General features: G+C 69.0%; 51 protein-coding genes and 1 tRNA gene (2 of these 52 only partly in view). 30 read left to right on the top strand and 22 right to left on the bottom strand.

The features are described from left to right. The 4 genes in view from WG903_RS13200 to WG903_RS13185 are tightly spaced (at most 10 nt apart) and all read right to left on the bottom strand, a layout consistent with a single transcriptional unit that may run on beyond the window. Window positions 1–641 carry the 5' portion of a hybrid sensor histidine kinase/response regulator gene (locus tag WG903_RS13200; RefSeq protein ID WP_340076062.1) on the bottom strand. It extends 499 nt beyond the left edge of the window, so only the first 641 of its 1,140 coding nucleotides appear in the window; it begins with the start codon at window positions 639–641; its stop codon lies off the left edge, out of view. A 10-nt stretch (window positions 642–651) separates the two neighbouring features. Further along, a complete protein-coding gene (locus tag WG903_RS13195; RefSeq protein WP_340076060.1) occupies window positions 652–3,150 on the bottom strand; it encodes a hybrid sensor histidine kinase/response regulator in 2,499 nt (832 codons plus the stop codon). A 10-nt stretch (window positions 3,151–3,160) separates the two neighbouring features. Then, window positions 3,161–3,583 carry an N-acyl amino acid synthase FeeM domain-containing protein gene (locus WG903_RS13190; RefSeq protein ID WP_340076058.1) on the bottom strand — a complete coding sequence of 141 codons (423 nt, stop codon included), beginning with the start codon at window positions 3,581–3,583 and terminating at the stop codon, window positions 3,161–3,163. Beyond that, window positions 3,514–3,810, bottom strand: coding sequence for a hypothetical protein (locus WG903_RS13185; RefSeq protein ID WP_340076056.1), 297 nt, complete (start codon window positions 3,808–3,810; stop codon window positions 3,514–3,516). Before WG903_RS13185 ends, WG903_RS13190 begins: the two co-directional genes overlap by 70 nt. Before the next feature lie 155 nt (window positions 3,811–3,965). Between WG903_RS13185 and WG903_RS13180 the strand changes: the two genes are divergently transcribed. The 7 genes from WG903_RS13180 (at window position 3,966) to WG903_RS13150 (ending at window position 9,626) form a co-directional block, all read left to right on the top strand. After that, on the top strand, window positions 3,966–5,462 hold the full coding sequence (locus WG903_RS13180) for a protein adenylyltransferase SelO (RefSeq protein ID WP_340076053.1): 1,497 nt from the start codon (window positions 3,966–3,968) through the stop codon (window positions 5,460–5,462). Beyond that, the gene (gene msrB / locus WG903_RS13175) at window positions 5,459–5,872 is read left to right on the top strand and encodes a peptide-methionine (R)-S-oxide reductase MsrB (RefSeq protein WP_340076051.1); all 414 of its coding nucleotides are present in this window, start codon (window positions 5,459–5,461) and stop codon (window positions 5,870–5,872) included. The genes WG903_RS13180 and msrB overlap by 4 nt, the downstream gene beginning before the upstream one ends. 6 nt (window positions 5,873–5,878) lie before the next feature. Next, a complete protein-coding gene (locus tag WG903_RS13170) occupies window positions 5,879–6,418 on the top strand; it encodes a septation protein A (protein ID WP_340076049.1) in 540 nt (179 codons plus the stop codon). Continuing rightward, the gene (locus tag WG903_RS13165; protein ID WP_340076047.1) at window positions 6,415–6,687 is read left to right on the top strand and encodes a BolA family protein; all 273 of its coding nucleotides are present in this window, start codon (window positions 6,415–6,417) and stop codon (window positions 6,685–6,687) included. The genes WG903_RS13170 and WG903_RS13165 overlap by 4 nt, the downstream gene beginning before the upstream one ends. 31 nt (window positions 6,688–6,718) lie before the next feature. Next, window positions 6,719–7,498 carry a peptidylprolyl isomerase gene (locus tag WG903_RS13160; RefSeq protein WP_340076044.1) on the top strand — a complete coding sequence of 260 codons (780 nt, stop codon included), beginning with the start codon at window positions 6,719–6,721 and terminating at the stop codon, window positions 7,496–7,498. A 119-nt stretch (window positions 7,499–7,617) separates the two neighbouring features. Further along, a complete protein-coding gene (locus WG903_RS13155; RefSeq protein ID WP_340076042.1) occupies window positions 7,618–8,334 on the top strand; it encodes a hypothetical protein in 717 nt (238 codons plus the stop codon). Then, a complete protein-coding gene (locus tag WG903_RS13150; RefSeq protein ID WP_340076040.1) occupies window positions 8,331–9,626 on the top strand; it encodes an outer membrane protein assembly factor BamB family protein in 1,296 nt (431 codons plus the stop codon). The genes WG903_RS13155 and WG903_RS13150 overlap by 4 nt, the downstream gene beginning before the upstream one ends. Here the strand turns inward: WG903_RS13150 and WG903_RS13145 are convergent, their stop codons facing one another. Both WG903_RS13145 and purL read right to left on the bottom strand, forming a co-directional pair. Continuing rightward, the gene (locus WG903_RS13145) at window positions 9,627–10,304 is read right to left on the bottom strand and encodes a heparan-alpha-glucosaminide N-acetyltransferase (protein ID WP_445263631.1); all 678 of its coding nucleotides are present in this window, start codon (window positions 10,302–10,304) and stop codon (window positions 9,627–9,629) included. 53 nt (window positions 10,305–10,357) lie between these two features. Further along, on the bottom strand, window positions 10,358–14,281 hold the full coding sequence (gene purL / locus WG903_RS13140) for a phosphoribosylformylglycinamidine synthase (RefSeq protein ID WP_340076038.1): 3,924 nt from the start codon (window positions 14,279–14,281) through the stop codon (window positions 10,358–10,360). A 56-nt stretch (window positions 14,282–14,337) separates the two neighbouring features. On the opposite strand from purL, the gene map reads away from it, so the two are divergent. Both map and WG903_RS13130 read left to right on the top strand, forming a co-directional pair. After that, the gene (gene map / locus WG903_RS13135; RefSeq protein ID WP_340076036.1) at window positions 14,338–15,144 is read left to right on the top strand and encodes a type I methionyl aminopeptidase; all 807 of its coding nucleotides are present in this window, start codon (window positions 14,338–14,340) and stop codon (window positions 15,142–15,144) included. Then, on the top strand, window positions 15,141–17,771 hold the full coding sequence (locus WG903_RS13130; protein WP_340076034.1) for a [protein-PII] uridylyltransferase: 2,631 nt from the start codon (window positions 15,141–15,143) through the stop codon (window positions 17,769–17,771). Before map ends, WG903_RS13130 begins: the two co-directional genes overlap by 4 nt. 1 nt (window position 17,772) lies before the next feature. On the opposite strand, the gene WG903_RS13125 is transcribed toward WG903_RS13130, so the two are convergent. The 3 genes from WG903_RS13125 to def are packed head-to-tail and all read right to left on the bottom strand — an operon-like array spanning window position 17,773 to window position 20,207. Further along, window positions 17,773–18,705, bottom strand: a complete 933-nt coding sequence (locus tag WG903_RS13125; protein ID WP_340076032.1) for a hypothetical protein — start codon at window positions 18,703–18,705, stop codon at window positions 17,773–17,775. Continuing rightward, window positions 18,705–19,646, bottom strand: coding sequence for a hypothetical protein (locus WG903_RS13120; RefSeq protein WP_340076030.1), 942 nt, complete (start codon window positions 19,644–19,646; stop codon window positions 18,705–18,707). The genes WG903_RS13125 and WG903_RS13120 overlap by 1 nt, the downstream gene beginning before the upstream one ends. A 21-nt stretch (window positions 19,647–19,667) precedes the next feature. Continuing rightward, on the bottom strand, window positions 19,668–20,207 hold the full coding sequence (gene def / locus WG903_RS13115) for a peptide deformylase (protein WP_340076028.1): 540 nt from the start codon (window positions 20,205–20,207) through the stop codon (window positions 19,668–19,670). A gap of 289 nt (window positions 20,208–20,496) precedes the next feature. Here def and WG903_RS13110 point away from each other — a divergent pair, with 289 nt between their 5' ends. The 5 genes from WG903_RS13110 to WG903_RS13090 are packed head-to-tail and all read left to right on the top strand — an operon-like array spanning window position 20,497 to window position 24,303. Next, a complete protein-coding gene (locus WG903_RS13110; RefSeq protein WP_340076026.1) occupies window positions 20,497–21,339 on the top strand; it encodes a phosphate/phosphite/phosphonate ABC transporter substrate-binding protein in 843 nt (280 codons plus the stop codon). 4 nt (window positions 21,340–21,343) lie between these two features. Continuing rightward, a complete protein-coding gene (locus WG903_RS13105; protein ID WP_340076023.1) occupies window positions 21,344–22,345 on the top strand; it encodes a hypothetical protein in 1,002 nt (333 codons plus the stop codon). Beyond that, window positions 22,342–23,187 (top strand): phosphate/phosphite/phosphonate ABC transporter substrate-binding protein, encoded by an 846-nt coding sequence (locus WG903_RS13100; protein ID WP_340076021.1) that lies wholly within the window; start codon window positions 22,342–22,344, stop codon window positions 23,185–23,187. The genes WG903_RS13105 and WG903_RS13100 overlap by 4 nt, the downstream gene beginning before the upstream one ends. Then, complete coding sequence (locus WG903_RS13095; protein WP_340076019.1) at window positions 23,184–23,627, top strand: c-type cytochrome; 444 nt, start codon at window positions 23,184–23,186, stop codon at window positions 23,625–23,627. Before WG903_RS13100 ends, WG903_RS13095 begins: the two co-directional genes overlap by 4 nt. Continuing rightward, window positions 23,605–24,303: a cytochrome b/b6 domain-containing protein gene (locus tag WG903_RS13090; RefSeq protein WP_340076017.1), complete on the top strand. Its 699-nt coding sequence runs from the start codon at window positions 23,605–23,607 to the stop codon at window positions 24,301–24,303. Before WG903_RS13095 ends, WG903_RS13090 begins: the two co-directional genes overlap by 23 nt. Here WG903_RS13090 and ligA read toward each other — a convergent pair. Genes ligA through smc form a run of 3 tightly spaced genes read right to left on the bottom strand, consistent with a single transcriptional unit; the run spans window position 24,296 to window position 30,872 of the window. Beyond that, window positions 24,296–26,341: an NAD-dependent DNA ligase LigA gene (gene ligA, locus WG903_RS13085; protein WP_340076015.1), complete on the bottom strand. Its 2,046-nt coding sequence runs from the start codon at window positions 26,339–26,341 to the stop codon at window positions 24,296–24,298. The genes WG903_RS13090 and ligA overlap by 8 nt on opposite strands. Window positions 26,342–26,343: 2 nt before the next feature. Beyond that, the gene (locus WG903_RS13080; RefSeq protein ID WP_340076013.1) at window positions 26,344–27,357 is read right to left on the bottom strand and encodes a cell division protein FtsZ; all 1,014 of its coding nucleotides are present in this window, start codon (window positions 27,355–27,357) and stop codon (window positions 26,344–26,346) included. Further along, window positions 27,357–30,872: a chromosome segregation protein SMC gene (gene smc / locus WG903_RS13075; RefSeq protein WP_340076011.1), complete on the bottom strand. Its 3,516-nt coding sequence runs from the start codon at window positions 30,870–30,872 to the stop codon at window positions 27,357–27,359. The genes WG903_RS13080 and smc overlap by 1 nt, the downstream gene beginning before the upstream one ends. Window positions 30,873–31,012: 140 nt before the next feature. Here smc and WG903_RS13070 point away from each other — a divergent pair, with 140 nt between their 5' ends. After that, the gene (locus WG903_RS13070) at window positions 31,013–31,900 is read left to right on the top strand and encodes a DUF72 domain-containing protein (protein ID WP_340076009.1); all 888 of its coding nucleotides are present in this window, start codon (window positions 31,013–31,015) and stop codon (window positions 31,898–31,900) included. 153 nt (window positions 31,901–32,053) lie between these two features. Here the strand turns inward: WG903_RS13070 and WG903_RS13065 are convergent, their stop codons facing one another. After that, a complete protein-coding gene (locus tag WG903_RS13065) occupies window positions 32,054–33,106 on the bottom strand; it encodes an alkane 1-monooxygenase (RefSeq protein ID WP_340076007.1) in 1,053 nt (350 codons plus the stop codon). A 23-nt stretch (window positions 33,107–33,129) separates the two neighbouring features. On the opposite strand from WG903_RS13065, the gene WG903_RS13060 reads away from it, so the two are divergent. Beyond that, on the top strand, window positions 33,130–33,879 hold the full coding sequence (locus tag WG903_RS13060; protein WP_340076005.1) for a distant relative of cell wall-associated hydrolase: 750 nt from the start codon (window positions 33,130–33,132) through the stop codon (window positions 33,877–33,879). Here the strand turns inward: WG903_RS13060 and WG903_RS13055 are convergent. Continuing rightward, a complete protein-coding gene (locus WG903_RS13055) occupies window positions 33,876–34,298 on the bottom strand; it encodes a hypothetical protein (protein ID WP_340076003.1) in 423 nt (140 codons plus the stop codon). The genes WG903_RS13060 and WG903_RS13055 overlap by 4 nt on opposite strands. 140 nt (window positions 34,299–34,438) lie before the next feature. On the opposite strand from WG903_RS13055, the gene dapC reads away from it, so the two are divergent. The 8 genes from dapC (at window position 34,439) to WG903_RS13015 (ending at window position 43,878) form a co-directional block, all read left to right on the top strand. Further along, window positions 34,439–35,629: a succinyldiaminopimelate transaminase gene (gene dapC, locus WG903_RS13050; protein WP_340076001.1), complete on the top strand. Its 1,191-nt coding sequence runs from the start codon at window positions 34,439–34,441 to the stop codon at window positions 35,627–35,629. Further along, window positions 35,626–36,450 (top strand): 2,3,4,5-tetrahydropyridine-2,6-dicarboxylate N-succinyltransferase, encoded by an 825-nt coding sequence (dapD, locus tag WG903_RS13045; RefSeq protein WP_340075999.1) that lies wholly within the window; start codon window positions 35,626–35,628, stop codon window positions 36,448–36,450. Before dapC ends, dapD begins: the two co-directional genes overlap by 4 nt. Window positions 36,451–36,480: 30 nt before the next feature. Further along, window positions 36,481–37,641, top strand: coding sequence for a PilT/PilU family type 4a pilus ATPase (locus WG903_RS13040; RefSeq protein WP_340075997.1), 1,161 nt, complete (start codon window positions 36,481–36,483; stop codon window positions 37,639–37,641). Then, entirely contained in the window at window positions 37,642–38,790 is a 1,149-nt protein-coding gene (gene dapE / locus WG903_RS13035; protein ID WP_340075994.1) for a succinyl-diaminopimelate desuccinylase, read from the top strand. After that, window positions 38,787–39,653 (top strand): 50S ribosomal protein L3 N(5)-glutamine methyltransferase, encoded by an 867-nt coding sequence (gene prmB / locus WG903_RS13030; RefSeq protein ID WP_340075992.1) that lies wholly within the window; start codon window positions 38,787–38,789, stop codon window positions 39,651–39,653. Before dapE ends, prmB begins: the two co-directional genes overlap by 4 nt. 85 nt (window positions 39,654–39,738) lie before the next feature. Beyond that, entirely contained in the window at window positions 39,739–41,391 is a 1,653-nt protein-coding gene (locus tag WG903_RS13025) for an ABC1 kinase family protein (protein WP_340075990.1), read from the top strand. A gap of 49 nt (window positions 41,392–41,440) precedes the next feature. Then, complete coding sequence (locus WG903_RS13020) at window positions 41,441–43,324, top strand: ABC-F family ATP-binding cassette domain-containing protein (protein WP_340075988.1); 1,884 nt, start codon at window positions 41,441–41,443, stop codon at window positions 43,322–43,324. Then, window positions 43,324–43,878 (top strand): hypothetical protein, encoded by a 555-nt coding sequence (locus tag WG903_RS13015; RefSeq protein WP_340075986.1) that lies wholly within the window; start codon window positions 43,324–43,326, stop codon window positions 43,876–43,878. Before WG903_RS13020 ends, WG903_RS13015 begins: the two co-directional genes overlap by 1 nt. On the opposite strand, the gene WG903_RS13010 is transcribed toward WG903_RS13015, so the two are convergent. Further along, window positions 43,820–44,131 (bottom strand): hypothetical protein, encoded by a 312-nt coding sequence (locus tag WG903_RS13010; protein ID WP_340075984.1) that lies wholly within the window; start codon window positions 44,129–44,131, stop codon window positions 43,820–43,822. The genes WG903_RS13015 and WG903_RS13010 overlap by 59 nt on opposite strands. 182 nt (window positions 44,132–44,313) lie before the next feature. On the opposite strand from WG903_RS13010, the gene WG903_RS13005 reads away from it, so the two are divergent. Both WG903_RS13005 and WG903_RS13000 read left to right on the top strand, forming a co-directional pair. Beyond that, a complete protein-coding gene (locus WG903_RS13005; RefSeq protein WP_340075982.1) occupies window positions 44,314–44,694 on the top strand; it encodes a hypothetical protein in 381 nt (126 codons plus the stop codon). A gap of 121 nt (window positions 44,695–44,815) precedes the next feature. Next, window positions 44,816–45,049: a hypothetical protein gene (locus WG903_RS13000; protein ID WP_340075980.1), complete on the top strand. Its 234-nt coding sequence runs from the start codon at window positions 44,816–44,818 to the stop codon at window positions 45,047–45,049. A 6-nt stretch (window positions 45,050–45,055) separates the two neighbouring features. On the opposite strand, the gene WG903_RS12995 is transcribed toward WG903_RS13000, so the two are convergent. The 6 genes from WG903_RS12995 to WG903_RS12970 all read right to left on the bottom strand — a co-directional run bounded on the left by WG903_RS12995 (window position 45,056) and on the right by WG903_RS12970 (window position 49,463). Continuing rightward, window positions 45,056–45,131, bottom strand: a tRNA-Lys gene (locus WG903_RS12995). Window positions 45,132–45,179: 48 nt separating this feature from the next. Further along, window positions 45,180–45,974: a tRNA threonylcarbamoyladenosine dehydratase gene (locus WG903_RS12990; protein ID WP_340075978.1), complete on the bottom strand. Its 795-nt coding sequence runs from the start codon at window positions 45,972–45,974 to the stop codon at window positions 45,180–45,182. A gap of 10 nt (window positions 45,975–45,984) precedes the next feature. Next, window positions 45,985–46,767, bottom strand: coding sequence for a tol-pal system protein YbgF (gene ybgF / locus WG903_RS12985; RefSeq protein WP_340075976.1), 783 nt, complete (start codon window positions 46,765–46,767; stop codon window positions 45,985–45,987). 10 nt (window positions 46,768–46,777) lie between these two features. Then, complete coding sequence (gene pal, locus WG903_RS12980; protein ID WP_340075974.1) at window positions 46,778–47,299, bottom strand: peptidoglycan-associated lipoprotein Pal; 522 nt, start codon at window positions 47,297–47,299, stop codon at window positions 46,778–46,780. A gap of 55 nt (window positions 47,300–47,354) precedes the next feature. Beyond that, on the bottom strand, window positions 47,355–48,626 hold the full coding sequence (gene tolB / locus WG903_RS12975; RefSeq protein WP_340078239.1) for a Tol-Pal system beta propeller repeat protein TolB: 1,272 nt from the start codon (window positions 48,624–48,626) through the stop codon (window positions 47,355–47,357). Window positions 48,627–48,671: 45 nt separating this feature from the next. After that, complete coding sequence (locus tag WG903_RS12970) at window positions 48,672–49,463, bottom strand: glycosyltransferase family 2 protein (protein ID WP_340075972.1); 792 nt, start codon at window positions 49,461–49,463, stop codon at window positions 48,672–48,674. 15 nt (window positions 49,464–49,478) lie between these two features. Between WG903_RS12970 and WG903_RS12965 the strand changes: the two genes are divergently transcribed. Then, a complete protein-coding gene (locus WG903_RS12965; protein WP_340075970.1) occupies window positions 49,479–50,297 on the top strand; it encodes a glycosyltransferase family 2 protein in 819 nt (272 codons plus the stop codon). Here the strand turns inward: WG903_RS12965 and WG903_RS12960 are convergent. After that, entirely contained in the window at window positions 50,294–51,592 is a 1,299-nt protein-coding gene (locus tag WG903_RS12960) for an O-antigen ligase family protein (protein WP_340075968.1), read from the bottom strand. The genes WG903_RS12965 and WG903_RS12960 overlap by 4 nt on opposite strands. A 25-nt stretch (window positions 51,593–51,617) precedes the next feature. Here WG903_RS12960 and msbA point away from each other — a divergent pair, with 25 nt between their 5' ends. The 3 genes in view from msbA to WG903_RS12945 are tightly spaced (each overlapping or abutting the next) and all read left to right on the top strand, a layout consistent with a single transcriptional unit that may run on beyond the window. Beyond that, window positions 51,618–53,420, top strand: a complete 1,803-nt coding sequence (gene msbA / locus WG903_RS12955; RefSeq protein ID WP_340075966.1) for a lipid A export permease/ATP-binding protein MsbA — start codon at window positions 51,618–51,620, stop codon at window positions 53,418–53,420. Further along, window positions 53,420–54,481, top strand: coding sequence for a glycosyltransferase family 9 protein (locus tag WG903_RS12950; RefSeq protein WP_340075963.1), 1,062 nt, complete (start codon window positions 53,420–53,422; stop codon window positions 54,479–54,481). Before msbA ends, WG903_RS12950 begins: the two co-directional genes overlap by 1 nt. Further along, on the top strand, window positions 54,478–55,104 hold the 5' portion of the coding sequence (locus WG903_RS12945; RefSeq protein WP_340075961.1) for a hypothetical protein. 366 nt of this gene lie beyond the right edge of the window; the window shows 627 of its 993 coding nt (coding positions 1–627); it begins with the start codon at window positions 54,478–54,480; its stop codon lies off the right edge, out of view. Before WG903_RS12950 ends, WG903_RS12945 begins: the two co-directional genes overlap by 4 nt.

Here is a 55,104-nt window from a genome sequence, read left to right as displayed (position 1 = left end):
GACACCAGCGACTGGCAATACAGCGCCCGGCGCTCGGCGCGCTCCAGCGCCGCCAGCAACTCGCCGGGGTGGTGTTCCGTGAATTCGGCGACGCCGGGCCGCGCCGGGTCGGCGGGCTTGTAGCGCGAGGCCACCGAGCTCACGCAGCCGCGCACGGTGGCCAGCGGCGTGTTGAGTTCATGCGCGAGGAAGCCCAGCGTCTCGCGCAGCGCGGCGACGCGGTTCTCGTTCATCGCGCGCTCCAGCGCCTGGGTGCGGTACATCGCCGCCGCTTCGCGCAGCGCGCCGCGCGTCTGCTCCTCGTCCAGGGGCTTTTCGAGGATGCGCAGCACCTTGCCCTGGTTCACCGCGGCGATGGCGACGTCCTTCTCGGCGTAGGCGGTGGCCAGCAGCCGGATCACGTGCCGGTAGTCGCGCTGCACGGCCCGCAGCAGTTTCATGCCGTCGCGCTCGGGCATGCGGTAGTCGGTGACGAGCACGGCGAACTCGTGGCCGCGTTCGCTCAGGACCTGCAGCGCCTCGGCGGCGCCGGCGGCGGTGACCACGTTGAACTCGTCGGAGAAGGCGCGCGAGAACCATTTGCGCGACATGGCCTCGTCGTCGACGAACAGGACCGCTTCGGACCCGATGCGGGGGAACATGCTCACAGTATCACTCGTGGCGGGCGCCTTGCGCCGCCCCGTAGGCGTTCAGCGCCTGCACCGTCTCGGCGGCCAGCGCCGCGATGCGGCCGGCCCAGTCGTCCTGCACCGGCCAGGCCTTCGCCTCCACCATCGGCACGTACACGCGGCGCACCGCCTGGTACAGCGCGGGCGCGCCGGCCTCGCCGCTCATGCCCAGCAGCGAATGCAGCACGTCGGCGCAAGCCGGCATGTCCTGCAGCTGCGCATGGCGCTGCAGCTTGCCGGCCAGCGCGGTGAGCTCGGGGACGTACTCGCCCAGCAGCTCGCCCAGCATGCCGATGCGCGCGTAGCTCTCCAGCCGCGACGGGTTGAGCAGCGCGTCGGCGTCGGGCACGGCGGCGGAGCCCTCCGTGCGGCGCAAGAGCGGCTGCGGCGCCGGCGTGTCCGAAACGAGTTCGCCCAGGGTCTTGTACAGCACCGCCGCGTCGACCGGCTTGGTGATGAAGCCGTTCATGCCCGTGGCCTGCGCGGCCCGCAGCGTCTCGTCGTCCGAGTGCGCAGTGAGGGCGATGATGGGCACGTCGCGCAGCGGCGGGTCGAGCTGGCGGATGGCGGCGGCCGTCTGCAGGCCGTCCATGCCGGGCATGTTGATGTCCAGGACGATCGCGTCCCAGCCGCCGCCCGCGCGCAGGGCCTGCAGCACCGCCTCGCCGTGCGAGGCCTGCACCACCGTCACGCCGACATGGCGCAGGTACGCGGCCACGGTCTTGCGGTTGTACGCGGCGTCGTCGGCCACGAGGATGCGCCGGCCCGTGAGCCGCCGCTCGACGCTGGCCTGCGTCGCGATGCGCGCCTGCAGCGCCTCGCTCAGGGCCTCGATCAGTTGCGCCTGCGTGCTGGGCTTGCCGACGAAGGCATCCATCCCCGCGCGCCGCGCCTTCAGCGCCGCGATGTGCGCGGGCTCGCTCGTGTGGGCGACGATGGCCACGTCGCGGTTTAGCGGCACCTGTCCCTGCCGCACGCTGCGCGCCACGGCATAGCCGTCCAGCAGCGGCATGTTGAGGTCCAGCAGCACGATGTCGTAGGGGGTGCGGGCCAGGGCCTCGAGCGCGCGCTGGCCATCGGTGGCCTGGTCGATCTCCACGCCCAGCGCCTGCAATTTGTGGCGCGAGGTCGTGCGCTGCGCCGCGTCGTCGTCCACCAGCAGCAGGCGCTTGCCGGCGAAAGCGGCCCGCGCCTTCTCCATCGCGCGCTGCTGCAGCGCCTGCACCTCGGCAGGCGGCACCTGCGGGAAGGCCAGCGAAAACTCGGTGTACTTCTGCGGCACCGACTCGCAGCGGATGGTGCCGCCGAAGGCTTCCATGACGCGGCGGCAGTACGCCAGGCCCAGCCCGGTGCCGCCCGTCTTGCCGGCCGATGCGAAGGGCTGGAAGAGGCGCTCCTGCACGTCGTAGGGGATGCCAGGACCGTCGTCGTGCACCTTCACCTGCTGGTCGCCCACCGTGATGGTCACCCGGGCGTGTGGGTAGGCCGGCAGGTAGTACAGCGCGTTCTTGATCAGGTTGAAGATCACGAACACGTAGGCGGTCTCGTCGCCGCGGAAGACGAAGTCGGCAGTGACCCGCACGTCCACGCGCGCGGCCTCGTCATCGCCCTGGAAGGCGTACTCCTGCAGCGCCTTGCGCGTGGTGTCGGCGGCCGACAGCAGCGCGAAGCCCGCGCGGTCGATGGGCTTGGCGCCGACTTCGTCCAGCGTCATCGCGATGACCTGCAAGCCGCGCTTGACCGCCACTTCGCTTTCGGCGACCAGCCGGTACAGCGCATCGGTGCGGCCGGCGTCCAGCAGCTGCGGGTCGTTGAGCGTGGTGGGCTGCGGCAGCGCCTCCTGCATGCACTCGAGGTTGTGGCGGATGCGCCCGAGGGGGTTGCGCATCTCGTGCGCGATCGACCCCGCGAGCGAGGCATAGGCATGCCGCACGCGCTCGGCTGTGGCCTGCTCCAGCGCGTACTTGAACAGGCTCGCGCCGATGATCGTGCCGATGAGGAGCGGCAGCCGCGCGATGTAGTCGGCTGGGATGCGCGCGCCCGGCGTCGTGGCGAAGTAGCCGAGCACCGCGGCGCCCGCGCCCGCGACCAGCATGACGACCATGTTGCGCCAGTCGGCCAGCAGCAGCACCAGGAACACGGCCATGAAGGTGTTGGCGACCGCGCCGGCGCCGCCGCCGTTCTTCAGCGACGTGAAGATGAACGTGAACGGCAGGCACGCCGTGATCACGAGATAGGAGTAAGCGAGGTAGGCCCCCTTGATCCTCTCGGGCCAGTGCTTGCGCGCCATCAGGCCCAGGAGCAGTGCGCAGTCCACCGCGCGCAGCGCCAGGTCGTCGTAGGCGCCGGGGCTGCGCGTCGGGCGCAGCAGATACATCACCGGCAGCATGATCAGGCCCAGCACGCTGATGTAGCGAAGGAGCAGCGGCCCGTGCTCGTGGTAGGCCTCGTAGCGGGCGAACAGGCGGCGCAGCATCTTCATGGCGCGGGCCTCATTGCGTCACCGCGGGCGAGGTGCGCGAGGAAAGGCCCATGGCGACGGCGTTCGAGCCCCCGCGGATGAGCGTGTACGACTTGTCCGTGCCGGGCAACACCACGTCGCGCGCGAACACCGCGAAGCCGAAGCGCCGGTACAGGCGGCCGAGCACGTGTGTGCAGGTGGCGAACAGGTGGTCGACGCGCGTCGCGCCGCAGGCGTACTCGAGGGCGATGCGCAGGCAGTGGCGCAGCGCCTCGACGTCGCTGCGATAGGCGGGGGCGAGCACCAGCCGCCCGACTTCCCAGTCGCCCGGGCCGGTGGGGGGTGCGTCGGCACCCGCGTGGGGCAGCAGTGTCTCCGTCAGCGTCAATTGGTAGCCCAGCGGGACGATGCGGATCGTGCCGATCCACTCCCCGCCGAGTTCGAATCCGAACACGAACCCGCACTCGTCTCTTTTTTTTCGAGCCTCTCGAACTGCTGCCGTCCGGCAGCGGTGTGCACCGACAGGTCGATCTCGTCGCGCAGGTCGATGATGCCCTCGATTTCGGCGGGCGTCCGCAGGTGGTGCAGCACCACATCGTGGATCTGCGACGAGGGTTCCCGCTCGACGGACGGCGGGATGTACGCCGGCGGCCGTGCCAGGCCGGCAACGCGTGTATCCATCACTCTTGCTCCCTGAATGGCGCCGGTCGTGGCCGGCCCTTGCTGGTCATTATGGGGAGAAGCGGGCTGCTGTGCTAGGCAATTTCCTTAACCCATTTGGTTGCGAAATGGCCCCGCGGGCGCCTGCCGCGCCCCGCAGCGCGGACAATCGGGGGATGACAGCCGTCCTCGAGTCGCCCGCCGCCGTCGACCTTCGCGTGCCGTGGCGCAACAGCTTCGCGGCCCTGGGCCCGGCGTTCTTCACCCGCCTGCCTTCCCAGCCGCTTCCCGACCCGTACCTGGTGGGCCTGAACCAGGCGCTGGCACACGAGCTCGGCTTCGACCCCGCGCTGCTGGCGTCACCCGATGGCGTGGCGGCCTTCACCGGCAATGTCCCCATCGCGGGCAGCGACACGCTCGCCAGCGTCTACAGCGGCCACCAGTTCGGCGTGTGGGCCGGGCAGCTGGGTGACGGCCGTGCGCTCCTGCTCGGAGAAGCCCAAACGCCCGCCGGGCCGCAGGAGCTGCAGCTCAAGGGCAGCGGCCGCACGCCCTACTCGCGCATGGGCGACGGCCGCGCGGTCCTGCGCTCGAGCATCCGCGAATACCTAGGCTCCGAGGCGATGCACGGCCTGGGCATCCCGACGACGCGCGCACTGCTCGTCACCGGCTCCGACGCGCCTGTGCGCCGCGAAGAGGTCGAGACCTCCGCCGTGGTGACTCGGGTGTCGCCGTCGTTCGTGCGCTTCGGCCACTTCGAGCACTTCTCGGCCAACGGCCGCATCGACGAACTGCGCACCCTAGCCGACTACGTCATCGACCGCTTCTATCCCGATGCGCGCACCACGGACCGCTTCGCGGGCAACGCCTATGCGGCTTTCCTGGAGGCGGTGAGCGAGCGCACGGCGGCGATGGTGGCGCAGTGGCAGGCCGTGGGCTTCTGCCACGGCGTGATGAACACGGACAACATGAGCATCCTCGGCCTGACCATCGACTACGGGCCGTTCCAGTTCCTCGATGCCTTCGTGCCCAACCACATCTGCAACCACAGCGACGAGCAGGGCCGCTACGCCTACAACCGCCAGCCCAACGTCGCCTACTGGAACGTCTTCTGCCTGGGGCAGGCGCTGCTGCCGCTCATCGGCGACCAGGAGCTCGCCCTGGCGGCGCTGGAGTCGTACAAGGCCGTCTTCCCGCGCGAGATGGAGATGCGCATGCGCGCCAAGCTGGGCCTGGCCGACGACCAAGAAGGCGACCGAGAACTGGTCGAGTCCGTGCTGCAGCTGCTGGCGAAGGACCGCGTCGACTACACGATCTTCTGGCGGCGCCTGTCGCACCACGCGGCCGGCTCCGGCGCCGAGCCGGTGCGCGACCTCTTCCTCGACCGTGAAAGTTTCGGCGCCTGGCTCCGACTGTATGAAGCCCGCTTCGCGCAACAGGAAGGCGGCCGCGAGGCGGCGGGCTTGCGGATGCTGCGAACCAACCCCAAGTACGTCCTGCGCAACCACCTGTGCGAGATCGCGATCCGGCAGGCCAAGCTGAAGGACTTCTCCGAGGTGGACGCGCTGCTGGCCCTGGTGCAATCCCCGTGCGACGAGCACCCGGCGCACGAGGACAAGGCCGGCTTCCCGCCCGACTGGGCGCAACACATCGAGATCAGCTGCTCCTCATGACCGACAAATACGCCATCCAGAAGACCGACGCCGAGTGGAAGGAAATCCTCGCGTCCAAGGGCGCCGAGCCCGGCGCCTTCCAGGTCACGCGCCATGCCGCGACCGAACGCCCGTTCTCGGGCAAGTACGAGCGCGTGTGGGCCGACGGCAGCTACCACTGCATCTGCTGCGGCAACAAGCTGTTCGACTCGTCGACCAAGTTCGACGCGCACTGCGGCTGGCCCAGCTTCGACAAGGCCGTGCCCGGCGCGATCAGGGAAATCCGCGACACCAGCCATGGGATGATCCGCGTGGAGACGGTGTGCGCGCAGTGCGGCGCGCACCTGGGCCACGTGTTCGACGACGGCCCCAGCGACACCGGCCTGCGCTACTGCATGAACTCCGCCTCGCTGGATTTCCAGCCGAAGTAAGCCTCGATGAAACTGCTGTTCGATTTCGTTCCCATCATCCTGTTCTTCGCGGCCTACAAGGTCTCGGACATCTTCGTCGCCACCGCGGTGGGCATCGTCGCCACCCTGGCGCAGATCGGCTGGAGCCGCTATCGCACCGGCAGGATCGAGCCGCTGCAGTGGGTCAGCCTGGCGATCATCGGCATCCTGGGCGGCCTGACGATCGTGCTGCACGACAACACCTTCATCAAGCTCAAGCCGACCATCCTGTACTGGACGCTGGGCCTCGTTCTCTTCGGCGGCCAGGTGGTGATGCGAAGCAACCCGATGAAGGCGCTCATGGGCTCGCAGCTGGAATTGCCGGATGCGGTGTGGCGCGTCATGGGCTGGTCGTGGATGGGGTTCTTCGCCTTCATGGGCGCGCTGAACCTGTGGGTGGCCTTCAACTTCGACGAGAACACGTGGGTCAACTTCAAGCTGTTCGGCGGCATGGGCCTGATGGTGCTGTTCATCGTGGGCCAGGCGGTCTACCTGGGCCGCCACATGAAGACCGAAGAAGCGGAATGACCGCGGGCACGGGCATCACGGCGCAGGCGCTGGAGCAGCGCCTGCGGGAACTCCTGCAGCCCAGCCACCTCGAAGTGCTGGACGAGAGCTGGCAGCACGCCGGCCATGCGGGGGCGGACGGCACGGGCTCGGGGACGCATTTCCGGGTCCGCATCGCCTCACCCCTGTTCGCCGGCCGCCCCCGGGTGGCGCAGCACCGCCTTGTGTATGATGCGCTGCGCGATTTCGTGGACCGCGGCCTGCACGCCCTCGCCATCGAAACGCTTTGACATCCACCCCCTCCTTCACCGTTTCCTCCCTATGAAGCAGCTATTCATCGCCGCCGTGGCGGCCGCCATGCTGGGCATCGCTGGGCCCGCCGCCGCCCAGAACGTCGCCATCGTCAACGGCAAGCCGGTGCCCAAGGCGCGCGTGGACGTGCTCAAGGCGCAGATCCAGAAGAGCGGGCGCCCCGTGAGCCCCGAGATGGACAACATGCTCAAGGAGGAAGTCATCGCCCGCGAAGTGTTCATGCAGGAGGCTTCGCGCCGCGGCCTGGACGCCACCGACGACTACAAGGCGCAGCTGGAGCTGGCGCGCCAGACCATCCTGATCCGCGAGCTCTTCTCCGACTGGCAGAAGAAGAACCCGGTGACCGACGCCGAGATCCAGGGCGAGTACGACAAGTTCGTCGCGGCCAACGGCGGCAAGGAAATCCGCACGCGCCACATCCTCGTGGAGGACGAAGCCGCCGCGAAGAAGGTCATCGCCGACATCAAGAAGGGCCAGAAGTTCGAGGACATCGCCAAGAAGCAGTCCAAGGACCCGGGCTCGGCCGCCAACGGCGGCGACCTCGATTGGGCCACCCCCAACAGCTACGTGCCGGAGTTCGCGCAGGCGCTGCTCAAGCTGAACAAGGGCCAGATGACGCAGGAGCCCGTCAAGACCAGCTTCGGCTGGCACGTGATCCGCGTGGACGACATCCGCGAGGCGCAGCTGCCCAAGCTGGAGGAAGTCAAGCCGCAGATCTCGCAGCAGCTGCAGCAGCAGAAGCTGGCGAAGTTCCAGGAGGAACTGCGCAGCAAAGCGAAGGTGGAATAGGACTGTCGTCCCGGCGCAGCCCGGGACCCAGCGACTTTGCGAAAGCGGCCCCCGGGCCGCTTTTTCATTGGCTCCTTTTCACGATTGACGCCCGCATGGCGCTTGGCTCCAATCGGCCGATGCGCACCCTCCTCCTTGCTCCCTTCCTCTTCGCGCTTTCCGCCTCCGCCGCCGACCTCGCGGGCCGCTGGGAAGGCGTGATCCAGGTGCCCGGCGCGCCGCAGCGCATCGTGGTCGACCTCGCCGCCGGCCCTGCGGGGTGGACCGGGTCGGCCATCCTGCCGGGACGCGGCGTGAAAGGCGCGCCGCTGCGCAGCCTGCAGGTCACCGGAACCACCCTGCGCGCACAACTCCCGGAAGCTTTCGCTGCGCCCGTCGACCCCGCGCCGGAACTGGCCCTGTCGTCGCAGCCCGATGGCGCGCTCGCCGGCGACTTCCGCCTGGCGGGCAACGCGGCACGCGTGCTCCTGCGCCGCACCGGCGACGCCCAGGTCGACCCGCCACCGCCAGCAACCGGCGTCACGGCGCAGATCGCGGGCACCTGGGTGGGCCGCTATGAACTCGGAGGCGTGCAACGGCAGGTCACGCTGAAGGTTTCCAACGACGCGAACGGCCTCGCCGGCGGGGAGATCGTCGTCGTGGGCAGGCGCACGTCGACGCTGAAGGTGGACCGCGTGGTGCAGGGCCGGGAGTTCGTGATGTTCGAGGCGAGCGCCTCGCGCTTTCGCATCGAGGGCCGCTTCACCACGCCCGACGGTTCGATCGACGGCCAGATGTCGCAAGGGCCTTTCGAGGCGCCCATCGTGCTGCGCCGCGCGCCGGGAGCCGCGTCGTGATCCGCGCGCTTTTGCTGGCTGCTGCGATCGCGGTGTCGCTGCCCTGCGTGGCGCAATCCATGTTCCGCGGCGACGCGTCGCACCAGGGCGTGGCCCCGGCGGCGCCGCGCGAATTCCACCGCGTGAAGTGGCGCTTCCCGACGGGCGCGCGCATCGTGTCGTCCGCGGTGTGGCACCAGGGCGCCGTGATCTTCGGCAGCGACGACGGCAACGTCTACGCCGTCGACGCGGCGACCGGACGCCAGCGCTGGATGCAGCGCACCGGCGGCCCGGTGGCGTCGACGCCGGCCGTCGCGGCGGGCAAGGTTTACGCGCTGAGCGATGACGGCCGCGTCTATGCGCTCGATGCCGCCAACGGCGAAGTCCTCTGGAAATTCGCGACCGGCGGCGAGCGCCGGTTCGAGGCGCGCGGGTTGCACGGCATGCAGCCCGCCACGCAGACCTTCGCGGACATGTTCGACGTGTACCGCTCCAGCCCCGCGGTGGTGGACGGCACGGTGTACTTCGGCAGCGGCGACGGCCACGTCTATGCCGTGGATGCCACGGCGGGATCGCTGCGGTGGAAATTCAGGACCGGTGACGTGGTGCACGCGTCGCCCGCGGTGCACGGGGGCATGGTTTACGTGGGCGGCTGGGACGGCCGCTTCTACGCGCTCGATGCGCGCAGCGGCGAGCAACGCTGGGTTTTCCAGGGCGGCGTCGACGCGCTGATGCACAACCAGCAGGGCTTCCAGTCGTCGCCCGCCGTCGTGGACGGCGTCGTCTACACGGGGTCGCGCGACGCGAACGTCTATGCGCTGGACGCGCGCACGGGCGCGGAGAAATGGCGCTTTCCCACCGGCGCGAGCTGGGTCAACAGCTCGCCGGCGGTCGCGAACGGCCGGGTGTGGTTCGCGACGTCCGATTCCTCGCGCATCCACGCCGTCGACGCCGCCAGCGGCAAGCCGCTGCTGCAGGAGGATTCGAAGGCCTATGTCTTTTCGTCGCCCGTCGTGGCGGGCAACGTGGTGCTGGTCGGCGTGCTCAACGGAACGCTGCAGGCGCGCGACCGCGAGACCGGAGCACTGCTCTGGGAGTTCCGCACCGACGCCGCGCGCGCCAACGAAGGCTGGGTGCTGACGGCCGAGGGCCGCTTCAACTCGGCGATGCTCTTTCCCTCGAGCTGGTACGACGCCACGGCCCTGGCCTTCGACCGGCAGCAGAGCGTGGGTTCGTTCTACGCCACGCCGCTGGTGGCGCAAGGCGTCATCTACATCGGCAGCGCCGACGGCAACCTGTACGCGATCGAATGATCAGCGCAGCTCCTTGAGCGCCATCAGCGCGCCGATCATCACCGGCTGGTGCAGCATGTACCACGTGAGGCTCCAGCGCCCCAGCCATGACAGCGGCGCCGTGGCGCGCGGCAGGTCCATCTCCAGCATCTTGCGCTTCGTCGCGAGCAGCCATTGCCCCGCCGCCATGCCCCACCACATCACACCGAGCCACGGGATGAGCGGCACGTAGTCTTCGGTGATCGGCTTGCGGCTGACGAGCCCGAGCCAGTTCCAGGCGCGCGCGTTCAGGAAGTCCAGCGACGGGTCGCCCGCGATCGCCCAGGCCGCGATCCATTTCATCGCGATCGCCAATGCTCCGGAGAGCCACAGCCAACGCCCCCAACCCGCCGTCGCGCGCACGACGATGAGCATCACCGCGATCCCATGCAGCACGCCGAAGTAGATGAAGCTGCGCGGGAACATGAAGTAGGAGCCGATGCTCACGAGCGCCGCGCAGGCCGCGACCTGGCCCCAGCGTTTCCAGAAACGTTGCCACGACTGCCCCTGCTCCACGGCGACCGCCTGCCCGAGCCCGGCGCAGAACAGGAACAGGCTGACGATGGCCGTGCGCTGCAGCGTCCAGAACGGGTCTTCGTAGAAGTCCTGTTTCAGCCACCCGAACCAGTTCAGGTCGAAGCAGAAATGGAAGACCGTCATCCAGACGATCGCGACGCCGCGCAGGGCGTCGATGGAATCGAAGCGCTGCGCGGTCAGCCGACCCACTTGCGCGCGTTGCGCCACAGGCGCATCCACGGGCTGAAGTCGCCCTTGTCGCCGCTGGTCCAGGACATCTGGACGTTGCGGAACACGCGCTCGGGGTGGGGCATGATGGCCGTGAAACGGCCGTCGGCCGTCGTCACGCTGCACAGGCCGCCGGGGCTGCCGTTCGGGTTGGCCGGATAGGCCTCCGTGGGCTTGCCGTGGTTGTCGACGAAGCGGGCCGACGCGATGACCTTGGCCTTGTCGCCGCGGTACGCGAAGTTGGCGTAGCCCTCGCCGTGCGCCACCGCGATCGGGATCCGGCTGCCGGCCATGCCGGCGAAGAAGATCGACGGCGAGTCCAGCACCTCCACCAGCGACAGCCGCGCCTCGTAGCGCTCGCTGCGGTTGGTGGTGAAACGCGGCCACGCCTGCGCGCCCGGGATGATGTCCGCGAGCTCGGCCACCATCTGGCAGCCGTTGCACACGCCCAGCGCGAAGGTGTCGGTGCGCGCGAAGAACGACTTGAACTGATCGGCGAGCTTCGGGTTGAAGGTGATGCTGCGCGCCCAGCCGATGCCGGCGCCCAGCGTGTCGCCGTAGCTGAAGCCACCGCAGGCCACGAAGCCCTGGAAGTCGCCCAGCTTGGCGCGCCTCGACTGCAGGTCGGTCATGTGCACGTCGTAGGCTTCGAACCCGGCTTCGGTGAACGTGTACGCCATCTCGACGTGCGAGTTCACGCCCTGCTCGCGCAGGATCGCGACCTTGGGGCGCTTCAGGTTCAGGAACGGCGCCGCGACGTCTTCCTTCGGGTCGAACGTGAGCGAAACGTGCAAGCCCGGATCGTCGGGTGCCCCCGCGGCCGCATGCTCGCTGTCGGCGCCCGCCGGGTTGTCGCGCTCGCGGGCGATCTTCCAGCTGACGCTGTCCCACACCTGCTGCAGGTCGAGCAGGCTCGCGCTGAACACCGCCTTGGTATCGCGCCAGACCTCGACCGCGGGCTTGGCCGCCGCCTTGCCGACGAAGTGGCTCCACTTCGACAGGCCGTGCTCGCGCAGGACCTGCATCACCTCGTTGCGCGACTCGGTCGGCACCTGCAGGACGACGCCCAGTTCCTCGTTGAACAGCGCCTTGAGCGTGAGCTCCTCGCGCCGGGCGCTCACCTGCGACGCCCAGTTCTTGGCATCGCCGTATTCCGCGCGGCTGTCGCTGATGCCGTCGCCTTCGGTGACGAGCAAGTCGACGTTGAGCGTCACGCCGACATGGCCCGCAAAGGCCATCTCGCAGGCGGCCGCGAACAGGCCGCCGTCGCTGCGGTCGTGGTAGGCCAGGATGCGGCCCTGCGAGCGCAGCTGGTTCACCGCGTTCACCAGGCTGGCCAGGTCCTTCGCGTCGTCGAGGTCGGGCACCTCGTCGCCGCTCTGGCCGAGCGACTGCGCCAGGACGCTGCCGCCCATGCGATGGCGGCCCTTGCCCAGGTCGACCAGCACCAGCGTCGTGTCCCCGTCGGCCTTCAGCTGCGGCGTGAGCGTGCCGCGCACGTCCTGCAGCGTCGCGAAACCCGAAACGATCAGGCTCACGGGCGACGTGACCTTCTTGCCGTCCCACTGCGTGCGCATCGACAGGCTGTCCTTGCCGACGGGGATGGAGACGCCCAGCTCCGGGCACAGCTCCATGCCGACGGCGCGCACCGTGTCGTACAGCGCGGCGTCCTCGCCCGCCTCGCCGCAAGCCGCCATCCAGTTCGCGGAGAGCTTCACGCGCGACAGTTCGATCGGCGCCGCCAGCAGGTTGGTGATCGCCTCGGCCACCGCCATGCGGCCGGATGCCGGCGCGTCGATGGCGGCGATCGGCGTGCGCTCGCCCATGCTCATCGCCTCGCCGGCGAAACCCCGGTAGTCGGCCAGCGTCACGGCGCAATCGGCCACCGGCACCTGCCACGGGCCGACCATCTGGTCGCGGTGCGTGAGGCCGCCCACCGTGCGGTCGCCGATGGTGACGAGGAAGCGCTTGGAGGCGACCGTCGGGTGCGACAGCACCTGGATCGCGGCGTCCTGCAGCTTCACGGCGGTGAGGTCGACGGGCTTGAATTCGCGTCGCACCCGCTTCACGTCTCGGTGCATCTTGGGCGGCTTGCCGAGCAGCACGTCCATGGGCATGTCGACCGGCGACGCGCTGCCCTCCTCGACCAGCCGCAGCTGGCGCTCTTCCGTCGCCGTGCCGACCACCGCGAACGGGCAGCGCTCGCGCTCGCAGAAGCCGCGGAACTGCTCCAGCGATTCCGGCGCGATGGCCAGCACGTAGCGCTCCTGGCTCTCGTTGCACCAGATTTCCTTGGGTGCCAGGCCCGATTCCTCGACCGGCACCGCGCGCAGGTCGAAGCGCGCGCCGCGGCCCGCGTCGTTGGTCAGCTCGGGGAAGGCGTTGGACAGGCCGCCCGCGCCGACGTCGTGGATCGCCAGGATCGGGTTGCGGTCGCCCAGCGACCAGCAATGGTTGATGACTTCCTGCGCGCGGCGCTCGATCTCGGGATTGCCGCGCTGCACGGAATCGAAATCCAGGTCGGCTGCGTTCACGCCCGTGGCCATCGAGCTCGCGGCGCCGCCGCCCATGCCGATGCGCATGCCGGGACCGCCCAACTGGATCAGGAGCGTGCCGGCCGGAAAGAGGATCTTCTTGGCCAGCTTGGCGTCGATGGTGCCGACGCCGCCCGCGATCATGATCGGCTTGTGGTAGCCGCGCTTCACGCCGCCGGTTTCGAGTTCGTACTCGCGGAAGTAGCCCAGCAGGTTGGGCCGGCCGAACTCGTTGTTGAAGGCCGCGCCGCCCAGCGGGCCTTCGATCATGATCTGCAGCGGCGAAGCGATGTGTTCCGGCTTGCCGCCCGGCTGGTCGCTCCAGCCGTCCCACAGCTTCGACACGGTGAAGCCCGTCAGGCCCGCCTTGGGCTTGGAGCCGCGGCCGGTCGCGCCCTCGTCGCGGATTTCGCCGCCCGCGCCGGTGGACGCGCCGGGGAAAGGTGAAATCGCCGTCGGGTGGTTGTGCGTTTCCACCTTCATCAGCACGTGGTGCAGCGCCTGCTGCTTGCGGTAGGGCGCGGCGCCCGGCTCGTCCGGTGCGAAGCGCTCCATCTCGTAGCCTTCCATGATCGACGCGTTGTCCGCGTACGCGACCACCGTGTGCTGCGGCGCCTTCTGGTGCGTGTTGCGGATCATCCCGAACATGCTGCGCTCCTGCGCCTGGCCGTCGATGGTGAACTGGGCGTTGAAGATCTTGTGGCGGCAGTGCTCGCTGTTCGCCTGCGCGAACATCATCAGCTCGACGTCGGTCGGGTTGCGCTTCAGGCCCCTGAAGGCGTCCACCAGGTAGTCGATCTCGTCGTCCGCCAGCGCCAGGCCGAACTGCATGTTGGCCTTTTCCAGCGCGCCGCGCCCGCCGCCGAGCACGTCCACGTACTCCATCGGCGCCGGCGCCAGCTCGTTGAAGAGCGCATGCGACTCGGCGCGCGTGAACATCACGCTTTCGGTCATCCGGTCGTGCAGCAGCGCCGCAATGGCGCACGCCTGCGCCGGCTCCAGCGCGCCCTTCACGCCTACGCGGAATTCCGTGATCCGCTCGACGCGCCGCAAGGCCAAGCCGCAGTTGTGGGCGATATCGGTCGCCTTCGACGCCCAGGGCGAAACGGTCCCGAAGCGGGGCGTCACGACGATCAGCGCCCCGTCGGCGGGCGCGACCGGGTCGCCGTAGGTCAGCAATGCGGCCAGTTGCGCCCGCTCGCCGGCGCCCGGGGCGTGATCCGTGGCCACCAGATGGACGAAACGCGCCGAAAGCGCGTTCACCTTGGGATGGATCGCCTGCAGGCGGGGAAGGAGTTGCTGGATTCGGAAGTCGCTGAGGGCGCGCCCGCCCTCGAACTCGGTGATGTGCGGCGTCACGGGTGCATTTTACCCGTGCAGCGAAGTCATTCTGCCTCTGGGATAATCGCATCGTCATGAGCATCACCTACAAGAGCGCCGAGGAAGTCCAGGGCATGCGCACGGCGGGCCGCCTGGCCTCCGAGGTGCTCGACCACCTCACGGGGCACATCAAGCCCGGGATCACCACCAAGGAGATCGACCGCCTGGCGGCCGACTTCATGAAGAAGCAGGGCACCACCTCGGCCACGCTGGGCTACCAGCCCGCCGGCTACCCGCCCTACCCCGCGTCGCTGTGCACGTCGGTGAACCACGTGGTCTGCCACGGCATCCCCAACGACAAGCCCCTGAAGAAGGGCGACATCCTCAACGTCGACGTCACCGTCATCAAGGACGGCTACTTCGGCGACACCAGCCGCATGTTCATGATCGGCGACGTGTCCATCGCCGCCAAGCGCCTGGTGACGCTCACCTACGAGGCCATGTGGCACGGCATCGTCAAGGTGCGCCCCGGCATCCACCTGGGCGACATCGGCTGGGCGATCCAGAAATTCGCCGAAAGCCACGGCTTTTCGGTGGTGCGCGAGTTCTGCGGCCACGGCATCGGCCGCAACTTCCACGAGGAGCCGCAGGTGCTCCACTACGGCAAGCCCGGCACGCTCGAGGAGCTCAAGCCCGGCATGACCTTCACGATCGAGCCCATGATCAACGCGGGCCGCCGCGACGTGAAGGAATGGGGCAACGACGGCTGGACCATCGTCACCAAGGACCATTCGCTCTCCGCCCAGTGGGAGCACACGGTGCTGGTGACCGAGACCGGCTACGAGGTGTTGACGCTTTCGGCGGGCAGCCCGCCCCCGCCGGCCTTCGTGCCCGCGCAATGATGCAGCTGGGGCTCGCTCCCGGGCCCGCCGCGACCGACCTGCAGGCGCTGCGTGACGACTACCGCGCGCGCAAGTCCGCTGTTCTCGCTACGCTGCAAGCCCAGGGCGCCTCCACCCGCGGCATCACCAAGCTGCTGCAGAAGCTCTCGCGCGAAGCCGACGTCACGCTGCGCAAGCTCTGGGACGCGGCCGGCCTGCCTGATGACTTCGCGCTGGTGGCCGTCGGCGGCTACGGCCGCGGCGAGCTCTTTCCGCATTCCGACGTCGACGTGCTGGTGCTGATGCCCGACGGCGCCTCGGCCGACGGCGATGGCGACGGCGCGGTCAAGCGCCACGTGGAGGCGTTCATCGGCCATTGCTGGGACGCGGGCCTGGAGATCGGCTCGTCCGTGCGCACGGTGGCCGAGTGCGTGGCGCTGGCGAAGGACGACGTCACCGTGCAGACCTCGCTGCTGGAGTCGCGGCCGCTCACCGGCAACCGCAAGCTGCATGCGGAGTTCGTCAAGCGCTTCAGGCCGACGGTCGACCCCCGGGCCTTCTTCGTCGCCAAGACGCTGGAGATGCGCCAGCGGCACAACAAGTTCGAGAACACGCCGTACTCGCTGGAGCCCAATTGCAAGGAGTCGCCGGGCGGCCTGCGCGACCTGCAGGTGATCCTGTGGGTGGCCAAGGCGGCGGGCCTGGGGCAATCCTGGGACGAGCTCGCGCGCAACGGCATCGCCACCGACTTCGAGGCGCGCCAGGTCAAGCGCAACGAAGCGCTGCTGTCGCTGATCCGCGCGCGCCTGCACGTGATCGCCGACCGCCGCGAAGACCGGCTGGTGTTCGACCTGCAGACGGCCGTGGCCGAGTCCTTCGGCTACAAGAACGAGATCAGCGAATCGGGCCGCTTGGTATCGCGCGCCAGCGAGGCGTTGATGAAGCGCTACTACTGGGCGGCCAAGGCGGTGACGCAGCTGAACCAGATCCTGCTCCTGGGCATCGAGGAGCGCCTGGACCCCAGCGGCCGCGCGCCGGAGCCGATCAACGAGCGCTTCCTGAACAAGGACGGGATGATCGAGGTCGCGAGCGACGACCTGTACATCCGCAACCCGCACGCCATCCTCGAGACCTTCCTGATCTACCAGACGACGGTCGGCGTCAAGGGATTGTCGGCCCGCACCCTGCGCGCGCTCTACAACGCGCGCAACGTGATGGACGCCAAGTTCCGCAGCGACCCGGCCAACCACGAGACCTTTCGGCAGATGCTGATGGAGCCCGCGGGCATCACGCACGCCCTGCGGCTGATGAACCAGACGTCGGTGCTCGGGCGCTACCTGTGGGTGTTCCGCAAGATCGTCGGCCAGATGCAGCACGACCTGTTCCACGTGTACACGGTGGACCAGCACATCCTGATGGTGGTGCGCAACGTGCGGCGCTTCTTCATCCCGGAGCACGCGCACGAGTACCCGTTCTGCTCGCAGCTGGCGGCCGGCTGGGACAAGCCGTGGATCCTGTACGTGGCCGCCCTCTTCCACGACATCGCCAAGGGCCGCGGCGGCGACCACTCGGAGCTGGGCGCGCGCGACGTGCGCCTGTTCTGCCGCCAGCATCGCATCGCCAAGGAGGATTGCCAGCTGGTCGAGTTCCTGGTCAAGGAACACCTCACGATGAGCCGCGTGGCGCAGAAGGAGGACCTGGGCAACCCCGAGGTGATCAAGGCATTCGCGCAGCGCGTGGGCAACGAGCGCAACCTGACCGCGCTGTACCTGCTGACGGTCGCCGACATCCGCGGCACCAGCCCCAAGGTGTGGAACGCGTGGAAGGGCAAGCTGCTGGAAGACCTGTACCGCTACACGCTGCGCGTGCTGGGCGGCCGCGCGCCGGACCGCGACGCCGAGGTGGAAGCGCGCAAGCGCGAGGCGCTGGTGCAGCTGGCCCTCTACGCGCTGCCGCACGAGGGCCACAAGAAGCTGTGGGACACGCTGGGCGTGGACTACTACATGCGCCACGACGCGAGCGACATCGTCTGGCACACGCGCCACCTCGCGCGCCACGCCGGCAAGGCCAAGGCCATCGTCCGTGCGCGGCTGTCGCCCATCGGCGAAGGGCTGCAGGTGCTGGTGTACACGCCCGACCAGCCGGACCTGTTCGCACGCATCTGCGGCTACTTCGACCAGGCCGGCTTCTCGATCCTGGACGCCAAGGTCCACACCGCCAACAACGGCTACGCGCTGGACACGTTCCAGGTCGTGAGCTCGATGCTGCCGGAGCACAACCGCGAGCTCGTGAGCATGGTGGAGTCGGAACTGGCCCACACCATCGAGCAGGCCGGGCCGCTGCCCGCACCCAGCCGCGGCCGGGTGTCGCGCCGCGTGCGCAGCTTCCCCATCGCGCCGCGCGTGCAACTCGCGCCCGACGAGAAGGCGCAGAAATGGCTGTTGTCGATCTCGGCCAGCGACCGGGCGGGCCTGCTGTACTGCATCGCCCGCGTTCTGGCCAAGCACAAGATCAACCTGCAGCTGGCCAAGATCTCGACGCTGGGCGAACGCGTGGAAGACACCTTCCTTGTCGACGGCCCCGAGCTGCAGCAGAACCGCAAGCAGATCGAGATCGAGACCGAGCTGCTGGAAGCGCTGGCCGGCTGATTCAGCCCAGCTTGTCGCGCCAGAAGGCCGCCAGGCGGGCGCCCGAAGCTTCCCGCGAATAGCGCGCCGCGGTGGCCCGCGCTTCGCCGACCAGGGCTTCGTACGCCATCCCGCCGCGCATGACGAGGTCGATGGCCCGCGCCAGCTGCTCGACGCAGCCGAAGACGTCTTCCTCCGCGGCCCAGAAGCCATTGGCAGGCGTCGCGGTATCGTCGCCGCCGGCCACGCCGCAAAAGCCCGCCACCACCGCGCCGCTCGACATGGCCTCGAGCGTGGTGAGGCTGTGCGCCTCCATGCGCGCCAGCGACAGGAAAACCGCCGACTCCCCCATGGCCTGCGCCACCTGCGCCTCGGTGGCGTTCTGGATCACGACCCACGTGACCGAGGACGACAGCTTGGGGTAGCGGTGGCGCAGCAGGTCGGCGATCACGCCCGCCTCCACCGGCCGCTTGCGCGGGATCACCGCCACCTGCATCTTCTTGGCGCGCGGCGCGAACAGCGCCACGTCGATCATCGGCGGCGTGTACGCGACCGGCAGGCCGGGAAAGCGCTCGCGGCAGTAGAGCATCACCGAATGGCTGGTGCACAGCACCTGTTCCACGCCGTAGTCCGCGTACGAGGCACGCGTGCCCAGGCCTTCGTGCACGTACCAGGGCGATTGGCAGAACACGAATTTGCGGTTGGGCCGCGCAGCCCAGGTCTCCAGCAGCGGCCGGAAATTCTCGGGCAGCACCAGCAAATCGTCGTCGCGGATATCCGAATGCAGGACTTGCTTCGCGCGCGTTGCGAACCACGTGGGCGCGGCGCCGTCGGGGGTCGCGATCACCGCGTCGAGTCCCGCGTGCGCGATCAGTTCGACGTGCTGGAAGGCCCCCTTGATGCCACCGGCGATGGCGTTCGCCGAGCCGTAGACGTAGACGATGCGCCCGGCCATCACGCAGCCTTCGCGCCGAGGAAGCCGCGCCAGAACGCGGCGAGCGCGTCGGTAACCGGCTGGCGGCGGTAGCGCGCCGCCGTTTCGCGGCCGGCGGCGACCATGCCGTCACGCACCGGCCCGCCCTCCTGTGCGACGGCCAGCGCGCGGTCCAGTTGGCGCGCGGCGTCGTACAGGTCGTCCTCGCGGGCCCAGAAGCCGCTGCGCAGCGTCGCCGAGTCGGTCCCGCCCGGCAGGCCGCTGTAGCCGGTGACGACGCAATCGCTGGCCATCGCCTCCAGGCCCGTCATCCCCATGGCCTCCAGCCGCGCCATCGAGAGGAACACCGCCGACTCGCCCATCGAGCGCGCCACGTCGTCCTCGCTCGCCTCCTTCGCGAAGTGCCAGGGCACGTGCTTCCACTGCGGGTACCTGGCGTGGAAGAAGTCGTGCAGTGCGCCGAACTCCACCATGCGCTTGAACGGCACGGCCATTACCTGCAATTTCTTCTCGGCGGCGGGCTTGAACACCTGCTCGTCGATCAGCACCGGCGTGTACGCCAGCTGCGTGCCGGGAAAGCGCTCCCGGCAGAACTGCATCACCGTGTGGCTCGGGCACAGGATGTGACGCACGCCGGCTTCGGCGAACGACGCGTAGTTGGCCAGCCCCCGGTACACCAGCGACCAGCTCTGGCAGAACACCAGCTTGCGGTTGGGGCGCGGCGCGAACCGCTCCAGCCATTTGTGGCTGTTCTCGGGCAGGACGAGGACGTCGTCCGCACGAAGGTCGGCAAAGGTTTCGTGCGGCGCGTCGGTGCGGAACCACCCGGGCGGTTTGCCATCCGGCGTGGCGACGACGGCGTCGAACCCCGCACCGCGCAACAGCTCCACGTGACGGAACGTCGTCTTGACGCCGCCGGAGAACTCCGGGGCCGGCCAGCTCAGGTAGGCGATGCGCGGCATCCACCGAGCATAGCGAACTCTTCAGTCGTCTTCGCCGGCGTCCAGGCCCGGGAACAACACTTCCGTGAAGCCGAACTGCGTGAAGTCGCGCACGCGCATCGGGTACAGCTTGCCCAGCAGGTGGTCCACCTCGTGCTGCACCACGCGGGCATGGAAGCCGTCGGCCGTCCGGTCTATGGGTTTCCCTTCGGGGTCGAAGCCCGTGTAGCGGATCGCCTTCCAGCGCGGCACGACGCCGCGCAGCCCCGGCACCGAGAGGCAGCCTTCCCAGCCGTCTTCCTCTTCGTTCGACAGGGGCGTGATCACGGGGTTGAGCAGGATGGTGCGCGGCACGGGCGGCGCATCGGGATAGCGCGGGTTCGGCGCATCGGTGCCGAAGATCACCAGCTGCAGGTCGACGCCGATCTGCGGCGCGGCAAGGCCCGCGCCGTTGGCGGCCTTCATCGTCTCGAACATGTCGGCGACGAGCGTGTTCAGTTCGGGCGTGCCGAAGCGGGTGACGGGTTGCGCGACGCGAAGCAGTCGCGGGTCCCCCATCTTGAGGATCGGGTGTACGGCCATGGCAGCACGGATCGTACAGGTGTCGCGTGCGGCAGACGCGTTGCACCGTCAGAAATGACAGAAGCCGCAGGGGCTTGCGCGCAATGCACTACCGCACACCCGCGGCACAAGTTGCGAAGTGCGTCACCGGAATGGGGCGCGATGCGGCGCCTGACCTGCCACCGTTTGTAGTGGCGCGTGAGCAATCGTCACAAAAGCGGAGGCACCCCTGTCAACTCTGACAGTACATCGCGGAACGACATATTGACCTGCAACGCAGCGCCGGTAGATTGGGTGAACGGAGGAAGCGATGAAGAAGAACGAAACTCGCCGCCGGCTGTGCGCGTCGATCGCGCTGGCTCCCTGGCTCGCGCATGCGGCCGTGTCCCCCGACGCCGTGAAGAAGCCGGCCGCGCCCAACTGGCGCCTCTTGATCAACGAAGCGGTCACGGGCGAGACCAACATCTTCCTCCTCACCAGCCGTTACCAGCCCCTGGCGGATTACCTCGGGCAGCACGTGAAAGGCCGCGTCGTCGGCATCGAACCGGTGGTGGACATCCGCCGCTTCATGTCGCTGGCCCAGGGCGAGTCCAAGCCCGACCTGGTGTTCGGCAAGTCGGTCAACCAGTTGGCCAAGCTCGTGCGCGACCACGGCTACCAGCCGCTGGTGCGCCGCGCCGACCCGTACAAGGCCGCTTTCATCGTCGAGAAGTCCTCGCCGATCCGCTCGCTCGCCGAGATCGGCCAGGCCCGCATCGTCATGCCCGACGAGTTCGCCGCGACCACGGCCGTCGCCCGCGCGGAACTGAAGCGCCTGAACATCGCGAACCCCATCGTGATGCACGTGCGCTACCAGGAAGCGGTGGAGCAGCAGGTCAAGAGCGGCATGGGGCAGGTGGGCGTCGTCAACCCGACCATCGCGCGCAAATGGGCTGCGGACGGCGGCCGCATCCTGGCCGAGACGCAGCCGGTCGTGAACTGGTCGCTGCTGGCCGGCCCCGGCATGGGCGCGGAAACGGCGACGCAGCTGCGCGACGTGCTGCTCGCGATGAACAAGCAGGCAACGTCCGTGCTCGGGTCGCTCGGCATCAAGGAATGGGCGCGCGCCGAGCGCCAGGACTACCTCGCCCTCCTCGACTACACCCGGGAATAGACGGATGCGAAGAAACCTCCTGGCCGCCGCGCTGGCGCTGGCCGTCTCCACAACGGCGGCGGCCCAAGCGGTGCCCCAGCCCGTCGAGCAGGCGGCACGCGAGATCGCCGCCGAACTCGCGAAGCAATGCCCGTTGGCGCCGGCGAACGACACCGCCGCCTACGACGCGTGCCGGCGCGGGCTGTTCGCCTCGCAGGCGTTGCGCGCGCGACTGCCGGCCATCCTGCTGTGGGGCCGCGAGAGCAAGGCGCCCGGCGCGACGCTGCGCACCACCCACCTCACGCAGTTCGCGCCCGACGTGTGGACGAACATGTACGTGCCGCTGTTCATGTTCAACGGCCGCTACACGCTCGAATGGGTCGCCGAGGAGCGCCTGTACCGCATGCGGCTCGAGGCCGCCTTCCGCAACCGGCTGGCGCCGGGCCAGTTCCCGTACCCGTTCTGGCACGAGGAAGCGAAGTGGGCCACCTACGAGAACGCCAACGCGGTCACGCTGTGGATCGCGCCGGACACGCAGTTGCTGCGCGCCGCGCAGTTCACGGACATCGCGCCCACGCCGCGCCTGCAGGCGGTCACGCCGGTCAAGCATGCCAAGCATGACGGCCAGTGGGTCTGGACCGACGCGCAGGGCCGCACCCAGCCCGCCGTGACGCTTTTCGACGGCGTGCTGCGCCCCGACAACCCGTACATCCACGCGATGGATCGCCAGTACCGCGACCTGGCGCTGCAGATGCGCGAGTCCCAATGCAGCCAGTGCCACGTGCCCAACAACCCCGAGAAGATGAGCCGACTGGTGCTGCTCTCCACGCCCGCGCATGCGGCGGGCGAGATCGACCGCCTGATCAAGTCGGTGCGCGACGACCGCATGCCCGTCGACGAATTCCGCAACACCGTCCCGCTCTCGCCCGACCAGAAGAGATGGCTGCTCGAGAGCGCCGAGGCCTTCCGCGCCAGCTGGCGGCAGGCCCAGGCGTGGGAACGCGAACGCACCAAGGAGGCCCCATGACAGCGATACGACTTCCCCTCACGCGGCGCACGCTCCTGGCCGGCTCGGCCGCCGCGGCCGCCTGCGCCGCCCTGCCCTTCGCCTGGGCGCAGTCCTCGGGCGCGGACCGCTGGCGCATGCTGGTGAACGAGGCCGTCACGGCCGACCTCAGCATCTCGATGCTTGCGATGCGCTACCGCAGCTGGGCCGAGTACCTGGGCGCGCAGATCCACAACAAGCAGGTGCTGGTGGACCCCATCATCGACATCCCGCGCTTCGTGCAGCAGGCCCTGGGCGACCAGAAGCCGCTGCTGGTGTTCGGCAAGTCGGTGAACCACCTCGCCAAGCTCGTGCGCGACCACGGCTACCAGCCGCTGGTGCGCCGGCCCGAGCCCTACCAGGCCGCGTTCATCGTGCCGAAGGACTCCACGATCCGCAGCGTGGAGCAGCTCTCGGGCCGCAAGCTGCTGCTGCCCGACACGTACTCGGCCACGGCCGCCGTGGCCCGCGCGGAGATCCGGCGCCTGAACATCCGCGAGCCCTACATGTCGCACACGCGCTTCCAGGACAGCGTGGCGATCCAGGTGTCCACGGGGCTCGCCGAAGCCGGCGTGGTCAACCCGACCATCGCACGCAAGTGGAAGGAATCCGGCGGGCGCGTGATCGCCGAGACGCAGCCGGTGGTGAACTGGTCGGTGCTCGCCGCGCCCAAGGTGCCGGCAGACACCGTCGCGCGCCTGACGGAGTCGCTGCTCGCGATGAACTCGGCCTCCGGGCCGCTGCTGGCCGACATCGGCGTGAAGCAATGGGCGCGCGCCGACCGCAAGGAGTACCTGGCATTGCTGGAGTACACGGGGGAATGAGGCGGCATTTCGCCGCGGCGCTGCTGGGGCTGGCCGCATCGTGCGCACAGGCGCAGTTCGCGCGGGCCGAAGACGCCGTGAAGTACCGGCAAGGCACGCTCTTCGTGCTGTCCCAGCATTTCACGCGCATCGGCGCCATGGTGAACGGCCGCGTGCCCTACGACGCGCGCGCCGCCGCCGAGAACGCCGAGATCGTCGCCGTGCTGGCGAAATTGCCGGGCGCGGGCTTCGGCCCAGGCACCGAACACGGCTCGCGCGGCGCCAAGCCCGAGATCTGGACGGAGCAGGCCCGCTTCAAGGAGCAGAACGAGCGATTCATCGCGGAGGCCACGCGCCTCGCCGCGGCGGCGAAGACCCACAACCTCGACCAACTCAAGGCCGCCTACGCCGCGACGGCCGCCACCTGCAAGGCCTGCCATGATGCTTACCGCAACAATTGACCGCCCCGCCGCCTCGCCCGGCCATCGCGTGCGTGTGTGGGACCTGCCGACGCGCATCTTCCACTGGGGGTTGGCTGCGAGCATCGTGGGCCTGTTCGCCACGGGCTACACCGGCGGCGCGATGATGTACTGGCATGCGCGCTTCGGCTACGCGGTGCTGGCGCTGCTGCTCTTTCGCGTCGTGTGGGGTTTCGTCGGCGGGCGCTGGTCGCGCTTCGCGACGTTCCTGCCCACGCCGCGGCGCGTGATGCGCTACCTGTCCGGGCAGGACAAGGGCGGCCTCGGCCACAACCCGCTCGGCGCGCTGTCGGTGTTCGCGATGCTCGCCGGCCTGTCGGTGCAGGTGGCCACCGGCCTGGTGAGCGACGACCAGATCGCCTTCACCGGCCCGCTGAACCGCTTCGTCAGCGAAGCGCAGGGCCTGGCGGCCACGTGGTTCCACAAGCAGGTCGGGCAATGGCTCCTGGCGGCGCTGATCGTGCTGCACATCGCTGCGATCGTCTTCTACCTGGCGCGTCGCCGGCAGAACCTGATCCAGCCCATGATCGACGGCGACAGCGCGCCCGTGCCGCTGCAGCTGCCCGCGTCGCGCGACGACGCGCAGGCCCGCATCGGGGCGCTGCTGGTCTTCGGTGTGTGCGCGTCGGCGGTGGCGTGGCTGGCCAAGCTCAGCTAGACACGAGCTTGCGCAAACCGGCCTCGTCGAGCACGGGCACACCCAGCTCGCGCGCCTTGTCCAATTTGCTGCCGGCCTCGGCGCCGGCCACGACGTAGTCGGTCTTCTTGCTCACCGAGCCCGCGACCTTCGCGCCAGCGGCTTCGAGCATGTCCTTGGCTTCGTCGCGCGTCAGGGTCGGCAGCGTGCCGGTCAGCACCACCGTCTTGCCGGCCAGCGGCAGCGCCTCGCGCCTGGCCGGTTCGCCTTCCTGCCACTTCACGCCGCAAGCTCGCAGCTGCTCCACCACTTCGCGGTTGTGGGGCTGCTGGAAGAAGGTGTGGATGCTTTCGGCGACCACCGGCCCGACGTCCGGCACCTCCAGCAACTGCTCCACGCTGGCGTCCATGATCGCGTCGAGCTTGCCGAAATGCTTGGCCAGGTCCTTGGCCGTCGCTTCGCCGACGTGGCGGATGCCCAGGCCGTAGAGGAAACGCGGCAGCGTCGTGTCCTTCGATTTCTCCAGGTTCTCCAGCAGGTTCTGCGCGGACTTCTCGCCCATGCGCTCCAGCGCCACCAGTCCCGCAAGGCCGAGCCGGTACAGGTCCGGCAAGGTCTTGATCACGTTGGCCTCGACCAGCTGGTCCACCAGTTTCTCGCCCAGGCCTTCGATGTCCATCGCGCGGCGTTGCGCGAAGTGCAGGATGGCCTGCTTGCGCTGCGCGCCGCAGAAGAGGCCGCCGGTGCAGCGGTAGTCGGCCTCACCTTCCTCGCGCACGGCCGCCGACCCGCACACCGGGCACTTCTTCGGCATGGTGAACAGCCTGGCCTCGTGATGGCGCTTGTCCGGCACGACCGCGACGACCTCCGGGATCACGTCGCCCGCGCGCCGCACGATCACCTGGTCGCCCACGCGCACGTCCTTGCGGCGCACCTCGTCCTCGTTGTGCAGCGTGGCATTGGTGACCGTCACCCCGCCCACGAACACGGGCTCCAGCTTGGCGACGGGCGTGAGCTTGCCGGTGCGGCCCACGTAGACCTCGATGCCCAGGACCGTGGTCACCTGCTCCTGTGCCGGGAACTTGTGCGCCACCGCCCAGCGCGGCTCGCGCGAGACGAAGCCGAGCTGCCGCTGCAGCGCGATCGAGTTGACCTTGTAGACCACGCCGTCGATGTCGAACGGCAGGCCGTCGCGCTCCTTGCCGACGGCCTGGTGGTAGGCGACGAGGTCCTCGGGGCCGGTGCACACCTGCGTGCGGTCCGACACCGGGAAGCCCCAGGACTTCAGCGCCAGCAGCGATTCGTACTGCGTGCCGAAATCCAGCGCCGGCGCCACTTCGCCGAATCCGTACGCGAAGAAGCTGAGGGGCCGCTGGCGCGCGATCGCCGGGTCGAGCTGGCGCACGGCGCCCGCCGCCGCGTTGCGCGGGTTCACGAAGGTCTTCTCGTTCTTCGCGCCCCGGGCGATCTTCTCGCGCTGCAGCTCATTGAGTTTCTCGAAATCGTCGCGGCGCATGTACACCTCGCCGCGCACCTCCAGCACGGGCGGCACGTCGGCCGGCAGGCGCAGGGGAACTTGCCCGATGGTGCGGATGTTGTGCGTGACGTCCTCGCCCACCTCGCCGTCGCCGCGGGTGGCGGCCTGTACCAGCACGCCGTCCTCGTAGCGCAGGTTGATTGCCAGGCCGTCGAACTTCAGCTCCGCGACGTACTCGATGGGCGGGTCGGCCTCCTTCAGGCCCAGCTCGCGGCGCACACGGCCGTCGAAATTGCGGGCGCCGCTGGCCTCGATGTCGGTCTCCGTGCGGATCGACAGCATCGGCAACTTGTGCCGCACCTTGGCGAAGCCCTCCAGCGGCTTGCCGCCCACGCGCTGCGTCGGCGAATCGGGCGTGCGCAGCTCGGGATGCTTGTCCTCGATCTCCTGCAGCTCGCGAAACAGCTTGTCGTACTCGGCGTCCGGAAGCTCCGGCTCGTCGAGCACGTAGTAGCGGTGGGCGTGGTGGTGGAGCAGCTCGCGCAAGGCGGCTGCGCGCTCTTCAACCTTCGGGCTGGCCATGCCTAGGAGAATAGCCTGCGGGCCTGCGCCGAACCGGCAGCAAGGTCGCGGGCTTCGAGGATGTCGTAGAGCTTCTCGAGGTGCGAGCCGATCAGGTCCAGCGCTTCGGCGCGGATCACGTCGCCCTTGTCGTCGGCGATGATGCCTTCCATGGACGCGGCCAGCGCGATCGCGGCGTCGCGCATGCGGACGAAGGGCTGCTCGCTGCGGTGCACCTGGGGCACGTCCAGGCTCAGCGTGAACTCGCGCAGCGCCGATTGCGTCGGGTCTTCGGCCAGCGCGGCCTGCGTGTCGAAGTTGATCACCAGCACCGGCGGCTGGCCGGCCATGCTGGCAGGCATCACGAGCCGCCCCGGGATCACGCCCGGCACGAACCCCAGCCGCGCCGCGCCCTGCTGCACGTAGCCCGGGCTCCAGGCGGCGTTTTTCGCGCGCAAGGTGATGCTCAGTTGCGCGTCGTGGTCGCCGGCGAACTGGTCCAGCTCGCGGCCGCGGCCCACCTCGTTGAGCATGTCGGGGAAATCGGGCGAGCCGTTGATCGCATCGGCGAACTGCTGCGCCTTGATCACAAACTCGGAGAACTCGATCTCGTTCAGGTGGCCCGTGCGGTTGGCCAGCTGCACGCCGGCCTGGAAAGCCGTGTAGCGCTGGCCGGCGCGCGGCGGCTCCCATTGCTGCGTGCCTTCGTTCAGGCCCTCGACGGCGAAGGGCTTGCTGCCGGCGCGGCGCGTTGGCGGCAGGGCGGCGATGGCCGCGTCGCCCGTCACCACGCCTTCGATCGCGATCGGCGCGATGGCGTCGATCAATGCGTCCAGCGGCGGTTTTCTTTCCACCGGCGGCAGGGTCGGCTCGGCGTCGAACACCGGCTCGCGCGGCTGGACGGGCTCCAGTGACGCCGTGCCGACGCCCGCGGGCTGCCGCGGCGAGTTGCGGCGCGAGATCCACGCGTTGTAGCCGACCAGCGAGGCGAGCACGAGCCCGCCCAGCAGCGCCACACCCAGCGTGAACCCCGACATCAGGCCGCTTCGGCCATCGACACGGCCGATTCCATGTCCACCGCGACGATGCGCGAGACGCCCTGTTCCTGCATGGTCACGCCGATCAGCTGCTCGGCCATCTCCATCGCGATCTTGTTGTGCGAGATGAAGAGGAACTGCGTCTCCTTGGCCATGCTGGTCACGAGCTTCGCGTAGCGCTCGGTGTTGGCGTCGTCCAGCGGCGCATCCACCTCGTCCAGCAGGCAGAACGGCGCGGGGTTCAGCTGGAAGATCGCGAACACGAGCGCGATGGCCGTGAGCGCCTTTTCGCCACCGGAGAGCAGGTGAATGGTCTGGTTCTTCTTGCCCGGGGGCTGCGCCATCACCTGCACGCCCGAGTCGAGGATCTCGTCGCCCGTCATCACCAGCCGGGCGTTGCCGCCGCCGAAGAGCTCGGGGAACATGCGGCCGAAGTGCTCGTTGACGGTGTTGAAGGTCGAGCCGAGCAGCTCGCGCGTTTCCGCGTCGATCTTGCGGATCGCGTCCTCGAGCGTGGTGATCGCCTCGTTGAGGTCGGCGGTCTGCGCGTCGAGGAACTGCTTGCGCTCGCGCGAGGTGGTCAGTTCTTCCAGCGCCGCCAGGTTCACCGCGCCCAGCGCGGCGATCTCGCGGTGCAGGCGGTCGATGTCGTTGGCCAGGCCCGCCAGGCGCACCTTGCCTTCCTCGATGGACTTGCCGACCGCTTCGAGGTCCGCCTGCGCGTCGGTGAGCAGTTGCGAGTATTGCTCGAAGCCCAGGCGCGCGGCCTGCTCCTTCAGCTGGAAATCGGTGATGCGCTGGCGCAGCGGATCGAGCTCGCGCTCCAGCTGCAGGCGGCGCTCGTCGCTGGCGCGCAATTTGGCGGTGAGGTCGTCGTACTCGCTGCGCTTGGCGCCCAGGGCCTGTTCGCGCTCGGACTTCAGCGCCAGCGCGCTTTGCAGGCCCGCCTGCGCGGCGGCGTCGGTCAGGCGGGACAGCTCGTCGTTCGCGCGCGATTCCTCGGCGGCGATCGAAGCGACCTGCTGGTCGGACGTCTCGATGGCGCGCTGCAGCTCGCCCTTGCGCGCCTCCACCGAGCGCTGCGCGAACTGCGCCTCCTGCGCCTCGCGCTCCAGGCTGCGGTGCTTCTCGCGCGACTCGGCCAGCTTGCGCTCGGACTCGATCACGCGCTCGTCCAGCTGGGCATGCCGCTCCTGGCTGTCGGCCAGCTGCATGTCCAGTTCCTCGAACTTGCCTTCGGCGGTGACGCGGCGCTCCTGCAGCTGTTCCAGCTGCGCGTCGACTTCGCCCAGGTCCGCGGCGATCTGCTCGCTGCGCGCGCGCGTCTGCTCGGCCAGCTGCGTCAGTCGGACCACCTCGACCTGCAGCTCGTGGGCCTTGCCCTGCGTTTCCGCCGCGTCGCGGCGCGCGGTGACGAGGCGCTGCGACGCATCGCTGTACGCCGCTTCCGCGCGGACCAGCGCGGTGCGCGCCTCTTCGGCGATCAACGCCTGCGCGCGCAGTTGCTTCTCGAGGTTCTCGATCTCCTGCTGGCGGGCCAGCAGGCCGGCCTGCTCGGAATCCTGCGCGTAGAAGCTCACGCTGTGGCGCGTGACGGCATGGCCGGTCTTGACGTAGATCGCCTGGCCGGGGCCGAGCTTCTCGCGCGCGGCCAGCGCATCCTCGAACGAGGCAGCCGTGTAGTAGCCATGGAGCCAGTCGGCGAGCAGCGCCTTCTGGCCGGCGTCGTTCAGGCGCAGCAGGTCCGACAAACGCTGCAGCGGGGCCGCGCCCTCGGGGGCCGCGGCTTGCGGCGGCGAATAGAAAGCCAGCTTGGCGGGCGGCGCGTCGGATGCGAAGGCGCGCACCATGTCCAGCCGCGACACCTCGAGCGAGTTCATGCGCTCGCGCAGCGCGGCTTCCAGCGCGCTTTCCCATCCCGGCTCGACGTGGATACGGCTCCACAGGCCTTGCAAGTTCTCCAGCCCGTGCTTCGCGAGCCACGGGCGCAGCTTGCCGTCCGTCTTCACCTTCTCCTGCAGGGCCTTGAGCGCCTCCATGCGGGCCGACAGGTCGGCCTGCTTGGCGCTCTCGCCGTTCACAGACTGCTGCTTGGCGCGGCGGTCGTCGTCGAGTTGCGGCACCTGCTCCTGCAATTCGTGCAGGCGGGCATCGGCGGTTTCGGCGGCCTCCTGCGCGGTGGCCAGTTGCTGCTGCAGGTTCGACAGGCGCGCTTCATCGGGCGCGGCCAGCGCGTTCTTGTCGGCGGCCAGGCGCTCGCGGCGCAGGGCGAGGCTGCGCGACTGCTCCTCGATGTTGCGCTGGTCCGCGGCCAGCACCTGGATCTGCTGCTGCACCTGCGCGACGTTGCCGCGCTGCTCATTGGCCTTCGCCTGTGCCTGCCGCAGCGCTTCTTCCAGCTCCGGCAGGTGCGTGTCGTGCTCTTCCAATTGCGCGGCGAGCAGCGTGGCCTTTTCTTCGGCCTCGACCTGCTGCGCGGCCAGCGTCTCGATCTCGCCGGCGGCTTCTTCCTTGCGCGCGAGCCACTGCGCCGTCTGTTCCTTCAGCTGCACCAGGCGCTGCTCGACGCGCTGGCGGCCTTCGACGACGAAGCGGATCTCGGCTTCGAGCCGCCCGACTTCGGCACTGGCTTCGTAAAGGGAGCCCTGCGCCTGGTTCACCTGGTCGCCGGCGGCGTAGTGCGCCTGGCGGATGGTCTCCAGGTCGCTCTCGACCTTGCGCAGGTCGGCCACGCGCGACTCGAGGTCGTTGACGGCCTTCTCGGCGTCGGCCTTGATCTTGGCCTGGTCGGCTTCGCTCTCGGCGCGCTTCAAGAACCACAGCTGGTGCTGCTTGAGCGACGCTTCGGCCTGCAACGCGTTGTACTGCTGCGCCACCTCGGCCTGCTTCTCCAGCTTGTCGAGGTTGGCGTTGAGCTCGCGCAGGATGTCCTCGACGCGCGTCAGGTTCTCGCGCGTGTCCTGCAGGCGGTTTTCCGTCTCGCGCCGGCGCTCCTTGTACTTGGAGACGCCCGCGGCCTCTTCGAGGAACAAGCGAAGCTCCTCGGGCTTGGATTCGATGATCCGGCTGATCGTGCCCTGGCCGATGATGGCGTAGGCGCGGGGGCCGAGGCCCGTGCCCAGGAACACGTCCTGCACGTCGCGCCGGCGCACCGGCTGGTTGTTGATGTAGTAGCTGGACGTGCCGTCGCGCGTCAGCACGCGCTTGACGGCGATCTCGGTGAACGTCGCCCACTGGCCGCCGGCGCGGTGGTCGGCGTTGTCGAACACCAGTTCCACCGACGATCGCGACGACGGCTTGCGCGTGGTGGTGCCGTTGAAGATCACGTCCTGCATCGACTCGCCGCGCAGCTCGGAGGCGCGCGACTCGCCCAGCACCCAGCGCACCGCGTCCATGATGTTGGACTTGCCGCAGCCGTTGGGGCCGACCACCCCGACCAATTGGCCGGGCAACATGAAGTTGGTGGGTTCGGCGAAGGACTTGAAACCGGAAAGTTTGATCGAGGTAAGACGCACGGGCCCAGCTTCTTGGAATGCAAACGGGCCCCCTCGGCCCGGCTCAGCCAATCATAGCCATCTGGCGGGCGGGTTCCGCCTACAGAAACGTTCGGAAATGGCTATCACCCGGCGGATTTCGCCCGGCGAAAACTCCACCCATGACCGGGAAGATACGGATTGGCGTCTCGGGCTGGCGCTACTCGCCCTGGCGCGGCAATTTCTACCCGAAAGGGCTTGCGCAAAGCCGCGAGTTGCACTATGCGTCGCGCGTCTTCGAGTCGATCGAGCTCAACGGCTCGTTCTACTCGCTGCAGTGGCCCACCAGCTATGCGCAGTGGGCGGAGCAGACGCCCGAAGGCTTCGTCTTCGCCATCAAGGGCAGCCGCTACATCACGCACATGCTGAAGCTGCGCAACATCGAGACGGCGCTCGCGAACTTCTTCGCCTCGGGCCTCTTCGAGCTCGGCGACAAGCTCGGGCCGCTGCTGTGGCAGTTCCCCGCCATGACGCGTTTCGACCCCGAGCTGTTCGATGCCTTCTTCTCCATCCTGCCGCGCACGACCGGCGAGGCGATGTGGATCGCTTGCGCGCACGACGACCGTCCGAAGGGCCGCGTTTGCCTGGAGCCGCTCGACGACTTTCCGCTGCGTCATGCGGTGGAGGTCCGGCACGCGAGTTTCGAGACGCCGGAGTTCATCGCCCTGCTCGAGCGGCACAACATGGCCTTCGTGGTGGCGGATACGCCAAACCCCTGGCCGAAGTTCGAGGGCGTGACGGCCGACTTCGCGTACATGCGCCTGCACGGCGCGACCGAGCTGTACCAGAGCCGCTACACGCACGAGGAACTCGCGCATTACGCGACGCTGATGCGGGGCTGGGCGGATTCGGGCCGCGACGTGTACTGCTACTTCGACAACACCGACAAGTTGCACGCGCCGGACAACGCGCAGGAGCTCATGGAGATGCTGGGACTGCGCGTCCCGTGGCAAGGAGCCTCGGTGGCAGAGAAACGGGCCTGCGCCGCCACCAGAAACGCGTCAGGCTAGGCGCGGCCGACGCCGTGTACTCGCGTACATCAGGAGGCCGTAACAACGCATGACGCGTTTCTGGTGGATGGCCCGCAGGGTTGGGCCGATAAGGGGCCGTATGCGTCGTTCCGAAAACGGGTCAATACATCAAGTATTGACCCGTTTCCGCGCCTAGCCTCCAGCCCCTTCTCGGCCCAACGCAGGCCCGTTTCTCTGCCACCGAGGCTCCGTCAGACGCGGATGCATCACGCGGAACCAGAGCGGCGGTACTGCCGCCAGCAAAAGGCATCCTGCATACCCCGTAGGCAGTTGCGGGCCGGGCAGCGCCTCGAGCTGCGCCGCCGGCTTCCACGCGTTCACGTGATGGTCCGAATGCCGCTGCAGGTTGGCCAGCAGCGAGTTCGACACCACGTGGTCGGCATTCCATGCGTGCTGGACGCCGAAAGGCTCGCGCGGGGCGCGCGACAGCCCGTAGTGCTCGATGTAGTTCACGGTTTCCAACAGCCAGACCGCGAACGCCGACTGGAACAGCCAGAAGAAAAGCACCTTCCACTCGGCGAGCGCGACGATCCCGGCAAGGAAAGCGACGTTCACCGCCGTGGCCCACAGCAGCGGGCTCGAGATCCAGCCGCGTTTCATTTCCACCAGCCGCTTCGCCTCCAGCTGCCACGCGTGGATCGTGCTCCCCACGACCGTCCGCGGCAGGAAGCGCCACAGGCTCTCGCCGAGGCGCGCGCTGGCGGGATCGTCGTGCGTTGCCGCCTTCACGTGGTGGCCCCGGTAGTGTTCCACCATGAACTGCGGGTAGTTCACGCACGTCATGAGGACCCAGCCCAGGAATCGGTCCACCTTGTTGCGGCTGTGGCCCAGTTCGTGCGCGAAGGTGATGCCTTGCGCGCCGGTGAGGAAGCCCGCGCCATACGCCACGCCGACGACGATGGCCCACTCGGCCCGAGCCGTCACCCAGATGCCGACCGCGAGCAACGCCACCTGCACCGGGACGTACAGCCGCAAGGTCCAGCGCAGGAAACCCACCGACCCACCCGCCGGCGGCGAGCGGTGCGCGCCGGGCCAGAAGCCGTCCACCAGCGCCACGGCGATCCAGATCACGAAGGCGCCGATGCCGGCGCGGTCCGGGTGCACGAGCATGTTGAACAGCAGCCCCAGGGGCAGCAGCAACCCCGCGAGGAAGCGCAGGTCCGACACCCGGAAAGTGGTCGCCATGCCGCGATTCTAGAATCGCCGCGATGCTCTCGCGACGCCACCTCCTCGCCCTTCCCGCTTGGCTCCTGGCGGGCTGCGCCACCAGTGTCTGGGACGACCCCGGCGCACCGCAGCTGCGCGTGCAGGACCTCGGCCTGAATCCCGGCAACGGCGGCGTGGCGATCGCGGCCGACGCCCTCGCGCCGGGCGACATCGTGCTGTCGGCCGCGCCGGGCATCGGCTCCATCGGCGTGCGGCTGGTGACGCTGTCGCCCGTCAGCCACGCCTCGCTGTACGTCGGCGACGGCGAAGTTGCCGAAGCCGTGACGCACGGCATCCAGCGCCGGCGCGTGGCCGCGTTGCTGGAAGAGGAGTCCACGGTGGTCGCCTTCCGCCACCCGGCCGTCCAGGCCGCGCACATCCACCGCATGCGCGAATTCGTGGGGCAGACCATTGGCCGCCCCTACGACCTGATGGGCGTGATGCTGCAAGCGCCTTTCACGGTGGACCGCCGCCTGTGCGAGGTGCCGCTGATGCCTGCGCCGCTTCGGGATGCCTGCCTGCAAGGCCTGGGCGCCGTGCACCTGGGCGTGCTGCGCAACGACCGCTTCTTCTGCTCGGCCTTCGTGCTGGAGGCCTACAGGCAAGCGGGCCTGCCCCTGACGGATGCAGACCCGCGTTTGCTCAGCCCGGCCGACCTGCTGCACATGCGCGAGGGCGATGTGCCCTCGGTGCGCGCGCACCAGTCGCTACGTTACGTCGGGCACCTGAAGTTCCAGCTGGCCGTTTCCTAGCTGCCCACGTGCATCGTGAACGTGGCGCCGTTGGACAGGCGGCAGTTGCCCGTGCCCAGCGTGGGCGAGTTCATCGTGTAGCGGCAGTTCAGGAAGCTGCCCATGTTGCCCGCGCCGTTCGCGATGCCCTCGCGGGGCGAGCCGGCCATGCGCGTGGCCTCGCCGCTGAAGCTCTCCGGCCCGATCTGCGTCGTGAAATGCCCGCGGCCGTTCATGTCGTTGGTGACGATGGCGCCGACCATGCCGTAGGGCGCGGCCATGTCGTTGGACGGGTACAGCCGCGCCGCGAAGGTCGCGGCGACGGGCGGCGGCAAGGGCGTGACCTGTGCGGCAACCGGCGTGGGCTGCACAGGCACCACGTAGCAGCCCGTGAGGGCGGCGGCGGCAAGGATACTGGCGGAAGCAAGAGCGATCTTCATGGAGATCCGGGTGGCCCGAGCACATGCTCGTGGCCGCGGAGTGTGGGCAGCCCGCGCCGCCGCGACCCCCACGGCATGCATCCGTAGCCCGGTGCGCCCTCGCCAGTAGCGTCCGGCGATACCGCCCGATAATCCGGGACATGAATCCCCTGCTGGACAAGCTGCAGCCCTACCCCTTCGAGCGGCTGCGCACCCTCCTCGCGGGCATCACGCCCCCCTCGAAGTACCGGCCCATCAGCCTGGGCATCGGCGAGCCGAAGCACCCGACGCCGCAGTTCATCAAGGACGCCCTGGTGGCGGGCCTGGACGGCGGGCTGGCCTACTACCCCATCACCGCCGGCGAGCCGCACCTGCGCGATTCGATCCGGCGCTGGCTGATGACGCGCTACGGCCTGGCGGTGGACGCCAACACGCAGATCCTGCCGGTGAACGGCACGCGCGAGGCGCTCTTCGCGTTCGCGCAGACCGTGCTCGATGCGAACGCCAAGCCGTACGTGGTGTTCGCCAACCCGTTCTACCAGATCTACGAAGGCGGGGCGCTGCTGGGCGGGGCGCAGCCGTACTACGCACCGTGCGACCCGGCCCGCAACTACGCGGTGGACTGGGATGCGGTGCCGCCCGAGGTCTGGGTCCGCACGCAGCTGCTGTACGTGTGCTCGCCCGGCAACCCCACGGGCGCCGTGATGCCGCTTCCCGAGTGGAAGAAACTCTTCGAGCTGTCGGACAAGTACGGCTTCGTCATCGCCTCGGACGAGTGCTACAGCGAGATCTACTTCGGCGACGAGCCGCCGCTGGGCGGGCTGCAGGCGGCGAACAAGCTGGGGCGCAGCGACTTCCGCCGGCTGGTGGCCTTCACCAGCCTGTCCAAGCGCAGCAACGTGCCGGGCATGCGCAGCGGCTTCGTCTGCGGCGACTCCGCCTTCATCAAGAAATTCCTGCTGTACCGCACCTACCACGGCAGCGCGATGAGCCCGGTGATCCAGCGCGCCAGCATCGCGGCCTGGGACGACGAGAAACACGTTGTCGAGAACCGCCGCATGTACCGCGAGAAGTTCGCCCGGGTCACGCCGATGCTGTCCGAAGTGCTCGACGTGAAGCTGCCCGACGCCAGCTTCTACCTCTGGGCAGGCGTCGAGGGCAGCGACACGGATTTCGCCCGGGAACTCTTCGCCCAATACAATGTGACGGTCCTGCCGGGCAGCTACATCGCCCGCGAAACGGGCGGCGCGAACCCCGGCGCCGGCCGCGTGCGCATGGCCCTCGTCGCCGACACGGCCGAGTGCGTGGAAGCCGCGCAACGCATCGTCCAATTCGTCCAGAACCGCCCATGACCCAGCAACTGCAACAGATCATCGACGCCGCGTGGGAAAACCGCGCGCAGCTTTCGGCTTCGTCCGCGCCCAAGGAAACCCTGGAGGCCGTCGAGCACGTGATTGCCGACCTGAACAAGGGCAAGTTGCGCGTCGCCACCCGCGAGGCCGTGGGCCAGTGGACGGTCCACCAGTGGATCAAGAAGGCGGTGCTGCTGTCCTTCCGCCTGCGGGACAACGAGGTGGTGCGCGCCGGCGACCTGGGCTTCTACGACAAGGTCCCCACCAAATTCGCCCACCTGACGCCCGAGGAGATGGGCAAGACGGGCGTGCGCGTGGTGCCGCCCGCCGTGGCGCGCCGCGGCAGTTACATCGCCAAGGGCGCCATCCTGATGCCCTCGTACGTGAACATCGGCGCCTATGTGGACGAAGGCACCATGGTCGACACCTGGGCCACGGTCGGCTCCTGCGCCCAGGTGGGCAAGAACGTGCACCTGTCGGGCGGCGTGGGCCTGGGCGGGGTGCTGGAGCCCCTGCAGGCCAATCCGACCATCATCGAGGACAACTGCTTCATCGGCGCCCGTTCGGAGGTGGTCGAGGGCGTGATCGTCGAGGAGAACTCGGTGATCTCCATGGGCGTGTACATCGGCCAGAGCACCAAGATCTACGACCGCGCCACCGGCACCGTGACTTATGGCCGCATTCCGGCGGGCTCGGTGGTGGTTTCGGGCAACCTGCCGAGCGCGGACGGAAAATACAGCCTGTACTGTGCGGTGATCGTCAAGCGCGTGGACGCCCAGACGCGGGCAAAAACCAGCTTGAACGATTTGCTGCGAGACTAGACACTGTTGGGGCAGCACTGAGGAGCAGTCATGAGCGGCACGATGGAGCGGATCCTTCGCCTGATGGGCGAAAAGAAGGCGTCGGACGTCTACCTGTCCGCGCATGCGCCTGCGCTGATCAAGATCAACGGCCAGTGCGTGCCGATCAACAACCAGCTGCTGCCGCCCGACGCGCCCAAGGCGCTGCTGGCCGAGGTGCTCCCCGCCAAGCGCATGGAGGAACTGGAAGACACCGGCGAGCTGAACATGGCCCACGCCATCGAGGGCGTCGGCAACTTCCGCTTCTCGGCGATGCGCCAGCGCGGCACGTATGCGGCCGTGATCCGCTACATCACCACCGACATCCCGCCGCTGGAAAGCCTGGCGGTGCCCATGATCCTGGGCGAGCTGATCATGGAAAAGCGCGGCCTGCTGCTGATGGTGGGCTCCACCGGCGCCGGCAAGAGCACCACGCTCGCCGCCATGATGGATTTCCGCAACGAGCGCGCCTCGGGCCACATCCTCACCATCGAGGACCCCGTCGAATTCCTGTTCAAGAACAAGAAGTCGGTGGTGAACCAGCGTGAGGTGGGCAGCGACACGCAATCGATGCAGACCGCGCTGAAGAACGCGCTGCGCCAGGCGCCCGATGTGATCCTGGTCGGCGAAATCCGCGACCGCGAGACCATGTCCGCGGCCATCGCGTATGCGCAGTCGGGCCACCTGTGCCTGGCCACCATGCACGCCAACAACAGCTACCAGGCGCTGAACCGCATCCTGTCCTTCTACCCGGTGGAAGTGCGCCCGACCATGCTGGGCGACCTGGCCGCGGCGCTGAAGGCCGTCGTGTCGCAGCGCCTGCTGCGCACCATCCACGGCGGCCGCGCGCCGGCGGTGGAGGTCATGCTGAACACCAAGCTCGTTTCCGAGCTGATCGAAAAGGGCGACTTCTCCGGCGTGAAGGAAGCGATGGAGAAGTCCATGGCCGAAGGCTCGCAGACCTTCGAGGCCGCCATCGCCAAGCTGATCATCGACGGCATCGTGGACAAGAAGGAAGGCATCGCCTACGCCGATTCGCCGACCAACCTGCAATGGCGCCTGCAGAACGACTTCGCCGCCAAGGACCTCGACCGGCCCGAGGAAGGCGCGTCCGAGGAGGACCTGCAGGACGAGCCGTCGTTCACCGAGATCTCGCTCGACGTGAAGCACTAAGTGTCGCGTGCGCTTCATCTCGCCGAACAGCTCATCTCGCGGCGCTCCGTCACGCCGGAAGACGGCGGCTGCCAGGAGATCCTCGCCGCGCGCCTGAAGCCGCTGGGTTTCGCCTGCGAAACCATCGCCAGCGGCCCCGACAACTTCCGCGTCACCAACCTGTGGGCGAAGCGGCCGGGCACCTCCGGCCGCACGCTCGTGTTCGCGGGCCACACCGACGTCGTGCCGACGGGCCCGCTGGAGCAATGGAGCTCCGACCCCTTCACGCCCTCGCACCGTGACGGCCTGCTCTTCGGCCGCGGCGCGGCGGACATGAAGACGTCGATCGCGGCCTTCACGGTCGCGGCCGAGGAGTTCCTGGCCGCGAACAAAGAGCCGGCGCTGGGCATCGCTTTCCTGATCACGAGCGACGAGGAAGGCCCGAGCGTCGACGGCACCCTCGTCGTCTGCGAGAAGCTGAAGCAGCGCGGCGAGCGGCTCGACTACTGCATCGTCGGCGAACCGACCTCGGTCGAGAAGCTGGGCGACATGATCAAGAACGGCCGGCGCGGCTCACTGTCGGCCAAGCTCACGGTCAAGGGCGTGCAAGGCCACATCGCCTACCCGCAACTGGCCAGCAACCCGATCCACCTCGCCCTGCCCGCGCTGGGCGAACTGGCGCGCACCGAGTGGGACATGGGCAACGAGTTCTTCCCGGCCACCAGCTGGCAGATGAGCAATATCCATGGCGGCACGGGCGCCACCAATGTGATCCCGGGCAGCGTCGTCATCGACTTCAACTTCCGCTACTCCAGCGAATGCACCGCCGAGGGCCTGCAAAAGCGCGTGCACGACGTGCTGGACCGCCACGAGCTCGACTACGAAATCGCGTGGGTCGTGGGCGGCCTGCCTTTCCTCACGAAGCCCGGCGAGCTGGTCGGCGCGATCCAGCAGGCGATCCGCGCCACCACCGGCGTGGAAACCGAGCTGTCCACCACCGGCGGCACCAGCGACGGCCGCTTCATCTCGCGCATCTGCCCGCAGGTGATCGAGTTCGGGCCGCTCAACGCCAGCATCCACAAGATCGACGAGCACGTGCGCGTGGCCGACATCGAGCCGCTCAAGGACATCTACCGCCGCACAATCGAGGCGCTCGACAAGCTCCGATGAAGTTGATCGACCTGGTGGAGGCGAGCGCCGCCCGGCTTGCCGGCGCGGGCGTGGCTTTCGGCCACGGCACGGCCAATGCCTTCGACGAAGCCGCGTGGCTGGTGCTGTGGCAACTGGGCCTTCCCATCGACAACCTCGACTCGGTTGCCGCGATGTCCGTGTCGCCGCAGCAGATCGACTCGGTGAACGAGCTCGTCACCGAGCGCATCAATTCGCGCAAGCCCGCCGCCTACCTCACGCGCGAGGCGTGGCTGCAAGGCGTGCCTTTCTACGTCGACGAGCGCGCCATCGTGCCGCGCAGCTTCATCGCGGAGCTGCTGGCCGAGGGCACCATCGACCCCTGGCTGTCGGACCAGACGCGGCGCGTGCTGGACCTGTGCACGGGCAACGGCAGCCTTGCCGTGCTGGCCGCCATGGCCTACCCCGACGTTCAGGTCGACGCGGCCGACATCTCGAAGGATGCGCTGGAGATCGCCCGCATCAACGTCGCCAAGCACGGCCTCGCGGACCGCATCCGCCTGGTCGAGTCCGACGGCCTCGCGCAATTGCAAGGGCCTTACGACCTCGTCCTGTGCAACCCGCCCTACGTCAACGCCCGCTCGATGGCCGCCCTGCCCGAGGAGTTCCGCGCCGAACCCGCGCTGGCCCTGGCCGGCGGCGCCGACGGCATGGACTTCGTGCGCGCGCTGCTGCGCGATGCGCCCACGCGGATGAGCAGCGGGGCGGTGCTGGTCCTGGAGATCGGCAACGAGCGCGGGCACTTCGAGCGCGCCTTCCCGCGCCTGCCCTGCGTGTGGCTCGAAACCAGCGCCGGCGCCGACCAGGTCCTGCTGCTCACGCGGCAGGACATGGCGCACGCGTAGTCCGCGTCCGACGCCCAATTCCGACACGACGATGCGCCCCGCGACTATGCGGCGGCGCTTCGCGCTTGGCCAAACTGGGCCGACCATGCCCAATCCCGCGCCCACCCCGACACTCGAGCGCCTCGCGCGCTGGAAGAAACTCGCCGGCCTCGCGTGGAAATACCACGACGCGCCGGCCCAGAACGACGAAGCGTCGCCCGCCGAACAGCTCGCCGACGACCTGGAGGCCATGGGGCCCGCCTACGTCAAGCTCGGGCAGGTGCTGGCCAGCCGCCCCGACCTGCTGCCCGCCGCCTACACCAAGGCGCTGGCGCGCCTGCAGGACGACGTGAAGCCGTTCTCCTTCGAGGAAGCCAGCGTCATCGTCGAATCGGAACTGGGCGTGCGCCTGTCGAAGGCGTTCGCGTCCTTCGACCCCGAGCCGCTGGCTGCCGCATCGCTGGGCCAGGTGCACGCCGCCACCTTGCGCGACGGCACGCCGGTCGTCGTCAAGGTCCAGCGCCCCGAAGTCGCCCGGCAGGTGGCCGAGGAATTCGAGGTGCTGGAGCAGGTCGCGGAATTCCTCGATGCGCACACGGAGGTCGGCCGGCGGCACCGCCTGCGCCGCGCGCTGGGCGAGTTCCGTTCCTCCATCCAGGAGGAGCTGGACTACGAACGCGAGGCCGAGAACCTCGTGGCGGTGGCGAAGAACCTGGCGGAGTTCGAGCGCATCTTCGTCCCGCAGCCCATCCCCGACTATTCCACCGGGCACGTCCTCACGATGGAGCGCGTGGTCGGCACCAAAATCACCAAGCTGTCGGGATTCGCCCGCCTGGACATCGACGGCACGGCGCTCATCGACGAGCTGTTCCACGCGTACCTGAAGCAGGTGCTCGTCGACGGCCTGTTCCATGCCGACCCGCACCCGGGCAACGTGTTCATCACCGAAGACGGGCGCCTCGCCCTCCTCGACCTGGGGATGGTCGGCCGCACCACGCCCGAGATGCAGGAGCACCTGCTCAAGATCCTGATCGCCGTCAGCGACGGCCGCAGCGAGCAGGCCTCGGACGTCATCGTCCAGATCAGCGAGCACGACGAGGAGGACGACACCGATGCCGCCGAGTTCCGGCGCCGCATGGGCGCGCTGGTCGCCGCGCAGCAGGGCCGCGGGCTGCAGCACGTCAACGTCGGCAATACGCTGATCGACGTCACCCGCCTGGCGGCCGACTGCGGCTTCTTCGTGCCGAGCGAACTGACCATGCTGGCCAAGACGCTGCTGCAGCTGGACGAGATCGGCAAGGTGCTGGACCCGGAATTCGACCCGAACGCAGCGGTGCGGCGCCACGCGGCCACGCTCACGTCCAAGCGCATGAAGCGCGAATCGACGGAAGGCAGCCTGCTCACCGCCGCGATGGAGCTCAAGAATTTCGCGGCGGGGCTGCCCAACCGGGTCAACCGCATCATGGACGCGGTGGTCAACCGCGAGCTGGAGATCAAGGTTCGCGCCACCGATGCCGGCGACGTGATCGAAGGCCTGCAGAAGATCGCCAACCGCGTGACGACGGGGCTGATCCTGGCCGCGCTGATCATCGGCGCGGCGCTGCTGATGCGCGTGCAGACGGACTTCGAGGTGCTCGGCTATCCCGGCTTCGCCATCCTGTGCTTCATCGGCGCGGCGCTGGGCGGGATCGTCCTGCTGGTGAAGATCTACCGCCAGGACCGCACTCCCACGCGAAAACCTCGAAAACCCCGGAAATAGCCTTGGGGGACAATACGGCACCCCGGCCCGAGGCCGGGGTCGTCGTTTCATGATCATCCTGAAGAACCTCACCCTTCGCCGCGCGGCGAAGGTCCTGCTCGACAGCGTCTCGCTCGTGGTGAACCCGGGCGAGCACGTCGGCCTGGTCGGGCGCAACGGCGCGGGCAAATCCAGCCTGTTCCGCCTGTTCGACGGCTCGCTGCACGAGGACGCGGGCGATTTCTCGCTGCCGCCGCAGTGGCGCATCGCGCAGGTCGAACAGAACATGCCGGAGACCGACGCATCCGCCACCGACTTCGTGCTGGGCGGCGACACACGGCTGATGGAGCTGCGCGCGGAACTCGAGCGCGCCGAGCACGGCGGCGACGGCATGGCCATCGCCCACGCCCACAGCGACCTGGCCGATGCCGGCGAGCACGACGCCGTGCCGCGCGCGCAATCGCTCATCCTGGGCCTGGGCTTCAAGGTGCACGAGCTCGATGCGCCCGTGAACAGCTTTTCCGGCGGCTGGCGCATGCGCCTGCAGCTGGCGCGGGCGCTGATGTGCCCGTCCGACCTGCTGCTGCTGGACGAGCCGACCAACCACCTGGACCTGGACGCGCTGGTCTGGCTGGAGGCGTGGCTGAAGCGCTATGCGGGCACCTTGATCGTCATCAGCCACGACCGCGAGTTCCTCGACGCCATCACCGACGTCACCGTGCACATCGAGCAGCTCAAGCTCAACCGCTACGGCGGCAACTACTCCAGCTTCGAAACGCTGCGCGCGCAGCAGCTCGCCCTGCAACAGTCTTCGTATTCGAAGCAGCAGGAGAAGATCGCCCACCTGCAGAAATTCATCGACCGCTTCCGCGCGAAAGCCACCAAGGCCAGGCAGGCGCAAAGCCGCATCAAGGCGCTGGAGCGCATGGAGAAGATCGCCCCGGTGCTGGCCGACGCGGAGTTCAGCTTCGAGTTCAAGGAGCCGGCGAACCTGCCCAACCCGATGCTGGCCATCCGCGACGGCGAGTTCGGCTATTGCGACAAGGTCATCCTGCGGGGCGTGGACAAGACGGTGATGGCCGGGCAGCGCATCGGCATCCTCGGCGCCAACGGCCAAGGCAAGTCGACGCTGGTGAAGTCGATCGCGCGCGACATCGCGGCGCTGGGCGGCACGATCACCGAAGGCAAGGGCCTGACCATCGGCTACTTCGCGCAGCAGGAGCTGGACGTGCTGCGGCCGCAGGACACGCCGCTGGAGCACATGACGCGGCTGGCGCGCTCGCTCGCTGGCAGCGGCTACCCGGCGCGCGAGCAGGAGCTGCGCAACTTCCTGGGCACCTTCAATTTCTCGGGCGAGATGGTCGCGCAGCCCGTCGGCACCATGAGCGGCGGCGAGAAGGCGCGCCTGGTGCTGGCCTCCATGGTCTGGCAGCGCCCCAACCTGCTGCTCCTGGACGAGCCGACCAACCACCTCGACCTGGCCACGCGCGAAGCCCTGTCGGTGGCGCTCAACGAGTTCGAAGGCACGGTGATGCTGGTCAGCCATGACCGGGCCCTGCTGCGCTCGGTGTGCGACGAGTTCTGGCTGGTGGCGCGCGGCGGCGTGCAGCCCTTCGACGGCGACCTGGACGAATACCAGCAGTACCTATTGGACGAAGCGAAGCGCCAGCGCGAACAGGCGAAGCAGGCCTCGGCGCCCCCGCCGACACCCGCACCGACGCGCCGCCCCGACCTCTCGCGTGCGAAGCCGCTCAAGAAAGAGCTGGAACAGGCCGAGAAACGCATGGCGCAGATCGGCGCCGAGAAGGAGCAACTGCAGGCGCTCCTGGGCGGGACCACGGCGCCGGCTGAGCTGGCCGACGCCGGGCGGAAATTGAAGGCCCTCGACGAAGAGTTGCATTCGATCGAGGAGCGCTGGCTCCACCTGCACGAGCAAATCGATAACATGGGCTGATGCCCACCGCACTGGACCTCGCGAAAGGCGACGCTGCCCTGCAGGACGCCGTGCGCCGCTGCCGCAAGCTGCTGAACCGCCGCGCGCTCGTCGCAGCGGCCGCGAGCGCCGTGCCCATCCCCGGGCTGGACTGGGCCGTCGATGCGGCGCTGATCTCGCGCGTGATCCCGGTGATCAACGAGGAATTCGGCCTGACGCCGCAGCAGATCGACGCCCTGCCCGACACCAAGCGCGAACAGGTGCAGAAGGCGATGGCCATGGTCGGCTCGGTGGTCATCGGCCGTCTCGTCACGCGCGACCTGGTCGTGCGCATGGCCAAGGTGGTGGGCAAGCGGCTGACGGTGCAGCAGGCGGCCAAGTACGTGCCCATCGCCGGGCAGGCGGTGTCGGCGGTCATGGGCTACACGGCCTTGCGCTACCTCGGCGAGGAGCACATCAAGGACTGCGTGCGGGTGGTGCGCCAGGCGCAGCTGGCGCTGCCGGCGCCGAAGGGTGTCAGGCGACCGAGCGCTCTTCGCTCGGGTCGGTCCTCGCAGCCTTCGCGAGCTGCGTGATCTCTTCCGGGTAGAACATCTGCGCGTCGGCGGACATGAACGCCTGCAGCACGCGCGCGCTGGCGCCATTGGCGCTGGGCAACTGCCCCACGCGCAGCCAGCGGCGCACCTGCCAGGCCGGGACGCGCGCCTGCGTGCGGGTCAGGCGGGTGGTGCGGCCCCCGGGTTCGGCAAGCTCGATGACGGCGTCCGAATCCCTCCAGGAACGTCTATCCACGAATGCTTCGCGAGGGTCGGTCTTCTTCACAGTCATGCGCGACATCATTCCATCACGGCGCAGTGGACACGAAGCAACGTCTTCCACTCTTGGTGTGAGGGCCGCTCGCACACCCGAGTAAGACGAACGGCCCCCCGACTACGTTTTTCATCCTTGGCGTCCTACACGGACGGCGCACGCGGCGCGGTGACGATCACGCTCTCTCGAGGGAGGCCTTCATGCTGGAGCTGGTTCGTTCGTCACCGCAGCCGCGCATCGCACGCTACGACCCCGCGTGGGACGACCTCGACGAAGCGCACGCCGCCGTCTGGGACGCCGTGCGCCACCTCTTTCCCGCGCACGCGATGGTCGACCAGGCCGACTACGGCTGCCTCGTGGTGTCGTGGCTGCTGCGCGAGGGCGCGCGCCGCGCGTCGCACTTTGCCGCACCGGTGGTGATCCGCATCGAGCCCGGCCTGCTGCTGGCGCTGTGGACCTGCGACGAGGAAAGCCGCCGCGACATCGCCTCGCTGCAAGCCGCCATCGTGGAGGAAGCGCTGGACAGCTACGACCCGCACTCGCGCGAGACGCGCTGCGGCGTCATCGTCCTTGGGGAGTGACTGCCCATCCGCTGCGAAACCGCTCGCCAGCGGCCCTTCGCACGCGCAATCGGAAAAGTCCTACAGCAGCGACGCGGGTTGCGGCCTACCGTTGACTTGAGGGTAACAACGAGATCGCTGCATGGACGCCGTGCTCAAAGCGCTGACCGCCTGGCGGGAAGCGAACGAAAAGGCCAAGCTTGCCGAGTCCGCGCTGGCCGAAGCCTTGCGGCTGGAGATGAGCGGCGGCCCGGTCGTGGACCTGTCCGTCCTGCATGAAGTGGCGCGCCTGCGCGCCATTGCGGACCACAAGCTCTCGGCTTCGATCCAGGCCATGACCGACGACCCGGACCCGAAGGAAGCGCGCTTGCAGTAGGGCGGGTGGTAGGACGTACAAGATTCGAACTTGTGACCAACGGATTAAAAGTCCGCTGCTCTACCAACTGAGCTAACGTCCCGAGCCTTTTTGCGTGTTGCATGCGTTGCGCATGCAGCAAAGCCGACGATTATAGCGTCGGGCCGGGGCGCTTCCTCGATGCCACGCGGTCCAGGACCCAGCCCGCCGCACACTGCCCGAAGGTCGCGGTGACGCTCACCACCGAGCCGTAGCCGTGGCAATTGAGCGATCCGTCGCTGCCTGCCTCGATGTCGCACGACGGATCCGGTGGCGCCACGGCCTCGCCGCTGAACACGCACGGAACGCCGATGGCCTTGCCTTCCCGGGGCGCGCCGTGGAACTTGCGCATGCGGTAGCGCAGCTGCGCCAGCAGCGGGTCGTGCGTGGTGTTCGCGAGGTCGTCCACGTCGACCTGGTGGGCCAGCCGCTTGCCGCCCGCCGCGCCGCACGAGATGAACAGCGTCTTGGTCTGGAGCGCCCACGCGGCCATGGCGACCTTGGCCTTGACCTCGTCGCACGCATCGATCACGGCCGTGACGCCCGGGGGCAGCAAGCGCGGCCAGTTGTCGGGCGAGGCGAAGTCGTCGACCTCGTGCACGATGCAGCCCGGGTTGATCTGCGCGATGCGCTCGCGCATCGCCGTCACCTTCGCCTGCCCCAGAGTCGCGTCGAGTGCGTGGACCTGGCGGTTGATGTTGGATTCGGCGACGTGGTCCAGGTCGATGAGGGTGATCTCGCCGACGGCGCTGCGGGCCAGCCCTTCCGCGGCCCACGAACCCACGCCGCCTATCCCGACCACCGCGACGTGCGCCGCGCGGATGGCGGCAGCGCCGTCGATGCCGTACAGGCGCTCGAGGCCGCCGAAACGGCGCTTGAGGTCCGCGGATTCGTCGAGGTGGGTCACACCTCGATTGTCAACGAAGCCGCGCCATCCTTTCCTTGGCGGCGCCGGCCGCCTCGGACTGCGGATAGGTCTTCACCAGCTGGTCCAGCGTGCGGCGCGCGCCGGCGGCGTCCTTGAGCTCGATCTGGCAGTTGGCGATGGACAGCAGCGACTCCGGCGCACGCGGGTGGTCCGGCGCGGTGGCCAGCAGCTCGCGGAAGTTCGTGATGGCGCCGCGGTAGTCGCGGTTGGCGTACTGCGAATTGCCCAGCCAGAACAGCGCCGTCGGGCGGAAGCCGCTTTGCGGGTAGCGCTTGATGAAATCAGCGAAAGCCACCTGCGCGGCAGCGAAGTCGCCCTTGCGGAACACGGCCAGCGCGGCCTCGAAGGTCTGCGACTCCTGCGGGTCGGCGATGAATTCCTTGCCGTCCACCGTGACCTTGGAAGGCTCGAAGCGGCGCATGCGCTCGTCCACGCCCGAGGCGAGGTCGCGCGTGCGGCGCTGCAGCTCGGCGAGGTCGCGCGTGAGCTGCTCGTTGGCGCCCGTCTGGCGCGCGATCTCCTGCTTCAGCGTCTCGATCTGCATCTGCAGCTGCAGCAGGCTGCCGCGCAGCTGGGCGTTCTCGGTGCGCAGCTCGTCGAGCTGGCGCTGCGCGTCGACCCGCTGCGCCTCGAAGCGCTGGCGCAGCTCCAGGATGGCGCGGCGGGCGTCGTCGTCCTCGAATAGCGCGGCCTGGGCGCCGCCCGCCGCCAGCAGCGCGAGCGCTGCGCAGGCAGCCGCGACGGCGGCACGGGGAGCGGGAAACCGGAACATGGGCGGTCCTTTAGCGGTAGACGATCTCGGCGCGGCGGTTCTTGGCCCACGCGTCTTCGCCGTTGCCGGGGTCGGCGGGCTTTTCCTTGCCGAAGCTCACGGCCTCGACCTGGTTGTCCTGCACGCCCAGCAGGCGCAGCGCGTTGCGCACGGCCTCGGAGCGGCGCTGGCCCAGCGCCAGGTTGTACTCGCGGCCACCGCGCTCGTCGGTGTGGCCTTCGATGAAGATGTGGCGCGCCGGGTTGGCGCGCAGGTAGCGGGCGTGGCCGTCCACGATGGACTGGTACTCCGGCTTGATCACGTAGCTGTCGAAATCGAAGTAGATCAGGCGCGCGACGTTCTGCGGGCCCTGGTTCTGACCGGCGTCCGAGCCGGTGGTGACGGGCTCGACGCGCGTGGCCGGCTGCTGCGCGCCGGTGTTCGGCGTGCCGCCCTTGTTGTCCACGGGCACGTCGTCGAGCTTCACGCTCGAGCAGCCCGCCAGGGCCAGCGCGGCGGCCAGTGCGGCGACTCGGATGTTGCTGCGGATCATTCGGGTTCTCCTTGTGCGATGCATTTGGGGCATTGTATTTGTGGGGGGAAGGGGGTCATTTCAGGAACGGGCCCCAGTCGGGCTCGCGCAGGTCGCCGCCCTGCCCGGCCAGCCGCGCCTTGATCTTGCCGTCCAGCGTGGTGGTCATCAGGGCTTCCTGGTTGCCCTGGCGCGTGGCGTACAGGATCAGGCGGCCGTTGGGCGCGAAGCTCGGGCTCTCGTCGGCGACGGTGTCGGTGATGGCGGTGGCCGTGCCGCTGCCGCCCAGCTCCATCACGTGCAGCTTGAACTGGCCGTTCACGCGCGAGATGAAGGCGAGGATGCGGCCGTCGGGGCTGATGGCCGGCGAGATGTTGTAGTTGCCGCTGAAGGTGACGCGCTCGGGGTTGCCGCCGCCGGCGGGCATGCGGTAGACCTGCGGCGCGCCGCCGCGGTCGCTCACGAAATAAATGGACCTGCCGTCGGGCGAATACACGGGCTCGGTGTCGATGCCCGACGATTGCGTCAGGCGCCGCGGCTCGCCGCCGTTGGCGTCGATGGTGTACAGCTGCGAGCCGCCGTCGCGGCTCAGGGTGACGGCGAGGGTCTTGCCGTCGGGCGACCACGCCGGCGCGCTGTTGGAGCCGCGGAAGTTGGCGATGAGGCGCCGCTTGCCGGATGACACGTCGTGCACGTACACGACGGGCTTGCGCGATTCGAACGACACGTAGGCCACGCGCTCGCCATCGGCCGACCAGGCCGGCGAGATGATGGGCTCGTTGCTGGCCAGGGCCGACTGCGCGTTCTCGCCGTCGGAATCGGCCACCCACAGGTTGTAGCGCGGCCCGGCCTTGGTGACGTAGGCAATGCGCGTGGCGAACACGCCCTTGTCGCCCGTGAGCTTCTCGTAGATGGCGTCGGCGATGCGGTGCGCGGCGCGGCGCAGGTCGCCCTGCGGCACGGCCTGCGCATGGCCGCCCAGGTCCTGCGCCTTCACCACGTCCCACAGGCGGAAGCGCACGTCGAAGCGGCCGTCGGCCAGGCGCGAGGCGCTGCCCACGGCCAGCGAATCGGCGGCCTTCTGGCGCCACGGGGACATGTCGGGGCGGCTGGATTCGTCGAGGTTGGGGCCGGAGCCGTCGATCACGCGGAACTGGCCGCTGCGCTCCAGGTCGGCCGCGATGATGGCCGAGAGCTTCGGCGGCGCCTGGTCCTGCCCGCGGAAGGGCGCGATGGCGATGGGCAGCTGGGTGAGCCCGACGCCCGTGACCTCCACGCGGAACTGCGCGAACGCGGGCGCCGCGGCCAGGCCGCCGAAGAGCGCCGCCACCTCGCGGCGGCGCCACATGCGCTTGTCATTCATGAGCATTGGTGTCATTTCCGGCGATTATGTTCAAACGCCCGTGGCGGCTTTTCGCCGACCGAGTATCCAGAGCTTGAGGTACTTGTAATAAGTCGTCTCAGCCACGGAGACCGCGAGGACGAAGCCCATGCGCCCGTCGAGCACGCCCAGGCGCAGCACATAGGTGCGGAAGAAAGCCCAGGCGCCGCGCACGATCGCCCCAGCGAGGGAGCTACGTTCGCCGCGCTCGAACAGGGCCTGTGCCGAAGCGCTCGAATAGCGATCGAGCTTGGCCAGCATCGTCTCCAGGTCCGGGTAGGTGGCATGCAACAAGTCGTTGCGAAGATGTCCCACCTCGCCGTCGACGATCACGCGTTCGTGCACGAGGTCGTCCGAAAAACGGCCCTTGCCGCGCCGGAACAGCCGCGTGACGCGGTCGGGGTACCAACCCGAATGCGCCATGTACTGGCCGCAGAAACTCGATTTGCGCGGCATGTCCCAGCCCGCGACGCTCGCCGCATCCTGGGCAATCGTGCGCAGGATCTCGTCGCGCAGCTGCGGCGTGACGCGCTCGTCGGCGTCGATGGACAGCACCCAGGGCTGAGTGGCCTGCGCCAGCGCGCGGTTCTTCTGCGGCCCGAACCCGGGCCAGTCGCTGGCCTGCGTGACGTGGGCGCCGAGCGAACGCGCAATGCCGGGCGTGCCGTCGCTGCTGCCGCTGTCCACCACGATGCATTCGGCGGCGAACGCCACCGACGCGAGGCAGTCCGCCACGTTGGCGGCTTCGTCGCGCGTGATCAGGACGACCGAGAGGGGTGCCCGCTCGCTGGATAATCCCGGCATGGCGGGGCATTATGAATGACTGACTACTCCATCACTTTCGCTTGCTACAACCAGGTCGACTACACGCGGCAGTGCGTGGACAGCCTGGTGCGGCACGGCAACGACCTGGCGCGCGTCGCGGTGGTCGACAACGCCTCCAGCGACGAGACCGCGGCCTACCTTGCGACGAAGCCTTTCGGCGCGCACGTGGCCAACAAGGCCAACCTGGGCTGCGGCGTGGCCTGGAACCAGGGCGTGCTGGCGCTGCAGACGGAATGGACGGTGGTGATGAACAACGACGTGATCGTCACCGCCGGCTGGCTCGAGGCGCTTGTCGACGCCGCGAAGCGCTTCGACGTGCCCGTGGTCTCGCCGGCCCTCGTCGAGGGTGCGCTGGACTATGACCTCGACACCTTCGCCGCCGACGCCTCGGCCAAGATGCGCGACGTGGCCCGCATCGGCGCGCGCCATGCCGTGTGCCTGTGCGTGCACCGCTCGGTGTGGGAGAAGGTCGGCTACTTCGCCGCCACGCCGGGCCTGTGGGGCTACGAGGACACCCTCTTCTTCCACCACCTGGACCGCGCCGGCATCCGCACCGCCATCGTCGGCGCGTCGTGGCTGCACCACTACGGCTCCATCACGGTGAGCGCGATGAAGCAGGAGCGCGGCCTGTCGGACAAGCAGGGCCTGGGCGCGCGCGACAACTACCGGCTGCTGGGCAAGTCGACGCTGCAGCGCAAGTGGGACAAGTTCCAGCGGCGGCGGCAGGAAGAGCGCTGGCGCGAGGAGGAACTCGCCCGCTACGGCATGACCTTGCACGGCGAGCGCAAGGGCGGCCAGTTCGTCTGGCGCTAGTCGTCGCGGCGGGCCAGCGCGGCGCCGCAGAAGATCGCCGCCATCACGGCGTACAGGCTCGCCATGTACTTCAGGTCCACCACCTCGGTGGTGAAGCTCGCGACGAACACGCAGGTGAAGAACGCCGTGCCCATCGCCGCGTTGCGCCGCGTAACGGCGGACGTGCTGCCGAGCGCGCGCAGGCAGACGACCAGCGGCACCAAGAGCAGCGCCACGGTGGCGAACAGGCCGCCGATGCCATGGCGCACGGCATCGCTGACGATCTGGTTGTGGAAGCCCGATTGCAGCGCGGCCTTCACCGCCACCGGCGAGGCGTAGCCCAGCGGCGGCAAGGTGTCGGGCGAGAGCAAGGGCGTCAGGCCGACGCCCAGCCAGGGGTGCTGGGCGAACACGTCCGCCGCGATGCGCAGGTAGGTGATGCGCAGCGACACCGGCGTGTCCGGCGGCACCGAATGCCACGGGTACTGCATGACCTCGCCCAGCGCCTCCAGCACGCGCGCATGGATGGTGGGCACGAACATGAACGCGGCCACCACCACCACGCACGCGCCCACCGCCGTCCACGCCAGCGACCAGCGCCGCGCGCGCGACCAATGCAGGTGCAGCCACAGCGCCGCCAGCAGCGGCACGGCCAGCCAGCCGGTGCGTGACTGCGAGCCGATGGAGAAGGACGCGCCCAGCGCCAGCGCGACGAAGGCAAGCCCCACGATCACCGGGTGGCTGCGGCGGTCCTCGCCGGGCCAGCCGAACATGGCCATGATCCCGAAGGTGAGCGACAGGTAGCCGAACACCAGCGGGTCGACGAAGCCCGTGGTCATGCGCTCGGCCGGCCAGCGCGCGGGCTGGCCCTGGACCAGGCGCGCGGCCAGCAGCAGCAGCAAGGCGACCGGCAGCATCCAGCGCAGCGAATGCGCGACATCCAGCCGCATGCGCAAGGCGAAGAGGAAGATGGGCACCGCCAATGCGAAGCGCAGCGGCGCATCGAGCTGGCCCGTGTAGCCGTCGGCGCGGAAGGCCGAACTGACGAACACCGCGACCAGCGGCGCGACCAGCACGATGCAGACGAGCCGCGCGGCGCGGCTGGACTCGACCGGCACCGGCGGCAGGTGCCCCCAGGCGAGCACGGCCAGGCACAACAGGCAGCCGACGAACAGCACGGCCGGCGACCAGCCGCGAACGGTCAGCACGAGGAGGCAGGCCGCGCACAGGAAGACCCCGAGCGCCGGGGCCAGCTTGCGGGCCCACGGTGCCGGCTTGATGCTGGGAAGCGGGATCTCGCCGGGGACCGTTTGCATGGGACAGGGGATAATACACAGCTGCATGTCATCGGCTTTCCCCATCGAGCGCGAAGCGACGCCAGGCCAAGCGGGCGCGGGCGCGCCGGCCGAACCCGCGAGCGTGTTCGCGCGGATCAGGCGCTTCTTCCCCTACGTGCACCACGTGCGTCGCTACTGGATCGTGGTGCTGCTCGCCACCGTGGTCGGCGCTTCGACCGAGCCCATCGTTCCCGGCCTGCTCAAGCCGCTGCTCGACAAGGGCTTCGTCGAGCGCTCGTTCAGCCTGTGGCTGATCCCCGCGGCGCTGCTCCTGGTCTTCGCGGTGCGCGGCACGGCCGGCTTCATCGCCGACATCGGCCTGGCCAAGATCGCCAACGAGGGCATGGTGAAACTGCGGCGCGCCCTCTTCTCGCGCATGCTCGACGTGCGGCTGGACGTGCTGCGCGGCGAATCGGCCAGCTCGCTCGCCAACAGCATCGTGCACGAGGTGCAGAACGCGATCACGCTGCTGGTCAACGCACTGACGGGCCTGGTCAAGGATGGCTTGGCGCTGGTCGCCCTCCTCGCCTACCTGCTGTGGATCAACTGGCAGCTGACGCTCATCGTCGGCTTCCTCGGGCCGGCCGTGGCATGGGTGATGCGCACGGCATCGCGCCGCCTGCACCGCCTGGCCAAGAGCAGCCAGGCCGCTACGGTGGAACTGGCCTACGCGGTGGAAGAGAACATGCTGGCCAACCGCCTCGTGCGCCTGCACGGCGCGCAGCATGCGCAGGAGTCGCGCTTCGACAAATTGAGCGTCTCGCTGCGGCGCCTGGCGATGAAGTCCGCGGTGGCCTCGGCCGCCATCACGCCGCTGATGCACATGGTGGCGGCGGCGGCGCTGTCGGGCGTGATCTGTGTTGCCCTGGTCCAGGGCGGCGAAACGATGACCGTCGGCACGTTCGCCTCGTTCGTCGCGGCGCTGATGATGCTCATCGCGCCGGTCAAGCGCCTGTCGGAGGCCACGGGCCCCGTCACGCGCGCGCTGGCGGTGCTGGAGCGCTCCTTCGACCTGGTGGAGAACACGCCGCCTGAATCCGGCGGCACGCATGACCCGGGCCGCGCCACCGGTCGCATCGAATTCCGCAACGCCGCGGTGCGCTACCCCGGCGGCAGCGGCGCGGCGCTGGAGGATTTCACTTTCGACGTCCAGCCGGGCACGACAATCGCGCTCGTCGGGCCTTCGGGCGCGGGCAAGACCACGCTGGTGAACCTGCTGCCGCGCTTCATCGAACCGACTTCGGGCGAGATCCTGCTCGACGGCCACGAGCTGCGCGACTGGAGCCTGCCCGCGCTGCGCCGGCAGGTCGCGATGGTGAGCCAGGACGTCGTGATGTTCAACGACACGCTGGCCGCGAACGTGGCGCTGGGTGACGAGATCGACCGCGGTCGGGTCGAGCAGGCGCTGAAGGCGGCCAACCTCACGGACCTCGTGGCGTCGCTGCCGCAAGGCATCGACACCAACGTCGGCCACAACGCGACGATTCTCTCGGGCGGGCAGCGCCAGCGCCTGGCCATCGCGCGCTCGCTGTACAAGGACGCGCCGGTGCTGATCCTCGACGAGGCCACCTCGGCGCTGGACAACGAATCCGAGCGGCTGGTGCAGGAGGCGCTGCGCCGCCTGATGGCCGGCCGCACCACGCTCATCATCGCGCACCGCCTGTCGACCATCGAGCACGCCGACCGCATCGCGGTGCTGGATCAGGGCCGCCTGGTCGAGACCGGCTCGCACGCGCAGCTGCTCGCGCGCGGCGGCCTGTACGCGCGCCTGCATGCGCTCGGCGTCGCGGGCGCGCACGTGGCCTGATGCGCTCCGTCCTCGTGGTGGTGACGCGCCAGATCGGCGACGTGCTGCTCACCACGCCCTTGATCCACGCTGCGAAACAGCTGTGGCCCGAAGCGGCCGTCGACGTGCTGGGCTTCCAGGGGACGCTGGGCATGTTGCGCGGCAATGCCGAGGTTCGGGAGATCATCGAGACGCCACCCCGCTTGGGGTTCGGCGGCACGCTGGCGCTGGCGCACCGGCTGTGGAAGCGCTACGACCTCGCGTTGGTGGCTGACGTCGGCGACCGGGCCCACATCATCGGCGCGATCGCCGGGCGCGTGCGGTCCGGCGTGCTGCCGGCCGACAACCCGAGCAACTGGTGGAAGAAGCGGCTCCTGGCGCACGCCGTCGAAGCCGCGGGTGACCTCGGCGAGGTGCACGTGGTGCAGGAGAAGTTGGCGCTGCTGGAGCCCTGGCGCAACGGAATGCGTTTCGAAGCGAAGCTCGTGCCGCCGCCCGGCAAGCCCTTGCCGCCCGAACTTGCGGGGCGGCTGCAGCCGCGCTACGTGGTCGTGCATGCGCCGTCGATGTGGCCGTACAAGCAATGGCCGCCCGCGCACTTTGCGGCGCTGGTGCGCCGTCTCCTCGAGGCCGGCCGGCAGGTGGTGCTGACTGGAGGGCCGTCGAAGGAGGATCGCGAGCTCGTCGCGTCGCTGGCCACCGGCGGCGCCATCGACGCGGGCGTACTTGACTTCGGCCAGCTCGCCAGCCTCTTGCAAGGCGCAGCACTCTACGTGGGCCCCGACACGTCGATCTCGCACCTGGCCGCCGCCTGCGGCACGCCGATGGTCGCGATCTTCGGGCCCACGAACCCGCAGCGCTGGGCGCCGTGGCCTGCCCAAACGGAATCGCCCGTCCGGTTCGTCCGCCGTGCGGACGCGCAGACGGTTGGAAGCGTCACGCTCCTGCAGGCCGACCTGCCGTGCGTGCCGTGCGGCAAGGCCGGCTGCGACGACCATCGCTTCAGCCGCACCGAGTGCCTGCCCGCGATCACGCCCGAGCGCGTGGCGAACGAGGCGCTTCGCATCCTCGCCGCTGCATGAAGCGCTACGCCCGCGTGCTCGTCGTCTGTCCCGGCAACGCGATGACCGCGGGGCCGGAAGCGCTGCACCAGCTCGTCGGCGAGATGAACCGGCTCGGGCAGCCCGCGGCGATCGTCTACCACCCCTTCGACAGGGAGTTCGAAACGCCGGCGCCCTACCGGCAGCACGGCGCGCCGGTTGCGCGCTACGCGCAGGAGGCCGGCACGCTCGTCGTCTTCCCCGAAATCTTCACGACGCTCGCCCTGCGCGCCGCACCGGCCGACGCAGCGATCTGGTGGATGTCGGTCAACAACTTCACCGGCGAGCGCTACGGCAACGCGTGGCGCGACCGCCTGCGCTACTGGAAGTACGTGGCCAAGGGGCGCGCGCCGCTGGGCGGCGTGAAGGCACTGACGCACTTGAGGCACTTCGCGCAGAGCGACTACGCGCGCGAGTTCCTGGCAGCGCAAGGCGTCACGGGCGAGCCGCTGCGCGACCCCATCCCGGTCTACACGGAGCCCGCTTACGTCGCGCGCCTGCCTTCCCTGCTTGCCGGCGCCAAGCGCGCCGACCGCATCCTCTTCAACCCGACGAAAGGTGCGCCCATCACGGCCCGCCTGATGGCCGCCTATCCCGAGTGGGAG

Origin of the sequence: Ramlibacter sp. PS4R-6, assembly GCF_037572775.1 — a bacterium.
Classification (GTDB): Bacteria; Pseudomonadota; Gammaproteobacteria; order Burkholderiales; family Burkholderiaceae_C; genus Ramlibacter.
This window is presented reverse-complemented; position numbering and strand designations above follow the sequence as displayed.

What these genes read in the sequence shown, in the direction of transcription:
- WG903_RS13195 (WP_340076060.1), bottom strand. Translation starts at nt 3,150, where the DNA reads ATGAAGATGCTGCGCCGCCTGTTCGCCCGCTACGAGGCCTACCACGAG.
- WG903_RS13185 (WP_340076056.1), bottom strand. Translation starts at nt 3,810, where the DNA reads ATGGATACACGCGTTGCCGGCCTGGCACGGCCGCCGGCGTACATCCCG.
- WG903_RS13180 (WP_340076053.1), top strand. Translation starts at nt 3,966, where the DNA reads ATGACAGCCGTCCTCGAGTCGCCCGCCGCCGTCGACCTTCGCGTGCCG.
- msrB (WP_340076051.1), top strand. Translation starts at nt 5,459, where the DNA reads ATGACCGACAAATACGCCATCCAGAAGACCGACGCCGAGTGGAAGGAA.
- WG903_RS13170 (WP_340076049.1), top strand. Translation starts at nt 5,879, where the DNA reads ATGAAACTGCTGTTCGATTTCGTTCCCATCATCCTGTTCTTCGCGGCC.
- WG903_RS13165 (WP_340076047.1), top strand. Translation starts at nt 6,415, where the DNA reads ATGACCGCGGGCACGGGCATCACGGCGCAGGCGCTGGAGCAGCGCCTG.
- WG903_RS13160 (WP_340076044.1), top strand. Translation starts at nt 6,719, where the DNA reads ATGAAGCAGCTATTCATCGCCGCCGTGGCGGCCGCCATGCTGGGCATC.
- WG903_RS13155 (WP_340076042.1), top strand. Translation starts at nt 7,618, where the DNA reads ATGCGCACCCTCCTCCTTGCTCCCTTCCTCTTCGCGCTTTCCGCCTCC.
- WG903_RS13145 (WP_445263631.1), bottom strand. Translation starts at nt 10,304, where the DNA reads ATGACGGTCTTCCATTTCTGCTTCGACCTGAACTGGTTCGGGTGGCTG.
- map (WP_340076036.1), top strand. Translation starts at nt 14,338, where the DNA reads ATGAGCATCACCTACAAGAGCGCCGAGGAAGTCCAGGGCATGCGCACG.
- WG903_RS13130 (WP_340076034.1), top strand. Translation starts at nt 15,141, where the DNA reads ATGATGCAGCTGGGGCTCGCTCCCGGGCCCGCCGCGACCGACCTGCAG.
- WG903_RS13125 (WP_340076032.1), bottom strand. Translation starts at nt 18,705, where the DNA reads ATGGCCGGGCGCATCGTCTACGTCTACGGCTCGGCGAACGCCATCGCC.
- WG903_RS13120 (WP_340076030.1), bottom strand. Translation starts at nt 19,646, where the DNA reads ATGCCGCGCATCGCCTACCTGAGCTGGCCGGCCCCGGAGTTCTCCGGC.
- def (WP_340076028.1), bottom strand. Translation starts at nt 20,207, where the DNA reads ATGGCCGTACACCCGATCCTCAAGATGGGGGACCCGCGACTGCTTCGC.
- WG903_RS13110 (WP_340076026.1), top strand. Translation starts at nt 20,497, where the DNA reads ATGAAGAAGAACGAAACTCGCCGCCGGCTGTGCGCGTCGATCGCGCTG.
- WG903_RS13105 (WP_340076023.1), top strand. Translation starts at nt 21,344, where the DNA reads ATGCGAAGAAACCTCCTGGCCGCCGCGCTGGCGCTGGCCGTCTCCACA.
- WG903_RS13100 (WP_340076021.1), top strand. Translation starts at nt 22,342, where the DNA reads ATGACAGCGATACGACTTCCCCTCACGCGGCGCACGCTCCTGGCCGGC.
- WG903_RS13095 (WP_340076019.1), top strand. Translation starts at nt 23,184, where the DNA reads ATGAGGCGGCATTTCGCCGCGGCGCTGCTGGGGCTGGCCGCATCGTGC.
- WG903_RS13090 (WP_340076017.1), top strand. Translation starts at nt 23,605, where the DNA reads ATGATGCTTACCGCAACAATTGACCGCCCCGCCGCCTCGCCCGGCCAT.
- ligA (WP_340076015.1), bottom strand. Translation starts at nt 26,341, where the DNA reads ATGGCCAGCCCGAAGGTTGAAGAGCGCGCAGCCGCCTTGCGCGAGCTG.
- WG903_RS13080 (WP_340076013.1), bottom strand. Translation starts at nt 27,357, where the DNA reads ATGTCGGGGTTCACGCTGGGTGTGGCGCTGCTGGGCGGGCTCGTGCTC.
- WG903_RS13070 (WP_340076009.1), top strand. Translation starts at nt 31,013, where the DNA reads ATGACCGGGAAGATACGGATTGGCGTCTCGGGCTGGCGCTACTCGCCC.
- WG903_RS13065 (WP_340076007.1), bottom strand. Translation starts at nt 33,106, where the DNA reads ATGGCGACCACTTTCCGGGTGTCGGACCTGCGCTTCCTCGCGGGGTTG.
- WG903_RS13060 (WP_340076005.1), top strand. Translation starts at nt 33,130, where the DNA reads ATGCTCTCGCGACGCCACCTCCTCGCCCTTCCCGCTTGGCTCCTGGCG.
- WG903_RS13055 (WP_340076003.1), bottom strand. Translation starts at nt 34,298, where the DNA reads ATGAAGATCGCTCTTGCTTCCGCCAGTATCCTTGCCGCCGCCGCCCTC.
- dapC (WP_340076001.1), top strand. Translation starts at nt 34,439, where the DNA reads ATGAATCCCCTGCTGGACAAGCTGCAGCCCTACCCCTTCGAGCGGCTG.
- dapD (WP_340075999.1), top strand. Translation starts at nt 35,626, where the DNA reads ATGACCCAGCAACTGCAACAGATCATCGACGCCGCGTGGGAAAACCGC.
- WG903_RS13040 (WP_340075997.1), top strand. Translation starts at nt 36,481, where the DNA reads ATGAGCGGCACGATGGAGCGGATCCTTCGCCTGATGGGCGAAAAGAAG.
- prmB (WP_340075992.1), top strand. Translation starts at nt 38,787, where the DNA reads ATGAAGTTGATCGACCTGGTGGAGGCGAGCGCCGCCCGGCTTGCCGGC.
- WG903_RS13025 (WP_340075990.1), top strand. Translation starts at nt 39,739, where the DNA reads ATGCCCAATCCCGCGCCCACCCCGACACTCGAGCGCCTCGCGCGCTGG.
- WG903_RS13020 (WP_340075988.1), top strand. Translation starts at nt 41,441, where the DNA reads ATGATCATCCTGAAGAACCTCACCCTTCGCCGCGCGGCGAAGGTCCTG.
- WG903_RS13015 (WP_340075986.1), top strand. Translation starts at nt 43,324, where the DNA reads ATGCCCACCGCACTGGACCTCGCGAAAGGCGACGCTGCCCTGCAGGAC.
- WG903_RS13010 (WP_340075984.1), bottom strand. Translation starts at nt 44,131, where the DNA reads ATGACTGTGAAGAAGACCGACCCTCGCGAAGCATTCGTGGATAGACGT.
- WG903_RS13005 (WP_340075982.1), top strand. Translation starts at nt 44,314, where the DNA reads ATGCTGGAGCTGGTTCGTTCGTCACCGCAGCCGCGCATCGCACGCTAC.
- WG903_RS13000 (WP_340075980.1), top strand. Translation starts at nt 44,816, where the DNA reads ATGGACGCCGTGCTCAAAGCGCTGACCGCCTGGCGGGAAGCGAACGAA.
- ybgF (WP_340075976.1), bottom strand. Translation starts at nt 46,767, where the DNA reads ATGTTCCGGTTTCCCGCTCCCCGTGCCGCCGTCGCGGCTGCCTGCGCA.
- pal (WP_340075974.1), bottom strand. Translation starts at nt 47,299, where the DNA reads ATGATCCGCAGCAACATCCGAGTCGCCGCACTGGCCGCCGCGCTGGCC.
- tolB (WP_340078239.1), bottom strand. Translation starts at nt 48,626, where the DNA reads ATGTGGCGCCGCCGCGAGGTGGCGGCGCTCTTCGGCGGCCTGGCCGCG.
- WG903_RS12970 (WP_340075972.1), bottom strand. Translation starts at nt 49,463, where the DNA reads ATGCCGGGATTATCCAGCGAGCGGGCACCCCTCTCGGTCGTCCTGATC.
- WG903_RS12965 (WP_340075970.1), top strand. Translation starts at nt 49,479, where the DNA reads ATGACTGACTACTCCATCACTTTCGCTTGCTACAACCAGGTCGACTAC.
- WG903_RS12960 (WP_340075968.1), bottom strand. Translation starts at nt 51,592, where the DNA reads ATGCAAACGGTCCCCGGCGAGATCCCGCTTCCCAGCATCAAGCCGGCA.
- msbA (WP_340075966.1), top strand. Translation starts at nt 51,618, where the DNA reads ATGTCATCGGCTTTCCCCATCGAGCGCGAAGCGACGCCAGGCCAAGCG.
- WG903_RS12950 (WP_340075963.1), top strand. Translation starts at nt 53,420, where the DNA reads ATGCGCTCCGTCCTCGTGGTGGTGACGCGCCAGATCGGCGACGTGCTG.